Origin of the sequence: Pedobacter nyackensis, from assembly GCF_900176505.1 — a bacterium.
Lineage (GTDB): Bacteria > Bacteroidota > Bacteroidia > Sphingobacteriales > Sphingobacteriaceae > Pedobacter > Pedobacter nyackensis.
The window spans coordinates 57672-115342 of record NZ_FWYB01000014.1; the positions used below are offsets into that span (position 1 = coordinate 57672).

The following is a 57671-nucleotide window of genomic DNA, read 5'->3' on the forward strand; positions in this document are numbered from 1 at the left end:
ACATGCCCTTCTTGCGAGACATCAACAATGCCCGCTACATCGTCACGGCTAGCCTTGCTGGTTACCAATACGCCGTTTTCCTGTCTTACCACAGGTATCATGGTCATATAGGCGGCAACAACATTCTGCTCTGTTAACCATTTAATTTCCTGCTTGATGGTAATTTCATTCTGCTCGCCAATTTCCCAGATTTTGATTATAGTAGCAATCTTTTCGGTCTCACTATTTAACTGATATAAATCCGAATATTGTTTGACAACCATTTTTTTGAAAGGCGTTAAAGGTACGTCTGCAGCTTCATCCAAACGTTTTCCATCCAGCATAAATTCAACGGAAGTCTTTTTTTCAAAACCATGCAGACTGCCACCTACAAAATCCTGTTTCAGTCGGATGGCCGTTTCCCATTCTCCGCCACGCACAATCTTTGTTACGCGTTTTCCATGTTCAACAGCAAAACTTTCCCAAAGCTGCCAGATGTCATAATAGCTGGGCTTACCGGCAATAAAGTCTTTCTGCACCCTCCTCATTGTCAACTCTATCCCATTTGCAGTATAAATAGACAGTTTGTCTTTCGTTTTAAGAATTTGATTGCCTAGTTTTTCACTCTTGCCAATGGAAAAACCAGAACAAACAGCACCAGCATATTGGACAGATACCAATAGCAACAACACTAAAAATATTTTTTTCATAAACTATAAAATTGGTTAAATTATCTTCCTAAGTGTAATTCCCGGTTCTATCGCTTCAAGTAATCCTAACCCACTATAACACAAGTAAACCCATTCGTTAAATTGCAAATCGTCCCTACCGATTAACCGATAAATAGATTCTGCTGACTGCTCCGATGCAATGGCACTTACAGCACGACTCATTTGTGCGAGTATCCTGCTATCTTTTTTAATATTTTCATAAACATAGACCAGGCTATGCAGATCTAAGGAGGCCCTGCCTCCATTAACATCAACCCACCACGACAAATTATTTTTAGCACGCTCAGGTACCAATGCGGCAAGCAAATAATTTGCATACTGATCTTTTAACACCTTCGATGTAGACAACTTATGAGCATAAATGTAGCTTTCTGCAGCCGCCCCGGTAAGTAGAGGACTTCTGGACTGGTACCATCCTCCGTCTTTAATGGTTGTCCGTATACCTGCTGTATCTTTGATGAAGCTATAATATGCCCATGACGCACCTAACGTACAGCTAATGGTGTATATATTTCTTTCTGCTCCGTACACACGAGCGGCCTTGGGAAGTGGAACTATTGGTCGTGCACTATAATCCTGTATGCACCAACCCACGCCTATACCTCCAGTGGAAACCCTGAAGCCTGCCCGGAAATCCATATACCTTTTCAAACTATGTAATAACTTAGCCTGCTCCTTTTTTTCCATATAAGCAGCTATCCTGGCAATACCCAAAGCTATTTCACCACCGTCCGCAACATAGCATTCTTCTCCTTTTGAAGTTATGCCATATCCCATTCTATATCCCCCATCTTCTCTTTGCTCTGCCATCATAACATTGGCCCATTTAATTGCAGTCTCCAGATAACGATTGTCACCAAACAATTCGTAAGCACCAAGCAAAGTCCTGGCTCCGCGGCTATCCACAAAGTAGACCCCGCTAAATTTGCCTGATCGTCCTGCTTTTACTAGAAAATCACTCAAGTCCCGGACAGCCGTTCTTACATCAACTTTCCACTCTATTTGATCGGTCATCTGCTTTCCGTTGTACAATTCATTTTGAATGGTATAATTTCGCCAGTTAAACCCATCAATGGGACTTTTAAACCACGGCGTATTGCCAGAAACCTGTACAGTATCCACCAATTCAAAGTTGGCCGATTTAACCACAGACCTAAACTTCAGCTTAGGGTTTGCGATCTGCGTTCCCCCGAATGCTGTATGTAGACTTATTTCTGCCTGCGCGTTGCTATTCATATGAAAACTCGGAGAAGCATCAAATAGATAAACTCCCGAATTGATATAACTAACTACCTGATGAATGAGGTTACGCAAAGGTGAAACATTCCGATCTGCAAGATTAAGTCCATTAAGGCCAAACGCGAACTTAACATTTCCTCGCCCACCCTTTCCTGAACTTATAAAAATAGCAGCAACCGTTTCTCTCGCCCCAAAATTGCCATTTAAATCACTATAGATAGGAATAAATCGCTCTTTAGTTTTTAAAACTGATCCTTTGCTATTGAATTTAATTAGCGGAGCTTCAAGGAGCCAGCTCTCTAAGCTTCTCTTAAAGTTTACCTGCGGTAAATTATTAGCTAAAATGTAGCCGGTATTGGGTGCTATCTTAGATAGATTAACCAACGGAGCATCAACAAACATCTGTGGCCATTTTTCTTCAGTCCCCTTAGCAATAAGATTTCCATATACTCTTTCTACAGCTTGTCTTCCAGGCATTGGAACATCCATCCTGGCAGGAATTCCCGGTCCCACAGCTCCTTTCATAAAACGCATATTCCGGACCTCAAAGTGCTTACTACCACTCCCCACCCCACTTCTAAGCATACCAAAATAAATAGCCTTCAGCAATTCAGGGCGTATATAACTAAGGCTTCCAGCTCCTTTCTTAGCCGCATAGGGATAAAATGAACCGAAGTGGACCCGAATTTCCTTCCATTGCGGACTAACCGAAACAACATGCTTCCATCTGGAGCCATCTTTCTCTCTGGCCTCCAGAATAATAGCATGGGTATGATTTGATCGAATTTCAAAAACAAAAGCTGAGGTAGCTGATGATAACCCGCTTACTGGAAAACCAGCGTCTGTGTATCCCCCTAATTTTTTAGCACTGAGAATATATGGATCCACCACTGTTCCCAGACCTTCAGTCATTAACCTGTCTGAAACCCCAAGACTCCATCTCCCCTTACCATTTAGTTCTCTTTCCACACTGGAGAATAAATCGGACGGCATCCATTTTTTCCCATCCTTGAATAGCAATCGATTGAACGGATTACCTTCCAATACGATAAGGTTACCACCATGCGACAGAAATTGGTTCAACACTTTACTACCTATTGCCGGATATGCTGCATACGGCAATACAAGAATGTTAACGTTTTTTGTATTCAACTTTTCCTCAAGCAGCAGGTCATCAGTTGAAAGTAAAGCTATTTTCCCTCCGGTTTCTTCAAACAATCGTTTCAAATCTGAAGCCTCAGTACCACCCCATTTACTTAAATCACCATCCTGCCAAAGACCTATTCTGATTGTTGCTTGCTGACCATAAAGATTACCCAAGCCCGACAACACGATCAGAAAAATAATAGAAATTATTTTTATTGATAAATTATACCTCATAACATATAAATTAAATACCCCATTTTGCATTCAACCTGCGCTTTTTCATTCCATTAGCTTCCGGATCATTGACAAAGTGTTCTTTTTGGGGATCCCAGGTTAGCGACCGCTTCAGCTCATAGGCGATAAGTGCCAGGTTACATACGCTGGCAGAGCGATGTCCTGTTTCAACATTACATACCGGGTCTTTGCGGGAATGGATTGCGGTGATCCAATTGTCATAATGGTCTCTACTTTCTAAAACTAACTGATCATTACGCGGAATAACCTGGGTTTTGAGGGCTGCCGGATTGGTTTCCAAAAATTTTCGGGCCAAATCAATCTCTCCCTTTGTTCCGGTAAAGCGAATGGCATGTTTCCGCCCAAAATCTTCATGGCTTACCTGCACCCCATTGGCATACACCATCGTCAGGTATTTTAAATCCTTCCCATCTGGCCAAAGTATCTTTACCGGACCACTTTCATCCATCCCCATAGCCCATTGTACAATATCAAACATGTGAGCACCCCAATCGCTCAGGTCGCCACCCCCCAACCCTTTGTAAGCCCTCCATTGGGCCCACATCTTTGATCCCAGTGGAGGGGCAAGATCTTGATGATATGGCACATAGGCATTAGGCCCAAGCCACATGTTCCAGTCTACACCCGAAGGAATGGGCTGTTCGATAAGGTCGTAGGGCTTTGGAGGCCCACCTACACTAACTTTAACAGTCTTTAGCTCACCAATATAGCCGTTACGGATCAGCTTTACAGCCTGGGTAAATTCGGGCCAGGAGCGCTGCATGCTCCCGGTTTGTAATATCCGTTTATGTTTCCTGGTTGCGTTAGCCATTTTTCGTCCTTCATCAATACTCAACGAAAGGGGCTTTTCACAATACACATCTTTACCTGCTTCAACAGCCTTTACTACGTGAACGGCATGCCAATGATCAGGAGAACCTATCACAACTGCATCCACAGCTTTTAACGATAGTATTTCCATGAAATCCTGATAAGGTTTACATGAAGCATAGTCATTTCCTTTCCTATTTGAATAAAGCTGATCGGATTGCTTGCAAAATCCAAGTAACTTATCTTGATAGGGATCACTAGCGGCAATAATCTGAACAGCATTATTTCTATTAAATACAGTCATAAGCCCCGATGATTGCCTACCGGCACCTATAAATCCCAGATTAATTTTATCAGAGGGGGCAATATATCCCCTGCCACCAAGTACGCTTCGTGGTACAATAAAAAATGCACCCAGAGTAGCCATTGATCCTATAAACCGTCTTCTGCCAGCGGCAATGTTCTTGTCGTCGTTTGTCTGTTTATTGTCCATTTCTATAGCCCGATTATTACTTATTTAGCTCATTTATACAAAATGCGATGCTTCTTTCCATTTCTTCAATCGTATCACCCGGATACTCCAATTCAATATTGGCTACAATGGGCCAATTATGATCACGTATCAGCCGCAATACCTCGCCAATAGGCGTATCACCTTTACCAAAGGGAGTTCTTGCACCCCTGTTCTGCTTCCTGTCTTTGATGTGCACACATGGGATTTTCTTGTGCATTTCTTTTATGTAAGCCACAGGATCCTGGTTAATAGCGGTAAAATGACCAATATCAAGGTTAATTTGTATATACCCGGAAAGATTGGCCATACCGCGTTTAAACGACTCAGAAGTAGAGAATTCATTTGGTTTATTGACCAGATCGTGATTGTGCATGGCTACGATAATTTGATACTTTTTAGCCAGGCGATCCAGCCTTGGCATGAGACTTACAGTTGCAGATGACGTGATGCATTTTGTACCTAAAAATGTTGCTGCCTGAAAGGCTTTTTCCAACTCATCGTCAGTTACATTATCTTTAAAATTGGCATTGTAAGCCTGTATGCTTAGCCCCCGGCTTTTAAACTTCTCTTTTATTTCTTTTAGATGTCCGGGATTGATATTCATCCGCCATGCGGTTAACGCTTTGGGGTCGCGTACAATAGGTACCGATGCCACATGACCCTCCCAAAGTTCACAACTTCTTATTCCCAATTTAACCATCGCATTGAGCAGTTCATCTAGGGAATAGTCTTTAAAACTATAGGACTGAACGCCCAGTATCACACCCGGCCTGGAAGGACGATTTTGTTTAGCGCGTTTAATCGCGCAGCCAGAGCAAACAAGGCCGATCAGAAATATAATTACTAATAATCTCATTTTTTAATACGGTTTATGAACTGACTAATAGGAAAAATGTAAAAAGGCCAGTCTCTCTGATTTGCTTTCAATCCTGAGGTAAGGCTTATTTTTATAGGACACCTGTTTGAATGGAATACTGACTTCGCCCCCGCTCATATTATAAAGCATCACCCTGGTAACTTTTTTGCCATAAGTGTCTACCATCAGTTCCCACTTCTTACCTGAAACATTTTTAACGGTAATGAGCTTGCCTTTTTGCAGGTCAAAATGCTTGGCTACAATAGCGGATTTCCCTGTTTCGAGCCCCAGATCATCCCGAAATAAGGCATTCGCAAACTTCGACAGCCAGGCCTTCCGTAAGGAAATAACTTGTTTTAGATAGGCCATCATTTCCGGATCATTCCTGAATGAATTGTCTTCTTCCAGGTCATAAGCCCATAGGTAATTACCCAGCAGGAACGAATGATCTATCATTTCTTTCGACACACGGGAAATGTGTACCGGACGCATTACCTGGTTCTTTGATGGATACACCATATCAACAAGTGTCTGCCCTGGAAAGGTGTACCGGTATAATTCGGGAAATGCCCCGGTAAAGTAATGAGAAAATGTAGAGATCAACTGCCCGCTGGCATAATTGCCGTAATTATCACTTGCACCTTCAAAAATAATTGCCACCTGTTTATCCTTTTCACTCGCCTCCGGGACAGTTATATCCTGATGAACCCGCTCCAGAAGCTGCATTTGTCCGTCTATCCACCGATCATGCTCATGATGATGGGCCTTATTAAAGCAAAGTTCCGGAGTTCCCATGCCTAGCTGGTCAAGATAAATCCCATGAGCACCGGCTTTTTTCACCAGATATTGAATGGTGTTGAACATCTGATTCTGCCAGCCGGAATAATTAGGACACATGACAGCAAAACTGATATTTCCATTCCCATATTTTTCTACCCTGTTTTCTCCCTTTTCATTCTTAACAGCCCACAGGTCTATTTTATCCTTCAAGTCAGTATACTTCATATTAAACAACCTCGAATTAAGGTAAAACATGACATGTCCACCGGCATCATTCACTTCTTTTATATACTTAATAAATTCAGCCTCAGTACCAAGCTCGGGGTCTGGCGTATACATGGGGAAACCATTATCAAAACCATCCACATGCCATCCCGAAAGTAGCAAATGATTTAACCCCATTTCCTTTGCCTCTTTCAACAATCTGGGAAGGTCTTTAAACCGATGTACGACAGATCCATTCTGATACTTAAAATCATAATGTGCAACCAGGCCCGGGCTTTTACTAAACCAATCAGGTGTCAGATATGGCTTCAGATATTTTTGCAAAGACTGATGCTTCCAGTTCCTGTACTGATCAGCAGCCCAGTGCCAATCGCCCGGATGGAGTGCTACAGAATAATTGTGCGATTGCCAGCTTTGTCCCTTTTTCAAATCGGGATTTTTAATCATATAAAAGCCCATACCTGGCATATCTTTCCCTGGGGTTTCTGCCCTTATTGCGGCCATTCCTGGTTTATCCTCATAAGAAGCCATATACAAACCGCCATTTTGATCATAATAATCCAACCACATCATTGAAAGTCGAGGCGAATATTTAAACTCTCTGAAATATAAATCGTCCTTATCCTTTATAGCTGTGGATGCCCCTGCTTTGTAAGTATATTTATAATCCTGCCACCTCCAGCCAATAGAAGCACTACCCTTTTCATAGCTTTCTACGGGGTTTAAGATCTTTTCTCCCGAATGATAAGGGTACACCAACTCATCATCCTTCCAGGTATCACCTAAATACACACCAAAAAAACAAGGAAATCGAACATCATCAATGGTACAATTATCCTCTTGATTGGATAACGACATAGACCAGAAACTTTCCTTACTATTTTTAGGAATGCGCACTGTAACTTCAGCAAGAATGTTTAAAATTCCCTTTTCAGTAAATAGTTGCGGATAGCGGATTTGAATAACCGAAGTACCATCCACTTCCGTATCTAGTTTAACCCCCACAGCCAACTGCTTGTTATCCTTCACATTTTCTGTACCAGGGGCAGTAACCAGCTGAGCCTTTTCATTACCTTTACGAACCAGTAAACCGAAAGGCATACTCTTTTTTGCCGACCAGTTTTTCAATACGTTCTCTCCCGTTTTCTTATTGATTAGTCTTTGAAGTTCACCTGTGGTTTTATTAAATACAACCTCTATCCACTGGTTTGAAATACTGGCAGACTGATTGGCCTGTGCATAAATTATTCCCGGAAAAAGGCATAGCATGGCCAGCAGCAACATTAAATGTACTTTTCTCATAGCTTATATCTATAATATTTATTTATCCTGAGTTACTGTAGTTGCTAAAGGAGGTGTAACTGTACTCCCCATCACCCCCCGAAGTAAGAGAGAAAAGTTTTTAGTAATTGAAGCCGTTAAACTCACTGTTCCTCCAATATTTGCGCCCGTAGCAGCATTTTTAACCTGAAACACATAAAGACCAAATTCAACAGGCAGAAAATCTGTAGCACCTTTATAGTCAATCCCTGTTGCAAATTCGCCTGCAACAGGCTGCGTTTGGCCAAGGGCGGTAAAACTATAACTCACTTTTACACTCGGCGACCCTGATAAAAGATTCACAAAACGGACGGCTGCTTTCCCCGGGGGATAAATAAATTTATCTTCCAGCACCAGCGCAGTCATGTTTACTTTTGGACCCACAGCAAAAATGGAATATGCTTTACTTTTGTCCAGACTAAGGTCTTGGGAATACATAACCGTCCCTGCTGGAACGGACGTTTCTCCGGCAGGTGTAACAATACTTAACCTCCCTGGTCCATGTTTTATACTTGCATAACCGGCAACATATTGTAAACCTGTTTTATTATAGGCCAGTCCTTCACCAAGTCCGGTTAATGAAGAGGGCTGCGCTCCCGCTATCTTAACCTGGTTAAAGAAAAAATCCAACTGAGGTCCGTCCGGAGAAGCATGTACACTTAATATCCGGGCATTGTCCTTATCTACATAAGTATCCGCCGAATTTCTGTAATTAATACCGTCCTTCTTACAGGATAAAAAAAGAGAACCTGCAATTAATACTGCCCATAATGGCATTATATGTTTTAATATTCTTTCCATCTCCATATTATTTAAGGTTTTGTAAACCACATTTCAAAAGTTGCGTAATCAGTCTTTAAACCGCCTACTTTACCAAGTGCATCACGGTTCCACACATATTCCGAATTGAACCTGGGCCTCATGCGATAAGCAGGTAAACCATTGTTATCTGGAAACAGGTTTGTCGGAACCATAAATCCGTTCAATTTTGCGGCTTCGTAATGATTTCTACGTATATCGGTCCAGGTTTCGATAAATCCCCAGCCCCATTGTGCAATATATTTCTGAAGTAAAATCTGCTGAACTGTCAATGACGATGCATTAGGGACAATGTTAATATTGGATAAATAGGCGTTTTTTTCTGTAGCCGAAACTGTTGTAACCCCAGTTACCGGGGTATTTTTCGAATAAATTTCATTAACGTAATCAATATGTGCGGAAATTCCATTTACATATGCCTGTAGCGCAATATTGTTATATTGCTTTTTTAATGCTGCCTCTGCTTTAATAAATTGCAGCTGTGCATAAGTCATGATTGGAAAACCCGAATTGTCGTTAAAAATATACCAACTGCCCACTCCAGGTGCTGGAACAGCCACTGTCCTCCACAAGGTGAACGGACGCTGCGCTGTTACAAGTGTCCCATACCCGAAGGTCGGGCTCAAGCCTCTAAATTTTCCATCCGGTGCAGGAACCAGCATCTTGTTCATTCTCGGATCAACCACCCCTGAAGTTGCCCCTCCATTCATCAGATTTACCACATATTCAGATTGTCTGAAAGTTGCGACAGTATTGTTCCTGGGGCCAAAATAACTGGCATCGCTGGTCACGCTACCTGCAAACGGCACAATAGCATCATCAAGATTTGAAGACAATGCCTTATCTACATATTGAATAACAAGATCTGCATCAAAAAGGTCGGTCTTATTAGACAAATGCAAAGCATTGATGGCCAGCAAACCATAACCAAATTTAATCCACTTATCCTTATCCCCTTTATAAATCATATCCCCTTGTCCAAAATATGATTTAGAAGAGGCACCATCCGTACGTTCCAGATCGGCTATTCCTTCCTTACACAATCGCACTACTTCAGTATAAATATCCTGCTGACTATCATACTGAAATGTTTTCTTATTGGGATCAAAAGCCTCTTTCATAATGATCTCTCCATGCATATCTGTAAGCATCTGCCATCCCCATGCCCGCAAAACTTTGCCTGCTCCAACAATATCCCAGCGCTTTTCCTTTTCAGCGAGCGCAATCATATCAGATAAATTCTGCCCCATCCTCCAATACACTACTCTCCAAAGCTCGCCCCCAAAATCTGCACCCGATGCTGCATATTGGTTGTGTCCATGCCTATCCCACAAATCATTAGAAGCATTACCAACCCAATTTTGTACATATTTACCCAAAAACCGGCCATCATTTTGAAGCCCTAGTGCTATGTTTGCCTGAATGGGCGACAGATAAAGATTGGCTGCAACCTTTTGAGGATAATTAGGATTCGTATTGATGTCAAGGTATTTCTTACACCCAGCAGTAAACATTGCAGCTAAAGCCAGCAGCACTACTATAATATTATTTTTCATGTTCGTACGCATTAGTTAAAGTCCTACCTGAATCCCAAAATTCAATCCCATTGGCATAGGGAAAGTTCCATAATCAAACCCTACAGCGCCACTTCCGCCAACCGCAGCAGAACTGCCGCTTACCGCTGGATCAAGCCCTGTATAATTGGTAATCAAAAACAAGTCTGTAGCAGTAAAAAATATACTCGCATTTTTAAACACGCCCGTTCTTTTTAGAAACTTCTGATCAAACTTGTAAGAAAGTGTGATGTCCCTCATTCTTATCCAGCCGATATTTTTCTCAATAAAATCCTCCTCATTAATAGCCCCGTTAACTGAATAAAAGTTGGTCGAATTGTAATAAGGTGTAACTATTATATTGTTATAATTTGGCTTGGCTGTGTTTTCCATTCCATCATAAAAAACCCCCTTAATAACCACGGGTTGCTCTCTATTTAAAGTATGTTTACTCAACCCACGACTGGTAAGAAAGTGTTCAGTAGCATTAAAAATGTCGCCGCCTTTTCTAAAATCGATTAAAAAGTTAAGTGAGAAATTCTTATAGATAAATCTATTGGTCAAACCTATGGTAAAGTCAGGGTTCCTGTCGCCAGCCACTTCCCATATAGCCGAGTTCCGTAATGGCAGTCCGGTAACAGGGCTAATTAAAAGCTCTCCCTGATTATTCCTTTTGTACAAAGGCGTGGTAAAAGTAGTAGCCGGATAACCAGGCTTTACTCCATTACGCACATTCAGGTACTGCATTACGTCCGAATTGTAATATTCTTCTAACCCCTGCGGTAAAATACCCACTTCGCTTCTTGTTGCATTAAAATTTGCCAGTATATCCCAGGTAAAGTGCTTTGTTTTAACTGGAGTAGCGTCCAGTTGAAGCTCTATCCCTTCATTTATTACATCACCTCCATTAAATACCTGAAGGATATAACCAGTACCATAGCTCAATCTTAAATCCTTAATAATCTGATCTATAGATTTTTTCCGGTATACAGCAAGGTCCACACCTAATCTGCTATGCAAAAACTTCAACTCGGCACCCGCTTCCATTGATCTTGTCCGCTCTGCTTTCAAATCAGGACTTGGTGCGGTAAAGCCATAAGAAAAGCCACCCCCCGTAGTCCGTTGATTTTCAAGTCCGGGATTAGTACCATATGGTGGCGCATCTTTTCCTACACTCCCGCCCGAGAAACGCAATTTACCATAGGTAAGCCAGGTAAGGGTTTTAAACGGATTCAACTCTGAAAACACAAATGACATTTGAGCCGACGGAGAGAAAAATGACCTGTTTTTAAGCGGTAGTGTTGAAGTCCAATCATTCCTAAACGACCCGGTGACGTACACGATATTATTATAATTAACTGTCATATTGCCAAATACACCCAATAACCTTCTTTCACGTAAAACAGTCCTTCCCCGGTGTTTCGTCGGATCGGTATTGTTTATGCTATAAAAATCAGGGTCCAGGAAACCTTCTCCATTAACGGCATTGGTTACAAAGCTAAACTGGTTTAATGACCCTCCCAGGAGAAAGCTCGTTTTAAACCTACCAAAATCCTGTTTAACTGTATTTAAAAGCTGTGCATTCAGGTTTTTGTTTACCGCAGTTGCCACATCCAGTACCCCGCCCTTTGAAAAACCAAGATTGGATTGTGGGTGGCGTACCAACAGAATTTCATTGGTATAATTATCAATACCCAGCTGTCCCTGAGTAGAAAACCACTTAACAGGATCAAATGCGAGTTCAACATTGGTATTTACCCGACTAGTTGCTGTATGGTTCACATTCTTTTCAAAGTTAAAATATGGATTCTCTACTTCGTTGGTCAGGGTAACATCCTCTTGAATGGTACGCCTTGTACCATCAGGGTTAAGATATTCTTTAGCATTATCGGCAGAAGGCCAGGTAAGTAATCCCAGCAACACCCCACCACTTCCTTTATAAACCTGGTCGTTTTTTTGTGATGTATAGCCAAATGTAATGTTGGCTGATAAGTATTTGGTGATATTAGCAGAGGTAGTCCCACCAAGGTTTAAACGGGTAAGCGCTGTACTGGGTACAATACCATTTTCATTTAAATAAGTGCCGGTAAGTCTGTAAGTTATCTTTTTATTAACTCCGCCTTCAAAAGAAAGATAATGACGGTTAGTTAGTGAATTCTGAAAGAAAGTTCCAATATTATCGTAAAATTTCGTCCCCTCAGGATATTTTGGCCCAAAATAACTCAATAGATCAGGGTTGCTGATACCATCCGTTCCCGGACCATATACAGTTTGAATTTCAGGAGTCTTAATCAGCTTCACGACTTTAAAACTATTCCCATAATTTATTTTACCTGTTCCTGCCACACCTTTTTTAGTCGTGATCACAATTGCACCAGAAGCCGCATCAATACCATATAAGGCCGACGCTTCTGGGCCTTTAAGCACAGTTATAGATTCAATATCCTCGGGATTAATATCAGCAGCCCTGTTAGAGAAATCTACTCCCTTGTCAGAAAGTAAAGTAGCACTCCCCGGAATATCAGAAGCCAGGTCCCCTGTACTAAAGGTTTTGTTATCAATAGGAAGGCCATCCACAATAAACAAGGGCTGATTACTTCCACTTAAAGAAGAAATGCCCCTAATCACGACAGAAGCTGAAGCCCCGGGCAAGCCAGAAGTATGCGCCACAGTTAAACCGGCAACTCTGCCCTGCAAGGAGTTAAGAAAATTTTCACGTTGTGTCTGCGCAATTTCCTGACCTTTTATTTCCGTTATAGCATAGCCAAGCGCACGCTTTTCTTGTTTAATACCCAATGCTGTAACCACAACTTCATTTAGTGGATTATAGGCAGCCTTCAATACTATATTTAAGGGGGCAGTTCCGGTTACCCGAATTTCCTGGCTCTCGAAACCGACGAATCTGATGACCAGTGTAGAATTAAGCCCTGCAGATAAAGTAAACTTACCATTTGCATCAGTTGACACGATTTTATTGGTTCCCTTAATGGTTACCGAAGCTCCCGGAATAGGTTTTCCTCCTTCGTCGCTAACCCTTCCTGTTACAGTAATGTCCGCTTTAAAGTCCGCATCCGAAAAATAATCCATCACCTTGTTTACTACAGACTTTTCTTTTTCTTTAATAAACACATTCTTATTTTCTATAGAATAAGAAAAAGGCAGGTCTTTAAAAATTTGATTCAGGGCTGTAGTAATATCTGTATTCTTCAGTTTCACATCTATCTTTAACTCGTTCAGGTTTTTACTGTTATATAGAAAAACAAAACCTGACTGCGCTTTAATAGATTCCAGAACGGCTGGGACTAGCATCCCCTTTCCATTCAGACTAATCTTCTGACTAAATCCTTTAGCACTTAGCTGCATTAGGGAAACAATTAATATGAAAGTGGTCAACTTCATAATCAATAAGATCTTGGGTGGCAACCAAAAGGATTGCGCCCCTGTTTTAAAAGCATTTATTTTCATACTTTTGTGCGGGTTGAGTTCATACTTAAAAATGGTTTACATCGTCTTTTATTCCGCAATACTCATGTAGAGCGGAAAGGGTAACTCAACTTTTAGCCGGATTGTGGTACCAACACTTTCCGGCTTTTCATTTAGTTACCTCATTGATATCAGGTAATTATTATTCCATATCTTTTTGGTTTAGTTTTAAAATTGGTTTTAGTTAATGATCACGATTTTTTTGCCATCTACTTTAAAGTTTACTTTATAAAACTTTAGCATGTTAAATAATTGACTTGCATTTTCGTTCCTGTAGATTTCTCCAGTAAAGACAATATCAGGCACCTTGCCCTGGTAAATAACTTCTATATTGTACCATCTTGCCATTTGTCTCATAACAGTACGAATATCTGCATCCTTAAATTTGAACAAGCCGTTTTTCCAGGCTAGTACTTCCTCCAGGTTCGCCACATTTACCACCATACTTTTGCCTTCAAGTTCAGCTTGTTGCCCCGGTTTTAGCATTACTTCCCTTGCATTATAAACAGTCGTAATACCTACAGCACCTTCTAAGAGTGTAGTTTTAGTGCGTCCTTCGTCAACGTAACTGTTGATATTGAAGTGGGTTCCATGAACTATTACCTCCTGATTTTCTGTTTTTACAATGAAAGGGTGTGCTTTATCCTTAAAAATTTCAAAGTAAGCCTCACCTTCAAGCTTTACTCTGCGCGCCCCATGTTCATTGAGAGTGGTAGAATAAGTTAAACTCGAAGCAGCATTGAGCCAAACTTTACTTTTATCTGGTAATGTTAAAATATAGGTTTCGCCTTTTGCGGTGCTGAGGGTGTTATAGGGATATTTTGTCGTTCCTCCTTGCAAGGACCGATTATTGTCATCATTACGAGTCTGAGAAGCAATCTCATATACTACCTGACCATCAGCCGTTTTGGTAACACGAATATCAGCCTCTTTAGCAATTTCGCCATTCGCTGCATCAGATAACCTGATCTTTTTACCACTGGCAAGTGTAAGGGTAGCACCCATTCTTCCAGGCGCAATACCAGCAGTATAAGAAGATTTTAAATTTATATGATTGAAATAAAAGACTAATCCAGCACTCACAACCATCATAATTGCCACTGCTATAGCTATCCGAGGCCATAGTTTAAAGATTTTAGTTGGATGATTTAGTTCTTCTTTCATCAATACGTCCCACATCTCATCGCCAACCCTTTCCAAATCATGGTCCGAGTATCCAGATTGAATTTTTGAATTAAGCTTATGCAGCCAGTGCTTAGCAATGATTTCTTCTTCAGGAGTATAATTTCCCGAACAAATTTTTTCAAGCACTGATTTGACGCTTTTCCTTTGCATATCGATTGTGATTATTTCCCCGATCTGAAAACAAAGGCGATTGTGAAATGCGGATTGGCTATCGTGTTTTAAAAAATTGTTACCAAAACCTCAAATAATTACTTAACACCCTGATAATAAGACACAATAATTTCAATCAGTTTCATGAATTCAGAATATGCAGTACGTAAATAACTACACCAAGTTTCGTTTTTAAATGTTTTGATGCTTTTTTGAGGTGATTAGAAACTGTATTTTCTGAGATATCCAGCTGTTCAGCAATCTGTTTTGTACTTAAGTATTGCTTTCGCTTCAGTTTGTAAATTTCTTTCATCCTTGGGGGCATGCTGGCAATTTCTTGTTCGATCAATAAAGCAATGTCTTTCTCACGGATCAGATAATCTGTTTCTTCAGTGTCTGTCTCGATAAAATAATCCCCCGCTTCGATGTATTTTTTAACGATGTCCCTGTGCCTGAAGATATCAAACACCCGATTTAAAGTTGATTTATATAGGTAACCTGAAAGCGTTGTTTTGAGAATTAATACATGCTTGTTTTTCAACACCCACAAAAACACATCCTGAACTGCATCCTTCGCTTCTTCTTCATTACGGAGTTTACTAAAGGCATAAAGAAAAAGCAGTTTATCGTAGCGCTGGTAGATTTCCTTAAATGCAGCATCATCCCCAGACCGCAAAAGTGCGGCAAGTTCAGCATCGCTGCATTGAGTATAGTCACACATTTATTTGGCTCTCGATCTAAGTTTACGAATATAATAGCAATGATAAATAATATTTGCCATATGTGTGTACATCAGCGCTATTCGAGCAATCAATTTATACTATTTTCCTCCCTTTGCATTGAGCATCAACAGCTCCTTCAACTCCTTAAGTTCTTTCTTCAACTGATCAACCTCAGTTTTAAGCTGACTAATTTCTTCATCATGTTCCTGCCAGCCCTTCAACAAAGGAACTGTCATCGTCTGATAATTTAGCGATAGCGTTTTGTTAGCATCATTATCTATGCGGATAAGGGAAGGAAAATACTCCTGCACATTCTGTGCAATAAACCCGATCTGATGTAGATTCATGTCCTTACGATCATAAGAAACAGCATGCAGTCTCCTCAAGCTCTCCGATACCGGAGGAATGGTTACAATATTCTTCTTCAGGCGTACATCCGAATTCGCAGTAACATCTCCTGTTGCAGTGATATCTCCCGAAACCATCACCTTTCCGGTCACACGCAATTCCGAATTCACATCCAGGATGGTGAACATACCTTCCGCGGGTGTCAATTTACCAATTAATGTTCCATCAATTGCGCCATTGGTGATCTCTACTGCATCTTTATTCTGAATAGCCATGGTTCCAAGTCCAAGGTTTACCCTTGCTTCTTCCGCAGTAACTGCACCCGTTCCACCTTTTTCAATGGCTACAACGCTACCAGTACCACCACCACTTCCTGCTCCGAAAGCAATTTCTGTCCAATTCGCATCTACCAGGCCTCCCTTGAGCTGGTAAAGTTTTTCTTCTGAAATAACATACACCAACATCCCTGCACTTCTTCTCGCCGGGGTAATACCATTACGTTCGGCAACATCCGCTACCGAGCGAAAACCGCCCTTACCATAGATCTCATTGTGTGTTGGATATTTATCTGTAAGGTCATTCGGCTCCACCGCACCAATCACCTTCACCTGTGCCGATGCACCAAGGCTGGCCAATGCCATCACTATTAAAAATGAATAGATATTTTTCATTTGAAAAGCTTTTATTTTTAACATTTGTCTCTTTTTTAAAATAAAAATTGCTGAACGTACTGTTACTCAACACTGAAGGTTAATGCCCCGGCAGTATTATCCTTCTGCACATAAATCACATAGGATGTTGTTCCTCCACTTGCATTGGTGAACGACCGTGTTGTCTTCTCAAAGGCACCTGTAGAATCATTTACACCAACGATAACCTTACTCCCTCCCCATGAAGCCGGATAGGCAATCACCAATTTCTGTCTGCCACTCGGCGTAACGGGTTTGGATACTGCTGCAGAGGTGCCAAACTCACTACCAGACAATGCCAGAATTTGTGCGTCTGTTGGCGCAAAAGATACGCCATCTTCACCACCGGAAGCAAAGCCCCAGTAACGTTTCCACTGAAAGTCGATAGAAGCACTGGCCGATGCAGTTTTATTATCTGATGTTTTTACAGACATTGTAAATGTAGTTTTCACATTATTCCCAGCTGAAGCACTTTGCGTTCCATTTACAGAAGCGCCCGCGGCAGGTGAAGCCGTAAACACATTGGTGCCGTTTACAATAATCTCTGTAATCTCTTCCGTTGCAGCAGCCCTTCCAGCAGTCCACGACAAAGAAACCGAAGTGCTACCCGCTGCCCCCATTTCCTTCACACCCGATGGTGTAGCTGTAAGTGAAGCCGAAGGCCCCAGTGAAGGATAAAAAACTGCCTCTATCCATTTAGCCAGATCATCAGTCCCCGGGTTTACATCTTTATAGTAAGCCCCTGTAATGGGACGATTACCATTAAAGCTCCCAATGGTACCACCACTGGCGCCTGACGAAAAAGCAATCCAATTGGCATTATCATTCAGCTCCCCAGGCAAATCCTTACAGATCAGCTGGAAAGTTTTGGTCTTCCCGGTACCATCGTCCATCACCGTACACAACATTCCCGGCTGACGCCTGTCGGCACTAATGTTATTCCTATCCGCTACGGTCGCCACCTGATGATGACCACCTTTGGCATCATTGGTATAGATGATCACTTTCCCTTCCTTAGGAATCAGCGGATTCCCCACAAACTGGGCTTTAGCATCCGTAGGATGAAAGCACCAGGTACTTAAAGCGAGCACCATAAACCTGATTAAATGGCCGCTCCATTTTTGTTTGATTTGCATATCTTTTTTATTTCTTAATCATTTCTACTGAACCATCTTCTTTAATTCTAAACACCAGCTCATTGCCATAGCTAACTCCCGCCTGATTGATGGCAAAAGCCTTCAGGTAATAGTTTACGCCTACAATCAAACCATCTACTACCACCTGGCTATCGCCAATATTAGCTGCATTAACCCTTGTATCCGCAATGGTTGGATGCTCATCTGTACTCCAGCAGATACCACTGGCTGCTAAAGCTGTCCCACCATTACTGAGCAGTGCTATCGCTATGGCGACTGAAGTTTCATTTTTCGCAGTTACTGTACTGGTATTCAACAATGCTTTTTTCATCGGTCCGTACCCATACCAATCGCTTAGTTTGAAAGGTGCAGTCTTCTTTGCCAGGTGACTTTTCCCGTTCAATAGCGACAGTGAAAATGGCGCCGCACGTTCAGCCGTAGTCAGCTCATTCAGTCCAAGCATATAGTCGGCCACAGTCCGCATACTCAACGCACCGGATTCCGGTAGCGAAGTCATCGTCCATTCCGCATAAAGCGTCATGGATTCCGTGATTCCAGCGTCAAAATTAAAAACTGTTTCCATAGGTTGGTCACTAAACCAGGTGTAAAAAATCATTCCCGCTTTTGTCGTCGTTACCGCAGGAAGTTTAGCTCCATCTTCCACCTGGATTGGATCGATGGTTGTTCCACCCATTGTCTCAAAAGTAATGGTATGGTATAGATTTTTAACAGTCAGCAATCCAGGCTCAAAGGTAAACTCATAGTTATCGGCCTGTAAAGTACCCACACTTAGTGTTACCGGATAATCTCCCGCAGGACTACTCAGCGTTGCCGTTGTACTGAAAGCAGGTTCTCCCTGTAGCGTAGCATCAGCACGAACATGAGTACCTGTTTCCTCGTATTTAAATCCTTTCATATGATAGGTAAACGGCGGATTCTCCTTGCCAAAGTATTTCGTTAAGGTATCTCCTGAAACCGTCAGCATCGCCTTGTTGATTTTAAAAGTTTGTTGCGCTTCCACAGGGGCGAAAAAGGCATCTCCGGCTTGTGAAACTTTCAATACAACATCACCGGCACCTTCAATTGTTGCCATGTCCCCATTAAGATCGAGTTTACCTTCCAGCAATTCAAAAACTACAGGCAATCCCGAAGAAGCAGTTGCGATCAACTTGAATGGGTCATCACCATAGTTTTTATCACCTATTGGTGCAAAAGTGATGGTTTGTGCAGCTTTCTCAATAGTGACTTTTACACTTGCAACCTGATCAGTGGTATTGAAGGTATTCGCCGATAAAGTAAGTGCACCTGTAAGGTTCAGCTCCCCTATTGGAGCAGCAGTATAGGCCGCCTGATCCCAGGTAATGTTCAACAACTCTTTCGATCCGTCATTGTAGGTTACCTCAATGGATGCCGGCAGGCCAAGATTTGCAAAAGGCGTTCCGTACTTCACCGTTATTGGCGCAATCTCTGCTACCGAAAGCAGGTCTTTCCAAAGTGTTACCTTAATCTGAGGTTGCAGGTTTGCATCATTCCTCACATCATCGGTCAGCTGTAATTCTCCATGAATGATTTGCGGGATCAACAGTGTAGCATCATAGTCACCTTCAGTCCACAATACCGGTAGATTGGCTGTAGTCTGGTCGTCGTAAGTAACCATTACTGTTGCCGGCAGACCAAGTGCAGAGAAAGGCTTACCATACACATCAATCAGATCCGCCAGGGTTTCCACAGCAATCACATTTTTATTATCGATAATCACCCCTACCTTCGCTGTGATGTCATCAGGGTTTTCCGCTTTCCCTTCCATGTCGAGCAGACCGGTAAAGCTATAAGATCCGGGAACATTACCATTAAATAGTGGAGATTCCCAGCTAACGGCAACTTTACCTGTTGATGCATCTGTAAAGATCGCATCAAGCTGCGTTCCTAACTGCGCAAGAACTTGCTCTTGTGTGGTACCGAATGGAAAATGTAGCGGTGTATTCACCAACACAGAATCCAGTACCAGCAGTTTAGGCAATACCGTTACTTTAATAGACGTTGTTTTATTGTCTTTATTCTCTTCCGGCGAGCCAGGAACTAATGTACCCGGAAGTATATAATCACCGGCAAGCACGCCATTATAAGTACTACCATCCCAGTTAACCGACAAGGATTCCTGTTCATTGTTGTTATACGTCACCATCACCATCTCCGGTAACATCAACGTTCCGAAAGCTGTACCATAAGGGACAGTTAAAGCAAGCGGATCTGCTACACTAACAATATAGCGTTGGGCCACTTTTACAGTAACTGCGGCCTTAATCGAATCTGGATTTTCAGTCAGGGCTGGCATGACCACTTCTGAACTAAACTCATATGAACCTGGACTTGTTGCATCATAATCTGGATTCGCCCATGTGGTTACATTAAGGCTCAATGTACTACCATCATCAAACAAGCCTGTTACTGTAGAAGGGAATGAAATATCCGACTGCAACGTTCCATAGCTCACCTCAACCGTATCTCTTGTGATAGAAAGCAGTTTTTTAATTCGTTCTGCTACGGTCACCGTAATTACAGGCTGCAACCCTTTCGGATTATCAGCATCATCAGGAATAACCATAGTTCCCTGCAAGGTATATACACCGGCAGTTTTACCATCATAAGTACCCTTAGTCCAAGATACAGAGAGTAGTTCTTCTGAGGCATCATTGTAAGTTACCTTTATGGCTTCTGGCAATGTCAGCGCATCAAATTCAGTATCATAATCTACGCTGATTCCCGGCAGGGTTTCTATACTTTCAATTTGTTTTCTGTCGACTACCACCACAACTTTCGGCGTCAGGTTATTCGTGTTTAAAATTCCTTGAGGCACTATGATAGCACCTTCAAAAAGATATTCACCCGCAGCATCGCCATTGTAAAGCGGCGACTTGAACGAGGCATCCTGTACGGCAATGTCGATCAATGTGCCATCATCCAGTGTAGCTTTGCTGATCACCGGAAACTGTAAACTTTCTAATGAAGTACCAAATGCTACATTTATGGTATCTATTTTTAAAGAAACAATCAGCTTCTCCCTTGGCAATACGGTCACCACGATCTGCGGATTTACCGGCTTAGGATTCTCTACCTCATCAGTCAGCGTAAAGCTTCCATTGAGTAAATAAGATCCGGCAATGTTTCCATTATACGGAGTAAGATCCCAATCCACACCCAGATCTTCATTACCGCCATCTACAAACTTTGCATTCAGCTGCCCTCGCAATGTAATTGATTCCGGAGCAGTACCAAAAACGACCGTTATGGTATCCGGACTGGTATAAGTATCGATGAGGTGCTTGCCCACAGTTACCTTTAGCACAGCTTCCACATCATTCGGATTAAGGATATCTTCAGGAAGCTGTAAAGTACCTTTCAACTCATATACACCAGGTATATCGGCGATGTAATCACCCTCCTCCCAGGTTACGTTCAGCATACCCGTAGTGCCATTATCGTAGGTCACATTCACCTGCGCAGGGAACAAAGTTTGGGCATTGACAAAGCTGGTACCGAAAGGCACAAGCATAGTACTTGCTGCAACACTAACCACTTCAAGCGGTTTTGGTCCAACAGTCACACTCACTGTTGCCATCAGGCTATCCGGATTATCAATATCATCTCCGGTAACCAATGCTCCCTTGAACTCATATACCCCAGGAAGCTGCGCATTATAGCTTGCAGAACTCCAGATGACACCTTCGGTACCTGCCGATTGATCATTATAAGTCACATTTACAGTTTCCGGGAAAGGGATATCTTCCACCGGCGTTCCGTATTTAACAATGATTGCAGTTGGATTCTGTACGGCAATTATCTTTTTATTGCCTACCTGTATGTTTATTTCTGCTGTTTTGGCGTCTTTATTAACAACGCCTGGGATCAACACCGGATCTCCAATAAAGGAGTAAACCTCAGGAACCAATGGATCATAACCTTCGGTATCCCAGGTCATATTCAATGTACCCGTGCTACCATCGTCATAAGTTACCTGTACCGCTGCAGTCAGCTCGGGAATTGCCGCAAGCAATGTACCATAGCTCACCTTCACCGTATCCAACACTGCAATGCTTACGATATTCTTAGGCTTTGGCAATACCGTAAGTATCATTTGTGCCTTGATGTTGTTTTTATTGTCGATACTTTCGTTGTGGAGCAGAGTTCCTGTAAGTGTATAGTTACCGCTTTGCAGCTTGTTGTAACTACCCGGAGCCCATTCTACACCCACAGTATCCTGTGTACCATCATCAAAATTAACCTTTACTGTTTGCGGTAAGATCACCTCATCAAATGGAGTGTCGTAAGGCGTACTTGCCGCGTAATTACCCTCCACAGAAACAATGTTCTTACGGATGATCACTTTATTGTTGGCAAATAACAAACCTGTATTGGAAACTAAGTCATTCAACTGGAGCGTTCCTTTAAGGTCATACTCCGCACCTTTATCGGCTATGTATTGCGACCTGTCCCAAATCACATTCAGGAATCCTGTAGTCTGATCATGGTAAGTTACCCTTACTGCAGCAGGCAATGGCAGGTTGGCAGCAGGTGTATTCAAATCCACAGTTATGTCCGCCAGATCCTCAACAGCAATAATATTGTGCTGCACATATACATCTACGTTTGCTTCAAAGTCGGCAGGATTAGCATGCTCTTCCTTAATACCCAAGGTAGCATATAAACGATATACACCCACCTTAGAATTATAATTACCCTGTTTCCAGGTCAGGTTTAACATTTCCCTGGTAACCCCATCATCATAAGTCACCTGTGCCTGTTTAGGCAATAACGGCAACACATCGCTGTATGGCGTACCGGATAGTACCTTTACTGGAGGCAGAGGCGCCACAGCAATAATATATGGATATATAGGCGTAATGACTGCGACCCTCGCCGTTGCCGTCAGGTTGTTTCTGTTCACATCTGGGTTCGGAACAGTTAACGTACCTGTTAGTTGGTAAATACCTTCCACATTCCCGTCATAGTTACCAGGCTGCCAGGTAACAGGGAACATAGCGTGACTGTTATCACTCATCACCACCTCTACCTGTGTCACCAGGTTCAACTGGTCGAAAGGTGTTCCTGTATCTTTCTTAACAGGTACAGGATAAGGTTTCAATACTTCAATGATATAGGCAGCGCGTGGGTTCACCTTTATCTTTACTTTCAGTGAGCCACAAACATCAGCACCCTGAACAGCCAGTGTAAATTCGTAATCTCCCGCCACAGATGGCTCACCGGAAATCAGACCGGAACTACTCAAACCTAAGCCATCAGGTAATAAACCCTGACTCAGAGCGTAGGTATATGCCCCACCTTCTGCCAACTGAATCTGATGGCTGTAGCTTGTCCATTGATCGGCGGCCGGAAGCTGCTGTTCTGCATTTTCAAGATAAATACCCTGGAACTCATAAGCACCAAGATCAACCGTTGTGTGCTTGATCCTATCTTCGCCCGCAAGGTCTTTGGTTGTTCCCGTAATCTTTGTGTTGTCCCCCATATTGACTACCGGCGAGCAAGGTGCCAGCGACAGATCATCTGCAGCAGCATTTGCCAACTGAGGATCCTTCGTCAATATGGTTGTTCCGGTTACATATCCGTTTTGTACGGTACTTGTGGAAACAACGATTCCAGCATTCATCTGGTCCGGGATTGCGTTTCCACGCGTATTCCCCCAGAAGATACTGTTGGCAACATTTACGGTCCCTGTATTACGATACAGCGCTCCGCCATATTTGGTGGTTGTTGAAGCGTTGATATAAGCAGAGGTATTGTTGCTAAAAGTTGCGTTTACGATGTTAGTCGTTCCTGTGTAATGGTAATAGGCACCACCGTGGTAACCGTTCACCGTAGTTCTGTTTCTGCTAAAGGCCGCATTAATCAAGTTAAAAGTACCTGTGTAATGGTAAATGGCACCACCATGCTGCGCAGCTGTATTGCCCACAAACAATCCACCTATGATGGTAGGTTTTCCATTGGTTGCATTATAGAAAGCACCTCCGGTTGCTGTTGCAGTATTATTCTTAAACACTACATCCTTCATCTCCAGGGCAGCAGTGATGTGGTACATTCCTCCACCCTGACTACCTTTATTACCAATGAATTTGACGTCCTTAAAAGTAGCTGCAGCATTGTTGTAAAGTCCACCGCCAAGCTGCACTACAGTATTTTTTTCAAGGGTGATGTTGCTGAAGGTGGCTGCTCCGCTATTGAAAATCCCTCCACCGCTATAATAAGCATAGTTATTTTTAACCCATAGGTTTTTAAAGATCACCTTTCCAAGAGCATTGTAAATACCGCCACCATTGTATGGGTCAGCTGTGCTGCTTCCATTGGCACTTTTACCTCCACTAATGGTAAATCCATCCAATACCGTAGCATTGGTTAAAGCCAGCCTGTTAAATACGACGTGGTAACTTCTGTTTGCCCCATCAAGGATGGTTTCGTTAGTCGTCATGATAGCCGTCGAATCCCTATCCGCAAGTTCCTTTTCTGTCGCTGCAAAACCACCGTATATCTTAACGCCTTCTTTCAGGGTAAAATAGTTGTTTACTTTCAAACCTGGTGTATAAGTACCTTTGGCCACGAAGATTGTATCTCCTGCCATTGCAGAGCTAAGTCCTTTTTGCAAATCCAGGAATGCATGCTCCCAGCTTGCGCTGTTGTTCATACCTGAGGTTGCCGCCTGGTTTACATAAATCCTTACTTTTCCTGTACCAACTTTCACTTCAAAAGTATACAGTCTGTTTCCACATAAGGTACCATCACTGGCCGTGATGTTGAAGGTATACAGGCCTGCATTGATCGGCCTTCCACTTATTCTTCCCGACGGACTCAAAAGAAGTCCATCCGGCAATGAACCATAACTCACCGCGTAGGTATAACTTCCCGACCCACCGGAAGAAACCATCTGATGCTCATAGATTACCCCTCTTAAACCTTCAGGCAATACCGCCGGACCAACATTGATTCTGTCTTGTTGATTTTCAAAAGCACCCAGGTCCACAACTTCCGTTTTAATCCTCGGCTGTCCTGCAAGATCTTTCAAGATAACCGTAGAAAGGGAATTGTCACCCATATTGATAGCAGGAGAACAATCCGATAAGAAAAGATCATCTTCATTGCTTAGGTTAAACAACGGATCTTTATCCACGATTACTTTTCCTGCCACATATCCACCGCGAATCAAAGCGCTCACAGGTTTGATATTCAGGTTAAGCTCATCGACTACGCCATTACCACGTTGGTTACCCCAAACTATACTATTGTGCAGATTCAATGTTCCTGCATTTCTATAGATCGCACCACCATATTTGTTTAATGTAGCATTCACGTAAGCAATGCTGTTGGTGCTCATGGTCACGTTAACCAGCGTTGAGGTTCCCGTATACTGGTATAATGCGCCACCAAAATAAGCACCTGTACCAGTCACCTTATTGCGACTGAACTTAGCACCATTGATGGTCAATGTGGATGACCACTGGTATAAACCACCACCATGTTGGGTAGCTGTGTTTCCGGTAAAAGTGGCATTATTTAATGTCACCTTACCTGAGTAACTGTAAAAGCCCCCACCCAGTGTTGCTTTGTTGTCTTTAAATGATATGTTATTAATGGTTACTGCTGCTGTGGCCTGATACATACCTCCACCATAAGCAGCGGTATTGTTGATGAACTCGAGCTGTCGCATTGTTGCCACTCCTACGTTGTACAAACCACCTCCGTAGCGATAGGACCCAGAAGCATTGAGCGTTCCATTGTTCTCGAAAATGACATTGCTGATTAGTCCTGTTCCTCCATTGTACATCCCACCTCCATAAGTATTGGAATTATTATTTTTAATCCAGAGGTGATTGAATGTTGCCGCTCCGATCCTGTTGTAAATACCGGCACCGATATAGGGCTCGCCAGTGCTTGTACCTGTAGGCACCGACCGGCCGCCACTGATACTGAATCCATCAAGCACTGTCGCCGCAGTTAGGGCATTGTAGTTGTACACTACGTGTCTGCTGTTATTGTTACCCGTCAGGATGGTTTCATTAACCGTTCTAACTTTCAGAGAATCCCTTTCAGCGAGTGTTGACTCTGTAGCAGCAAAACCACCATACATCTTCACCCCTTCTTTTAATTGAAAGTAAGAAGTCACCAATGTTCCCGGACTGTAAGTCCCTTTAGCCACCCAGATCTGGTCGCCCGCAAGGGATACCTTCAGTGCACTTTGCAAATCGAGGTAAGCATTATCCCAGGTACTACCATTGTTCTGACCGGCTGTTGCCGCCTGGTTCACCAGGATACGTACCACTCCTGTACCAGCTACCACATCCATATTATAAACGCGGTTACCACATAAGGTTCCGTCGGTCACATTGATTACAAAAGTATACTTACCGATCACAATAGGATTACCGGTGATCAGTCCTGATGCATCCATCGACAATCCATCAGGAAGTTTACCAGAAATCAACTTATAAGTATAAGTGCCTGTTCCGCCACCTCCCTGCAACTGCTGGCTGAATGCCGCTCCACGTGGGATTTGAGGTAAAGTTTCAGGGTTTAATGTGATGACATCCGACTGGTATTCTATAGCACCCAAATCAATCACTACTGCCTTTGTTCTTGGATTACCAAGCCTGTCTACCGTGCCCGCAGGAGCCAGGTTATTGTCACCTGTGTTGATTGCCGGAGAGCAGCCGGTAAGTGCCAGGTCATCCGCATCAGCATTCACAAAAGCAGGATTAGCATCTATGATATTTAACCCTGTAGTGTAACCACCACTGATCAAGGAATTGGTTGTTTTGATGTTCAGATTCAGTTGATCAGACATTCCTTCTCCGCGGATATTACCCCAAAGAATACTATTGTTTAAAGTCACCGTTCCTGAATTACGGTACAATCCACCGCCATAATTCACCGTTCCGGTTTTATAATATCCGATACTGTTTTTACTGAAGGTTGTGTTGGTTAAAGTGGCTGTTCCAGTGTAGATAAATACTGCCCCTCCATAGTAAGCCGAACTACTGTTAACTTTATTTCGACTAAAAGTAGTATTGCTGATCTTCAACGTAGCACTACTCCAGATTGAACCTCCATGTTGTCCCGAATTATTGTTCTGGAATGATGCACGGTCAATGTTCAATACACCCCCGGCATAGATTGCTCCACCTGCCGCTGTTGCAACATTATCTTTAAAACTAACATTACTCAGGTTAGCTGTACCACTTGCAAGGTATAAAGCACCTCCGGTAGTAGCCCTGCTTCCATTGAAGCTTGCATTGCTCAGGTTGGTAACCGCACTAGAATTAACATAGATAGCTCCACCTTGCCCGTTGGTCACTGTATTACTTTCAAACCTAACATCATTCAGATCGGCAATACCAGTACTAAACATCGCCGCTCCATATCCCGGATAGCTGGAGCTCTCAATAATTCTGTTGTTTTCGAATACCCCTTTGTTCAGCTTAAATCCTTTTACATTATATACTGCAGAACCACGTGCATAATAGCCGGTAGATCTGTTGTTGCTGAAGGTCACATCTGTATAGCTGGCATCACCATTGTGATATAAACCGGCTCCATATACAGCAAGGTTGTTCTTGATCCACAGGTTACGGAACACTACCGCTCCCAGTGAATTGTAAATACCTCCACCATAATAATTAACGCTATTGTTTGTGGTGTTAACCGCCGATCCTCCCCCTTGTATACTGAAACCATCCAATACCGTTGCACTCGTAAGCGCAGCTGCGTTGTACACAACGTGATAGCTTGCAATACCCTGGCTACCATCAAGAATGGCTTCATTATCTGTTCTGATCTTTAGCGTATCCCGCTCTTCAATGGTCGTCTCTGTTCCGGCAAATCCACCGTACATCTTCACACCTTCTTTTAACTTGAAGGTCGATGCTGCCAGCGGACCACTGTAATAAGTTCCTTTGGCTACCCAGATCTCATCTCCTGCTCCGGCAAGTTCTAATGCCGTTTGCAAGTCTTTGAAAGCGTTTGTCCAATCACTGCCATTGTTTGCACCCGCAGCAGCCTCATGTACATACATTCTGCCGGTTCCGTTTTGCACGGTTACTTTGTACTGTCGGTTACCACTTAGGTTTCCATCCGTAGCACCAACCACAAAAGTATAAACGCCAATAATATTCGGTACACCAGTTAGTTTTCCATCGGCCGTCAATAACACACCCGGAGGAAGTTTTCCTGCCTGAAGACTCCAGGTTACCGGCAGACTGGTTCCGGTAAGACTAAATGGAAGATTCAGGGAAGCTCCTCTGGTGATTGCTTCAATCGTTTCAGGGGTGATGATCAATCTTTCAGTACTTTCATTTTCATAAGCACCCAGGTCGATCTTATTGTTGATCACCCTGGCTTTACCAGCAAGATCTTTATCATAAGCCTGCCAGCTGTTCTCACCACCATCAATAGCTAGTGAACCACCCTGCAATTGCAGGTTATCTGCCGCTGTATCCAGGAACAATGGATCGCCAATTTTAACGTCCGTTCCAGTAGCATAATCTTGCTGTACGATGGTATTCCCTACAATAACTCCGGCATTGAGCTGATCCGCGATCGTACCTGTACGGGTGTTACCCCAGAGGATACTATTGTGTATGGTTACTGTTCCCGAATTACGGTATAAAGCCCCACCATAACTCAAAGTCGCGGTACCCTTGGCATAGCCGATATTGTTTTTGCTGAAACTACTGTTGTTGATCAATACATCATTAGAGCTGATGTAAATAGCACCACCGTAATAAGCTGCCGTTGAAGTCACCTCATTCCGACTGAAGATACTGTTATCGATCTTCAGATTGCTGTTGGACCAGATGGCTCCACCATGCTGCACCGCTATGTTATGAATAAAAGAAGCGCGGTTAAGCATCAATACCCCGCTGGCATAAATGGCTCCACCTGTAGTAGCTGCATTATCTGTGAAAACAACCTCTTCGAGCACCGGACTTCCGCTGGCGATAAACAGGGCTCCCCCGGTTGTGGCTTTGTTTCCTGTAAAAGTTCCTTTCTTAATTTTAATCACTGCACTGGAGTTGCTGTAAATCGCAGCTCCCTGTCCGTTAAGAATACTGTTATTTTTGAATTCGACTTCAGAAAGATCCAACATTCCTGTAGTAAAGATACCAGCTCCATAACCAGGATAACTGCTGGACTCCAAAATCTTATTGTTCTCAAATACCCCTTTGCTCAGCTTAAAACCTTTCGCATTGTAAACCGCCGCACCCCTTGCACTTGTTCCTTTTGCCTGGTTGTTGCTGAACATAATGTTCGTATATGTTGCGTCTCCATTGTGATAGATACCTCCACCATAAGTTCCGTTATTGTTCTTTACCCAGAGGTTGCTGAACTGAACTGCGCCCAGGCTGTTGTAGATACCACCACCCTGATAATTGTTACCACTGATGAGGGTTGCGTTACCGCCCTGGATACTAAATCCATCGAGGATCGTAGCTGAGGTTAATGCCAGTACATTAGTTACAACATGGTAACTGGCTATACCCTGACTACCATCCATGATCGTTTCATTCACACTACGCAGATCGGCCATATTCCTGTCTGTCAGCACCAGCTCTGTTCCAGCAAAACCACCATACATCTTCACCCCTTCTTTTAGCTTAAAGGTTGAAGCAGCCAGTGGCCCCGTAAAGTAAGTGCCTTTGGCTACCCAGATCTCATCGCCAGCCCCTGCAAGGTCCAGTGCCGGCTGTATATCCGTAAATGCATTTGCCCAGTTACTACCATTGTTATCACCTGCAGCTGAACGATTAACAAACAAGCGACTGATACCGTTTTGTACTATGATGGTGTATTGTTTACTACCCAGGATCTGCCCGTCGGTAGCTCCGATAACAAAGGTATAAGTGCCCACAACCGTAGGTACTCCCTTAAATTTTCCATCTGCAGAGAAGGTAACACCCGTAGGCAATTTACCTGTCTGCAAGGTCCAGCTAACCGGCAATGCAGTTCCTGTAGCAACCAGTTGCAGATCCAGAGCAGTTCCTCTCGAAATAGGATTGATAACCGCAGGGCTGATCATCAGTCGGCCATTGCCATCCTGCTCATAAGCACCCAGATCTATGGTTGCATTTACTACCCTTGGATTACCCGAAAGATCCTTATCAAAAACCTGCCAGTTGTTTTCACCCGCATCAATCGCCAGTGAACCTCCTTTAAGGTGCAGGTCATCGGCAGCTGCATTTACAAACATCGGGTCTCCGATTTTGATATCAGTTCCACCGACATAATTGCCCTGAACAATAGAGGTAGCAATAATAACCCCCACATTCATTTGGTCAGGAACATCATTTCCTCGTTTATTGCCCCAGAAGATACTGTTGTTGATCGTTGCAGTACCAGTTGAGCGGTACACAGCTCCACCATAACTCAAGGTTGCCGTTCCTTTATTGTAACCAATGCTATTGTTACTGAAACTGGTATTATTGATCAGTGCATTTCCAGAACTCAGGAAAATAGCTCCACCGTAATACCCTGCGGTAGAAGTCACACTGTTTCGGCTAAAAATACTATTGTCGATTTTCAGCGTGCTGGCCGACCATAGTGCCGCACCATGTTGTAATGAAGAGTTGCTGATGAACGAAACCCTGTTGATGTTGACTACTCCTGCAGCATACATAGCTCCGGCAGTGCTTGTCGACGTATTGTTCTTGAACTGTACATCGGTAAATGTGGTTGTACCATTTGCCAGGAATACTGCACCCCCTGTTGTTGCTTTGTTTCCTGTAAATTCAGTTTTACTAATATCAACAATTGCTCCTGAGTTGGAATAAATAGCTCCCCCCTGTCCATTGCTGATCAGGTTATTTTCAAACTTCACCTCATTCAGCATTAGTGCTCCTGAATTAAATATCGCTGCTCCGTATGCTGTACTACTACCGGTTTCTACCAATTGGTTGTTCTGGAAAACACCTTTTGTCAGCTTGAAGCCCTTCACGTTGTAAACCGCCGCACCTCTTGCATTCGTTCCTTTTGACTGGTTATTGCTAAAAATGATGTCTGTATATTCTGCATCTCCGATATGGTATAAACCACCACCGTATGCTGCAATGTTATTTTTAATCCATAAATGACTGAAAACAGCAGCCCCGTTGGTATTGTAAATACCACCGCCATAATAACTGGCTCCGGTACTATTAATCGCTGCCTTCCCGCCCTGGATACTAAAACCATCCAGTACGGTAGCGCTGGTTAGTGCCGCGGCATTATATACAACGTGATAACTCACCGTACCCTGACTACCATCCAGGATGGTTTCATTTGCGGTACGTATGTTATCTATGTTTCTTTCTGTAAGGAGTGCTTCTGTTCCGGCAAAACCGCCATACATTTTAACACCTTCCTTTAAAGTAAAGTACGAGCTGGCTAAAGGTCCGGTATAATACGTTCCTTTGGCCACCCAGATCTCGTCCCCGGCCTTACTCTGCGTTAATGCTGTCTGAAGATCGGTAAAGGCATTCGCCCAGTTGCTACCATTGTTATTTCCTGTCGCCGCTTGTCGCACATACAGTCGCGATGGTCCGTCGGTAATAACAGCATTAAACTGCTTACTACCCACCAGCGTACCATCAGTAACCGATATTACAAAAGTATATGTCCCTACTACAGTTGGTCGTCCTGTGATTAATCCATCATTGGTCAACACCAAGCCTGTAGGCAGTGTGCCCGACTGCAATGTCCAGGTGTAATTTCCAGCACCGCCTGTAACACTCATCTGGAAGTTAGGATCAAGTCCACGCGCCGATGAAGGGAATACAGCAGGTTGAATTTTCAGACCATTACCACCCAAACTTTCATAAGCACCAAAGTCGATGATATCATTGGTGATCCTTGGATTTCCTGCAAGATCTGTGCTTGTTGTATTGCTTAAATTATCACCAGCATCAATTGCTGGTGATCCACCTTTTAGCTGCAAATCATCCTGTGCCGGGTTAGCAAATAAAGGATTTCCGATTAAAATATTTACGCCTGTTGCATAACCACCCTGAACGATTGTGTTACGAACATTCTGTCCGGCAGTAAGCTGATCAGGGACATTGCTTCCGCGGGTATTGCCCCAGAAGATACCGTTGTTCACCGTTACCACACCTGCCGAACGGTAGAGTCCCGCACCACCAATCGTAGTGGCATGTGTAAAGGCAATCTTATTATCACTGAAGGTAACATTGTTCAGGTTGGTTGCCGAAGCAGCATACATACCTCCACCATAGTAACCTGATCCTGCTGTAGTGACCGCATTTCTGCTGAAGATAACGTTCGTCAGGTTTGCCGTTCCGGAGCTGTTGTACATACCCCCGCCCTGCTGACCGGCAGTGTTGGCAATAAATGAACCACGATCAATATTCAGCACACCACCACTTTGAGAAATACCTCCGGAATTCAGTTTCGCACTGTTTCCGCGGAAGGTCACATCCGTCATAGTGATGTTTCCACCGAGGTTAAAGAAACCACCACCTACAGCGTTGGCCTCATTTCCTTCGAATAAGATTTTATCATAAACGGCCGTTCCTATGTTATAGATACCAGCACCTCTTTCTGCTTTATTATTGATGACCCGTAGATTGCTGAAAATAGCTTTTACAGCTGCATAATTGTAAATACCTGCTCCACGGTTGTTATCGGAGTCAGTACCTGCAAGGCCCTGTCCACCGCTAATGGTAAAACCATCCAGTAAAGTGGCATTGCTCAGTGCAATATTGTTAAACACAACGTGTCTGCTTGCTACACCCTGGCTACCATCCAAAATAGTCTGGTTGCTCGTGTGGATCAGCGGCATGGCCCTGTCGTTAAGTGTTGTTTCTGTTCCGGCGAAACCTCCGTATATTTTTACACCCTCTTTCATGGTGAACCAGCTTGTGGCTAGTAATCCCGGACTATAAGTCCCTTTAGCTACCCAAATCTGATCTCCCGCAAGGGCTTTGGTTATGGCAACTTTAAAGTCGGTATACCCATGTTCCCAGCTGCTACCATCATTCCTGCCAGATACCGCAGCAACATTAACGAATAGCTGTGTAGATGCTGGATTTACGAGTAAGGTATATTGTCTTCTGCCGACAAGTGTGCCATCCGTAGCCCCAACCACAAAAGTAAATGTTCCTGCCTCCAGTGGTCTGCCTTTTAATACTCCGGCGGCATCCAAACTAAGTCCAGACGGTAATACACCGGAAGTGATGCTCCATACCAGATTGGCGCCTCCTGCAGAAACAGTAAGAGGCACTTCAAACAAGTCCCCACGACTAAAAGCCTGCAGGGTAGCCGGACTAATGATCAGACTGGCGGTACCTTGATTCTCAAAGGCCCCCATATCCACTACATCATTAAAGATCCTCAGATTTCCTTCCACATCAGTAGCTCCAGTCACCTTGGCATTATCGCCCATATCAATTGCAGGCGATCCTCCTCTTAAACGAAGATTGTCTGCCGCCGCATCAGTAAAGAGCGGATTGCCAATGGCGATATTGGTTCCCCCGCTAATACCATTCTGTACAATACTCTTATCAATGGTGACTACACCCTGGATCTGATCGGCTACGCCTCCCTCACGGGTATTGCCCCAAAAGATACTATTGCTGATCGTAACAGTACCGCCTGCACGATACAAAGCACCACCACCCGCAGCATTTCTAGAGATGCTGTTGTTACTGAAAGTCACGTTAGTCAGCGTAGCTGAATTAGCAGCATACATTGCTCCACCGTATGCGCCTGCAGTAGCTAAAGCGACGATACGGTTGCGACTGAATACTACGTTATTTAATCTGGCTACCCCTGTAGTCTGTAATGCACCACCATGCTGCGTTGATTCATTATCAATAAAGTACACACGTTCAAAGAGCGGCGTACCTGCCGAAATAACAGCACCACCCAGGGCCCTAGATCGGTTTGATTTAAAGGTAACATCGGTAAATTCCGGTGCACCTGCCTGAATATATACCGCACCACCGTTAAGTGCCTGGTTTCCTGTAAATGTAGTATTGGAAATTTTAACCGGTGAGCTTGTGTTGCTATAAAATGCCCCACCATAAGCGTAACCTGTACCACCGGTAATGTTATCTTTAAAGGTAGTATTGCTGATCAATGCGGTTCCACTATTGAAAATAGCCCCACCATAAGTGGCAGATCCTGCAGTAATAGCGTTTCCTTCGAAAAGCACCTTATCAACGGTAATACCGCCAGTATGGTTATAAAGACCAGCACCGCGACCGAGGTTACCAATGGTGCTGTTCGCAATAAATTTGGTATTGGTAAAAGTAGCTACTCCTGAAAGCACAAAAGCCCCACCACCAAAAAGTGCAGTGTTGTTGGTAATAATTAAGTTGTTAAATATAGGTCGCCCCAGACTGGTATAAATACCGGCACCATAGTAGTTCACACCTTGGTCGGGCACATTAGGGTAACTGGTACTTGTGGTGGTTAGGGTACGGCCTCCGGAAATCGTAAATCCATCAAGGATGGTCTCCGAAGTAACAGCTGTAGTACTGGATACCACATGGTAACTGGCTACACCCTTACTTCCATCGAGGATACTTTTGTTGGTCGTATGAATAAGGTTGGTATCTCTTGCGGCCAGGTTCTCTTCAGTACCTGCAAAACCCCCATAAATCTTTACATTTTCCTTCAAGGCAAAGGTAGAGGTAACCAATAATCCAGGACTATAATTCCCTTTGGCTACCCAGATCTGATCTCCGGCCGTTGCCTGTCCCAGTGCCAGCTGCAAATCGGTAAATGCATTTGGCCAGTTACTACCATCCTTACGGCCGGCAGTTGCTCCTTCGCTTACATAAATGTTGGTTGAACCTGGACTAACCACAACATTAAATTGCTTTGTGCCGGCGAACTCTCCATCTGTAACAGATACTACGAAAGTATAGTTCCCTACAAACATCGTTCTTCCAGAAAGCAGCCCCTCTGCACTAAAGCTAAGTCCTGTAGGTAAAGCCCCTGAAGAAATGCTCCAGGTAAGCGATGTTCCACCACCGGTAGCGGTAAATTGTGTACTTATATTGGTACCACGAACCGAAACCGGTAAAGATGCAGGTAGGATAAGCAGGCTCTCACCACCTTGATTTTCGTGAGCACCAAGGTCCACAATTCCATTAACCACCCTTGGCAGATTGGCCAGGTCGAGTGCTGTTCCACTCGCTGAATTATCACCCACGTCGATCGCTGCTGACCCGCCTTTAATTTTAAGGTTATCTACAGCAGCATTGGTAAACAATGGATTCCCAATAGAAATCTTGGTTCCACCAGCGTAGCCATTTTCGACAATACTATTGGTAATAGTTACCACACCTGCAATCTGATCAGACAGTGCATTGGCTCTTTTGTTACCCCAGAAAATACTATTGTAAATGGATGCAGAACCACTGCGCATATAAAACCCGGCACCGGCATTGTTGGTGGCATGGGTGTAGGCACTGGTATTGTTGCTAAAAGTGGTATTACTCAAAACTGATGCCCCGGCATAATTGTACATTCCCACACCATAACCTACAGTAGAATTTGTGGTGATCTTATTCTGACTGAACACCACATTATCTAGTCTGGAAATTCCGTTGTTATAAAGTCCGGCACCATATTGTGCGGATGTATTGCCAATAAAAGAAACTCTGTTTAAGGTTAGCGTTCCGGCACTCATCATTCCGGCACCGGTTGTTGTAGCCGTATTATTTTTAAATACAAGGTCTTCTGCGTTAAGACCAGTAGTACTCATTAATCCTCCTCCATTCCCTACTACTGTATTCTCTTCAAACAAACTCTTTTTAAGGTTCAGGGTACCAACGTTATGGTATAAACCAGCACCAGAGGTGGTTGCTTTATTTCTTAAGAAAGTTAAATTTTCTGCGCTCAGATTGGCAACAGTATTAAACATGCCCCCGCCAAGGACGGCTTCATTTTCTACGAAAGTCAGGTTACGCAGGATCACAAACGCATTAAGGTTGTATAAACCACCGCCATATCCTGCTCCGCGGTTAGCAATATTTTTCTCGAGGCGAATATTTTCAAAGGTGGATGGGCCGTTATTGTAAATACCTCCACCGAACCTATCCGCATTATTGTTCTTTACCCAGAGATTTCTGAATACCGCTTCACCGGCATTGTTATAGATACCTGCAGCACTGTAGGGAATAGTACTGTACGATCCTATTGCCGTTCTACCACCCATAATACTGAAACCATCTACAACAGTTTGGTTTGTAGATTGCTCCAGGTTAGTCACTACATGATAGCTTTTATTATTTCCTGTAAGAATGGTTTCATTAACCGCATATAAATTATTGGCATCTGCTACCCTTTCTGTCAATTCATTTTCTGTCCCTGCAAAACCGCCGTACCATTTTACTCCCGACTTCATGGTGAAAGTACTGCCTACATCCGGTCCAGGTGAATAAGTACCTTTAGCCACCCAGATTTCATCTCCTGCAATCGCATAACTTAATGTTGGCTGCAAATCGGTAAAGGCATCTGCCCAGTTCGCACCTGTTGCTTTTCCTATGGCATCTTTATTCACGTAGAAACGTGCAGACCCGGGAATAGCATCAATGGTGTACTGTTTACTGCCAATAAGCGTAGCATTGTTTACAGCAATCACGAATGTATCTCCACCAGGCGTAGGTTTCATCACCCGGCCATAAATCCGTCCACCAGGAGTGATCGATAGTCCAAGTGGCAGTTCTCCGCTTAAGATACTCCAGGTAAAAGGAGCTGTCCCACCGGTTGCGGTCATCTGAATATCCACCAATGCGCCCCTGGTAATTGTTCCAAGTGTTGCCGGTGCAATTTTGAGGGAAGCCCCGCCTTGATTTTCATAGGCACCATGGTCTACAATAGCATTATAAATCCTTGGATTGCCCTCGATATCTTTACTTGTACCAACAGCTCCGTTATTACCTTTATCTATGGCAAGTGATCCTGTTTTTAAAGTCAGGTTATCATTTACAGGATCTGTAAATAGAGGATCACCTACTAGGATAGCTGATCCGGTAGCATATCCATCTTCAATGGTACTATTGATCACAGAGCTGACTCCAGTATTGAGCTGATCGGACAGGCCTGTTCCCTGGGTATTCCCCCATAGGATACTGTTAGCAACATTTACTGTACCCCCAGCACGGTATAAACCAGCGCCGCTATTCAGGAGCGTCCGCGCTACAGTATTCTTACTAAAAGTAGCATTGGTGATATTGGTAGTACCCGCGGCAACATATATACCACCACCATAATAGCCAGCTGTTGAAGTTACCGCATTGCGACTAAAAGCAACATTTGTGAAGGTAGCAATACCATTCATATAGATACCACCGCCGTGCTGTAAGGCAATATTGTTAACGAATAGCCCGCGATCGATGTTTAATGATCCTGTACTGGAAATACCGGCACCTGTTGTATTTGATCGGTTTGAACGGAAGGTTACATCCGTAAGTGTAGCCGTACCTGAATTCATAAATCCACCACCAGCTGCCGGCGCTTCGTTATTTTCAAATACCCCATTGTTCAGGATAAAACCGGCAACTGTATTAACCAGGCCACCACCCGTAGTTGTTACACTGTTATTTTCAAAAACTGCATTATTGATCGTTACATTAATAGCCGTATTGTACATCCCACCACCCTGGATACCCTGGTTGCCGCGGAAGGTTACGTTGTTTAATATCGCATTTGCTCCGTTATTGTAAAATCCACCGCCATGCCTGGTAGAAAGCGTAGCCGAGTTACCTTCAAAATGAACGTTTTCCAATTTGATCGCGATAGCGGTATTGTACATTCCTCCACCGAGTGTAGCACCTGTATTATTTTTAACAATCAGGTTTTTGTAGGTTCCATTTACCGCCGCCACGAGACTGTAAATCCCCGTACCATAAATAGCTGCAACTGTGGCGTTTCCACCTGAAACCGTAAAACCATCTAAGAGCGTCTCTACGGACATGGGCGTAGTGCTGGAAACGACGTGTTTGTTTACTGAGGAACCATGGAGTTCTGCATTGTTAAGCGTAAATTTTCCATTGGCATCAGCTATACGCTGAGAGAGAAGTGTTTCCGTTCCGGCAAAACCACCATACAGTTTCACGCCGGATACCAGATTGAAGGTAGAATCCACATGACCAGCAGGCGCATAAACTCCTTTTGCTACCCAGATTTCGTCTCCACTCTTTGCCATGCCCAAGGCCGACTGCAACCTGGTTAATCCATTTGTCCAGTCTGCACCATTATTGGCACCTGTGGCATTGCCTTTAACATGCCAGCGAGTTGCTCCATCGTTTACCTGTAAATTGTACTGCCTTGTCGCCATTGTCCCATTCTGCGTAGCCTTGATGACAAACGTATAGGCTCCCGAATACATAGGTACACCACTAAGTATTCCAGTTTGCTTGTTGAAGAGTACGCCCAATGGAAGTGTACCAATGGTATGTTCCCAGGTGATTACACCTGAAGATGCGGAGGTACTGAGCTGCTGACTATATACTGTTCCCCTGCGGGCTACCGGCAAAGTAGCCGGCAGGAGCGCCAGAGATCCGGCACTTGCATTTGTATTTTCATAAGCCCCCAGGTCGACGATATTATGGATTATCCTTGTATTTCCACCCAGGTCGTTTGCTGGTCCTACATAGGCATTGTTTCCCGCATTAATGGCTACTGAACCGTTTTTTAAACGCAAATCGTGGGTCAGCGCATTTTCAAATTCCGGATTACCGATGAGGTTATTAGCACCATATATGTAATCATCCTGAATAAGATTGTTGGCCAGATTGGTGGCCGTTCCACCAATTTGATCGTTCACATCATTGCCACGTTTATTACCCCAGAAAATATTGTTATAAATGCCGAATGCTGCAGGAGCAGCATATAAACCAGCTCCTATTGTGGTAGCACCTGCAACCGTATAATTCGTTGTGTTATTACTGAAAGTACAGTTAGTAACGGTTGCGGTACCACTGAAATACATCCCCCCACCATTTGTAGCCGTGGTTGCTACTGCCGCTGTTATGCTGTTTGCACTGAATATGGAGTTGTTGACTGTAATCGTACCGGAACCATAAATACCTCCGCCATTACCTGTAGTGGCATTTTTAATGAAAGATGCCTGGTTCAGATTGATTGCGCCAGTAGTATAAAGTCCTCCACCGCTTGTTGCAACGTTTTCCTCAAACGTTGCTTTAGTCATAATGATTCCTGCGGCATTGTTCCACATTCCACCTCCATTTACCGCTGAATTTCCTTTAAAGCTTACATCATTCAGGTCCAGGTTGGCGCCAGTATTGTAAAGTCCACCACCATACCTGTTGGTCGTCGTCACCGCATTGTATTCAAACGAAACATTCTTCAGGCGGATCCCCGTTGAGTTGTTGTACATTCCGGCCCCATAAATAGTGGCATTGTTATTTTTAATAACGAGATTGCTATATGTTCCATTTCCCGGAATGTTACTGATGTAAACACCTGCGCCATAGCCTTTCACACCGGTTGAACTGGCTGATCCGGCAGTGATGGTGAAGCCATCAAGTGTTGATTCCGGGGTTAAAGCCAAAATACTGGTTACCACATGGGCATTCACGTTGTTTCCACTTAATATAGATTCATTGACAGTATATTTTCCCTTTGCATTTGCTATCCGCTCAGTCAGCAATGTCTCCGTCGTCCCGGCAAAACCACCGTAAATTTTGACCCCTGAAACCATGTTAAAAGTAGAATCAAGATGTTGGACAGGAGAATAGACTCCCTTTGCTACCCAGATCTCATCACCACTTTTCGCCAATTCGAGGGCCGTCTGTAGTCTGATATAAGCATCAGCCCAACTTGCACCCGAATTCGCTCCCGCAGTTGATGCTGCCCGCACATGCAATCTGGCAGGAGAAGCATTCACATTGATGGTATATTGCCTGCTGACTATTTGTCCCCCCTGGGTAACTTTCACGACAAATGTATAGTCGTCATTTATCATGGCGATCCCGCTCAACAGTCCCGTCTGCGCATTCAGTTTAATTCCAGAAGGTAAACTCCCATAGGTTACCTGAAAGGTTGCAGCCCCGGAGCCTGTAGTTGTTAGCTGTAGTTGATATGGAATACCTCGGGTTACATTACCAATAGTTGAAGGCTGAAGTACAATGGATGCCGGGGCACCTATTGAATGTTCATAGGCTCCCAGATCGACTGCTGCATTGACCACCCTCGTATTTCCAGCGATGTCAGTACCACCTACTACCTGGGCATTTATTCCCGCATTGATGGCTATAGATCCATTCTTCAACCTCAGGTTATGGGTTGTCGAATTTTCAAATTCAGGATTTCCGATAATCGTGTTTTCAGAATTGGCAAATCCATCCTGAATAAGATTATAGTAAAGACCAATCTTAGGCGTTATATTTAGCTGATCGGGAACATCTCCACCCCGTCTATTGTTCCAAAAAACACTGTTATATACATTAAATGTGGTAACGGCTGAATAGAGGGCTGCTCCATAAGTATTCACATTGGCAATTGCATAAGGAATTGTGTTGTTACTGAAAGTACAGTTGTAGATATTTCCTGTTCCTGATGCGAAATACAGACCGGCACCCAGATAGGATACATTTGTGCCTGTTACTGCATTTGCGCTGAACACAGTGTTACTCAGCACAAAACCTGCTCCGATAGCAGCAGTATATAATCCCGCACCCCGCTGACCAGCATAGTTGCCAATAAAAGAGGCTCTGTTGACAGTTAGATTATTCCCGGTGTTAAATAGTCCACCTCCATTAGTAGTCACACTATGATTTTCGAAGCTAACATCGGTCATTGTAACACTGGCTCCAAGATTGTTAAATCCACCACCAGTAGAAGCCCCTGTATTGTTTTTAAAAATAATTTTCTCAAAAGTTGCAGATCCTCCCGTATTATAAATACCTGCTCCGGCAGTTACACTCCGAAGGTTGTTATTCTCTACAATAAGATTCTTAAAAGACGCAGATGTCCCGGCATTATAAATTCCACCCCCGGCTGCTGAAGCATTATTTTCCTTAATCCATAGATTTTGAAATATTGCAGCGCCACTGCTCACATAAATTCCCGCCCCAATATAAGGTCCGGAAAGAGAAGTTGAAACTGCCGATAAACCACGGGTAATGGTGAAACCATCCAGCAAAGTAGTATTGTTATTTGCAGAGCTAACCACATGATAGTTAACATCTTGCCCGTGTAATACACTTTCGTTAAGCGTAAAAAGACCATTTGCTGCGGCAACACGCTGACTCAGTAAAGTCTCAGTCCCAGCAAAACCACCATAAATCTGAACACCTGTTTTGAGAATAAAAGTACCGGCTGTTGTAGCAGCTGAAACATATGTTCCCTTGGCAACCCAGATTTCATTTCCGGCAACGGATTTGGTGATCGCTGCAGTTAGGGTTGTAAATGCATCCTGCCAGCTTGTACCTGTACCCGTACCGGTTGCAGTAGCTTTGACATAATACCTGGTTTGAGCTTGAGTATCGAGAGCAAAAGAAAGAACGAAAAACAACAAAAATGTTACTATGCTATTAGGAAAAATTCGGGTCATGTTTGAAAAAAGAAGCTGCTGCAAAAAAAATAGGGATGGACTTAGTTACCATAAAAATCCCATAAATTTTCTAATAAAGAAAAAACAGATCATTTTCCGTTCAAACTGAGTAATTAACAGCTCATCATTCATTCGAGAATAGGGATTTTACAGGTAAAAAAATTACCACCCGGCAAATCTATAAAATAAATTTTCCCCTACAACAAAAACACTATTCACAGGTGATAAGAATTTATTACTTTGCTCGTTATCAAATAACCATCAGATAAACCACGTATAAACGTTCCCTGTTCCAGATCATTACGGGTGAAAAACCTACATTTTGTAAAAACAAACGCTGCACCTATGCCCCAATAACTTGTCCCAGGTATAAACTATTAGCAGCCCTTAGTCTGTCATCAGATACAAAAGAGATGTAAACCTCCAGCAATTGATTACGCATGGCTGGATTCATTTTCAATATATCCTGTCCCTCCATTCTTCTTGCTCCGCTATTGAAAAATACATGTTTTTTTATAGCCGGTGCATAAGCCAGTAACATGACCTGATCACGATTGTATGGCCAGGTCATGTTTTCAGCATTCCAGGTAAACTTTAACCCTGTTTCTACCCACTCCACTTTAGGATTTACTGGCTGAGGTAAATCACCGACACTAATTATAATTTTAGAATAATCAACCTCTACGTCGGGGTAGAACCCTTTAAGTGCATTTGGCTTATTATAAGCAATAGCCAGGTTGTGATAGTTTTTTGTAGTTCCGTTAGCTTTAGGATTAAAGCCTGTTCTGAGCAAAGTGTCCATGGCTCGAAAAAAATCCATGATCACTTTCATTTGCAACTTGTTGTTCAATTGCTTATCTGTTAGTGGTTTTCTACTCTTGCCAATTCCTCTGACTACTTGCTGGCCTTTTAATGGATACGAGACCAAATTGAAAATTTTACCATTTGCGGCACCAAAAATGCCTTTTTTAAAGATTGCCATAATACATTTTTTATTTGTTTAACATTTTATTATTCCTTTCCAAACGAAAGGAAATACAAGGCAAACAAGAACAAAATATGCAGCTCTGTTTTATCGGAGCTTTACCGGAGTCTTGCCCAGGCCTTCCTGAGACTTGGGGCCCCGGCAAGGCCCCAGCAATACCCCAGCAACGCCCCGGTAAGCCCCCCACAACTCCAGACTACTATCTGCCTGAAACAGTTCTATATTTACCTTGGATACAAATGAAAAGAATTAATGTAATTATGGGCAGTCCCAAGGGGTCCCGTACCCTCTCGCAAAAATGGGGCAAAAACGGGCTCTACTATACCGTTATGGCGGAATTATTTTTTTTTTAAAAAATGTAAAAACGGAGTTTTCTACCCTTGATAAAGCTATAGCTTTATGAGCTACTCTTCAAATACTTAATTACTGCCATCAAATCTTCCTCTCCAAGCCCATCTGCTGCCGCAGCTTCAAATGTATTTAATAATGGATTGGAAAGTGGTGAGTTTAACCCTGCTCCTTTTGCAAGCTTTAAGTCTTTAACAATGTATTTCAAAGCAAATGCTGGTGGGAAGTTATCGTTCAAAACAGCAGGTGTTTTCAATTTAATGATTCCATTTCCACAAGCGCCTTCATTGATAATGGTTAGCATATTTTCTTTACTAATGCCATTTTGCTCAGCAAAAAGAACAGTTTCGGCCAATGCCTGAATGTTGATACCTAACAAGTAATTGATAGCCAATTTAGCCGAACTCCCCGCACCTGCAGTTCCTAAATACAAAGCAAGCTTACCAAGTACATCTAAAATCGGCTTGGCCTTTTCAAAATCTTGCGCTTCACCACCTACCAGGATGATCAATTTACCTTCTTTGGCGGGTTGCACACTACCCGAAACCGGAGCATCTAAAAATGACACCTGTTTGGTTTTGCAAAGTGCAGAAAGATAGCGGGAGGTATCTGGTGCAACTGTGCTCATGTCTATCATCAGTGTTCCCGTTTTTGATCCCGAAAGCAAACCGTCAGTTTCATTATAAACAGATTTAACTGCTTTATCATCAGAAAGCATCGTAAAGACTACATCGCAATGCGATGCGAGCTCCTGAAGACTTTTTGCTGACCTGGCCCCTGCTGCAATCAATTCCTGTTCTTTGTCCTTGTCGCGGTTAAAAACAGTCAGTTCGTATCCGGCTTTAAGGATATTTAAAGCCATCGGAGTACCCATATTGCCTAACCCGGCCCAACCTATCTTTAATTTGTTCATGTTTTATACGAATGAATTATTTATTTACTTCTCAGCGCCCAAGTTACAAATTAAGGCTGCTTAAAAAAAAGGCAGTCTTGTTTTCTTAATGAGCGTGTCTTGACTTTTTTTTACATCTTTATACCAAAGCATTTAATTACCTACTGCCAGAATTTACAGAGCTCTCAGCAGTTAGCATAAAAAATTATGAACGCATTAAAACTGTTTCCTTTTTTGTTGTTATGCCCCTTTGGCATTTTTGCTCAAAATTACAATCATGAAATCAACCCGGTTGAGCTGTTTAAAAACACCTGGACAAAACGCCCTGCACGTATTCCGAATGATGTTTCGATTGATGCTCCACTGATGGGAAATGGCGATGTGACTATGAGTGTCGGATATAAAAATAATTGTTTGCGCTACTACGTGTCAAAAAATGATTTTTGGCGATTACGTTCACAATCCGACAACCTATCTGGGCCACGCGTAGCAGGCTTTGTGGATATTAATATTGAAGGTTTGAATGATGCAGGTTTTACCGCCCAGCAGATGATAAAAAACGGCGTTACTACTTGTTTGTTAAATAAAGACACACAACAGATAGCAGCAAAATCATGGGTATCAGCAACAGAAAATCTGATATTTATTGAGCTGAAAGCGATTCATAAAGCGACAAAAGTTTCTATTCATTTAACCAGTCCTGAGAATCCTCAAGCCAACTTAAAAAGCGGGAAGACAAATAATATTTATTGGTTTACCCGTGCCTTTACGGATAGTGTAGATATTGCCTCCGAAGTAGCACTAGCGCTAAAAACAATCAACTTTAAAGATACAATTACACTGAATCCAGGTAAAAAAGTACTTATTGCTGTTGCAGTTGAAAGTAAGTTCAAAAATAAAGAACCCCTGAAATATGTATTAAACCGCATTAAAAAAGTCGACGAGAGTTCGGTTTCAACAATAATGGAGCAACACAATAAATGGTGGAATACCTACTGGAACAAATCTTCTGTAATTATTGAAGATAGCATTTTAATGAAAGCTTATTATGAGGGACTATACACGATGGCTGCCTGTAGTCGTGATCCAAAATTTCCTCCCGGAATATTCGGATGGACAACCTCAGATAGACCAGCCTGGAATGGAGATTATCATCTGAATTATAATTTCCAAGCTCCGTTTTATGCTATGTGTTCTTCCAACCGTCTGGAACAAACCATTCCGCACGACGCTCCGCTTCTTGATTTTATACCAAGGGGTGAATGGTATGCTAAAAATATTACACATACCCGGGGGATTTTATATCCCGTAGGTATTGGACCCATGGGTATTGAAGTCACCAAAAACCATCCTTTATTTCTAAATTCTAAAAATGCAGAACAAGAAGGCTTATTTTTTGGGCAACGCTCCAATGCCGCTTACGGGCTATTAAATATGGCTCAGTATTGGCGTTGTACCTACGACGATCATTACGGTAAAAAGATATATCCCTATGCACTGGCCGTGGTAAATTTCTGGGAGGATTACTTAAAATTTGAAAATGGAAGATATGTTATTTATGGCGACGCTATCCATGAAGGTTCAGGAAATGATAAAAATCCAATTTTATCCTTAGGGCTTATTAGAAATACGTTTGACTTGATCCTTGACTTGAGTACAACGCTAAAAATAGATAAGAACAGGCAAGATAAATGGAGAGATATTTTAAGCAAACTCAGCGATTTCCCTGTTCAGACCCGGAATGGTAAGAAAGTATTTAGATATACAGAAGAGGGAACTGCCTGGTGGAATGACAATGGATTAGGCATTCAACATATTTACCCTGCGAATGCGATCACGCTCGACAGCAAGGAAGAACTACTGACTATTGCCCGTAATACTATTGGTGAAATGCAACGTTGGAATGATTCGAATACCAGCAGCAGTTTTTTTACCGCAGCGATCAGGGTTGGATATGATCCTGCTGTTGTTTTAAATGAATTACATAAATATGCTTTGAGGACTTATCCGAATGGCTTTCAACTTAACAATCCCCATGGGATCGAAAACAGTTGTACCGTCACTAATGCAATCAATGAAATGCTTTGCATGAGTGTTGGTAATCACATTCGATTGTTTAGTGGTTTTCCAAAAACGAACAATGCAAGCTTTAAAAACATAAGGGCCTGGGGAGGCTTCCTGGTTTCAGCAAGCTTAAAAAAAGAAGTTGTCTCTGATGTTAAAATCTTAAGTGAAAAAGGAAGACTTTGCAATATAACTAATCCATGGCCGGGTAAAAAAGTGCTTTTAGTACGGAATGGAAAAAAGGCTGAAACAATTGAAGGCGATAAAATTTCTTTTAAAACAGCCATAAATGAAACTGTAGAACTGGAGAGATATCTTTAAATCATTCATCTTTATAAAGATGAATGATTTAAATTGATTTTTCGATCCTCAGGTCTGAAATACCAAGATACAAAAGTCAGGATTAACAATAATATTGGCCCAAAAAAATCTTTAACACCATCTCCATTAGCTACGTGAGAAAACACTGCACCCGACATGGCAAAAAAGAAACCAGCATAAGCCCATTCCTTTAGTATAGGAAATTTAGGGATTAGCACTGCCACAACTCCCAATATTTTCCAAACACCCAATATGGTTAAAAAATAGAGCGGATAACCCAAATTTGTCATCATATCTACTTCCTCTTTCAATTTTAACAATTGCACTATTCCAGTTGATAGCATTCCTAATGCCAGCCAGATTGTAGCAATCCAATAGATAATTTTATTTCTCTTTGTCATTTTTGTTATTTTAATTTGTTTACGATGTCTTGTAATCGGTTATGTGCCATATTGATTCCCTGAGCAAAAGGCAACTGCAACAACTGGTCTCTAAGTGCGATTGATCTATATACAATATGCATACTGAGTTTACTTCTATCGTCACTAAGCTTTTCAAATTCCAGAAACTCGATCTGGGCGTCAAAAGGCGCATTCTCCATTTCAAAAGTTCGTACGATTTTACGATTTGGAACAAAATCATGGATTACTCCATTGGCCCGAAATACTACATTTCCTTTAGGGTCGGTTGTTTCAAATTGGTAACCACCATACTTCTCATTTTCAAGCTTCAACACTTTAGTGCTCATCCATTGCTCAACAATTTCAGGCTCTACATATGCTTTAAACAATAACTCCAATGGCAAGTCAAATTCCCTGGTTATCAAAATTTCCTGTTTGCCATCTTCGGCATTGATTTTTGTTTTACGTTCCATACTATGCTATTTTTTTGGTGTGTAGTTTTTCATGATGGTTTCCAATTTATTAAATCTATCATCCCACATTTCGCGGAATGGTTCGATAAAGTCAGCTACGTCTTTCATTTTTTTTGCATTAATGTAATAGTAAATCTCTCTGCCCTCTTGCTTCTGTTCGAGTAAATCACAGGCTGTGAGTATTTGCAGGTGTTTTGAAACGGTCGGTCTTGCAGTGTCAAAGTTTGCAGCTATTGCACCTGCAGTCATGGATTGCGAAGCGACCAACAGAAGTATAGCCCTTCTTGTTGGATCTGCTATGGCTTGAAATACATCTCGTCTTAAATTCATCGTGTAGCTATTTGACTACAAATATATACGTAGTCATTTAACTACACAAATATTTCTTCATTTTTTTTTAATAGCCAGTTTTTGTGTCGTTAACCGTGGATAAGCGTCTCATTAAACTACAAAACAAAAGCCTTAGATCTCTCTAAGGCTCCTTGCTGTGCACAACTCTACTCTCGCACTAGTTCCAATTGTCTATTTTGACATCAATTGGATCAGGAGTACCTTTTCCCGTTTCCATAAGAGACTTTAGGCTCATCAGAAATATTGCCCATTTGGTACTGCAATGATGCATAAACTCTACTGGTTCCTTCCAGTTCAGGTGCTTGAAAAGCACGATAACGTAATCGCCATCTTGCTTCAGTTCCCAATCGATGGTTGTACCCATCCACTCTTCTGGTCCTTCTGCCACCTCCCATACCACATGGGTAGGCGCATTAAGTTCGGAAACTTTCATATCGAAACCTCCCGCTCCAAAGCGAAACTTGATGATATCGCCAACTTGATTACCTTCTCCCTCAGTGTTGCTTGTCCACCAGCCGGCAAGACCATCTTTGGTAGTCAATGCCTGATAAACATCCTCTAGAGATGCCGATTTGATTCCAATTCTATGCAAGATATCTGCCATGATTAATTCCTCCTTTTTTTAAGTAAAAATAAGCCCCAAAAACTTGATATATAAGGTGTAAAATAGACATTATGATGGGTTGATTTGGACAGTCAAGTTTTTTATATTCGTTAGAAAGAAACCATGAACCCGACATGATTAAACAGATGAAACACCTCACTATAGTTGTTCCGAATGGACAGAATAACCTAAGTAGCATTGTAGGCGCATATAAAATATTTACCAGGGCCAATGAATACTGGCTAAACACAGGAAAAAAGGAATTGTTTAAAATTCAACTAGCCGGTATTTCTAAAAGAGTAATTTTTTATGAAGGATTATTTACGGTAAAGCCGCACACTAATATTGCGGCAATTAACAAAACCGACCTCATTATTATCCCTTCATTAAATCATAATTATCAGGAGGCTGTAAAAGGAAACAAATCACTGATTGACTGGATCGCGAACCAATATAAAGCAGGAGCTGAAGTTGCAAGTATATGCACCGGCGCGTTTTTACTGGCAACAACAGGATTGCTGGATGGTAAAAATTGCTCTACTCATTGGGCAGCAGCCGATAATTTCAGGATAATGTTTCCTAAGGTGAATTTACATGCTGATCAACTTATTACCGATGAAAACGGAATTTATACGAACGGAGGGGCATATTCTTTCCTTAATCTAATGATTTATCTGGTAGAAAAATATTACGACAGGCAAACAGCCGTCTTCTGCTCCAAAGTATTTCAGATCGAAATAGACAGGCAAAGCCAATCTGCCTTTACCATATTTACTGGCCAGAAGAAGCACGATGACGAAATGGTAAAAAAGGCACAGGCCTATATCGAAAGCAAACTCGATGAAAAAATATCTATTGAACATTTGTCGTCCCATTTTTCTGTTGGCAGAAGGAATTTTGACAGAAGGTTTATCAAGGCTACAGGAAATACACCGATTGAATATACACAACGCGTAAAAATTGAATCGGCCAAGAAAGCTTTTGAAACCAGTCGAAAAACAATTAGTGAAGTAATGTATGCAGTAGGGTATTCGGACCTCAAAGCATTTCGGGAGGTTTTTAGAAAAATTACCGGGTTATCGCCATTAGAATATCGGCAAAAGTATAATAAAGAAGCGATAATTTCATAGGAGCGTTTGCGTTAAATGTACCTATTCTATTGGCCAATCATCAGATCTAAAAGAGGATGCTGGGAGCCCACCTGTATTAAACAAATCTCCTATAACAAAATCCTTAAATGCATAACGTACAGCGACGGGCTTAACTACATTAGTACTGCTAACCATAATTCCATCTGCTGTAATTCTTGCTTTTGCCGGGTAGTGGTAAAAAGGCAAAAAATCATGAACACGTAGATTTTTATATTTTCTTTCATTAAGCGGACAGTTTTAATTGATTTTTATGGATGAAATGATCCGTTGCTTTTGGGATTAATTAATTGGGGCATCCATACTTTATAGAATGAGTTGTTATGACCATTCCCAGCCGAAGCATAGTCGCAGAGAGATATTGTTACTGGCCCTGCCGGAGTTTCCGTATAGGATTCAGGAATAAATCCAGCCTCAAAACGCATAAAATATTCAGTAGGATTACCAGGTAATTCCTTTAGTGGGACATACCCTTGCTGATCAGTGACTGGTTCTAAAATAGCTTCGAGCCCAACACCTTCAAATCTGGAATCCCGAGCCAATACAATTGGTCCGCGCATAATTGCAAAACTCCGGACTCCATTTCCACTTTCTATAAGCCGGCCACGCATATCCAATTCGAGTGAAATTTTATCTTCTCTTTTCCAAATGCGTTTTATCCTGATCAGCTCGCCGTTCTTTACATCAACAACATCCCCACCGTTTACAGTTAACTTATTCACTTTACTCCATTCAGGTATTCTAATACCAATTTCAAATGCTTCTGGCTTATCCATATCCAGTTCTACATTTATACTTCCCGACTTTGGGTAATCGGTAGACTGAATAACTTTGAGCCTTTGGCCTAAAGGGCTTTCCAGTTGATAAGTGCCCTGAACAAAAAAGTTTATTTGTAACCCCTCTCTTCTACCCATCACGATATGAAATGGGAAATTAAACAGTCCCCTTGGTCCGCTGGCCTCACAGCAATTCAGGTCCATACCACACTGCCCGCTACCCGGTAAACGCTGTCCATTCAATGGTGTATACTTTGCCCAAGCTGCCCCATTAGCACTCATAGAACCTAAAATAGCATTGTAATAAGTCCTTTCTGCTTCATCAGCATACCTACTTTCACCTGTCAACCGTAACAATTGGTTATTTAGTTTAAGCCAGGTAACCGACACGCAGGTCTCCTGGTAGTGATGTATTGGAAAAGCCTGTACCTCCTTTCCGCCGAACCACATTTCTGTTGAAGCGCCCGAACCGGCAATATTGATTTCCGTATTTCTGATATTTTCCCAGCTGTTTACGACCACCTGTTTGTAAGCATCATTACCTGTTAAGCGGTAAAGTTCAAGCAAGCCTTCATAGCAAGACATCATTTCATAAGCTTTTTGCCCTTGTTCTGCACTATACCAGTTTTTGGGTTTGGGGAAGCGTTCGCTTACTTTTATGATAGACTTGCTTAACAATTGGGGGCCATCAGATCTTTCCCATTGTCTCACAATTTCTTTTGCAAAATCAAGATATTTCACATCATTGGTATAGCTATATAGCAAACAAATCGGTTCAAGTACAGATGAGGCTGCCATTCCTTTGTAGTTCCCTTTAGTAACAATAATCCCTCCCTGCGCATTCAGTTCACTGATCAGATGATCGGCAATACGGATTGCACCAATAAGCATCTTTTTATCCCGGCTGAGGTCATAATACGCCAACAAACCCAACATACAGTACTTTCGTCCCCAAATATCCCATTGTTGTAAATGGTTTGCTTGCGCATAATTTCCAATATAACCATCGGCTGCCTGCGTAGCCAATAATCCAGTGGCGGCCTCGTCAAGCAGCTGTTTTAAGCCTGCATCTGGGTGATATTTGTAAGCAAGTATGGCCGAGGTAAACCATTTACCCCAAAACTCACTTTGCCAAAAAGTAGTCTCCGTTCTGTGCTCCAGCTTAAAAGGTTTAATCAGATCGTTAATATTCTGGACAAGAATACGATTCTCTAAAGAGCCATTTAACCTGTCGGCCACATAACCCTCCAAATGTAGTGCTGAAGGTGGCTGTAGCACGTCATTAACCTTCCATTTAGCATTGCTTTGTGCAACCAATGATCCCTGCGAAATCATAGCAAAAAGAAAGATTTGGCAGAATGCTATTTTGATAATCCAATTATTCATAATCCAGACATTTAAGGATGTGCTTATTACTTTAAACCATTTTTAACTCCTGTTAACAAAGACTTTTTTAATGGCTTTGAGGGGGTCAGCCAGGCACCTTCACCATATTCATTCCAGGCGTATACCAATGCAAACCGTTCTTTTGTTATTTCATCAGGATTATCATCCATAAATTTCCTTACAGCTTTAATTGACGATTCAACAGACTTTTCTGAATACCCGGTATAACCCGGAGAGTTTTTATATTGAATTGGCCATGGTCTTGGGTCCCAGTTCGTAGTAATTGTAGGTATGATAGGTAATGGAGATTTTCTAAGCGCATTCCAAACCCATACACTCCCGCTTTCCAGTTTTTCTATAGGCACACTAAACTTGTCTTTCTCGTAACCGAATTCATGATAATTATAGCCTGTAGCAATATCAAACCCACATTCTGCCACCATTTGAAATGCCTTAGCATCAGGATTATGACAAATAGCAACAGTAACCCCTGGCAATCCATTTTCTTTTGCCATAGCTCTAAGTTCTTTTAAGGCAGCACTAACCTTTTCACCTGATCCAAAACTTTTAATCAAGCTAGGCGCACTGAAAAAAGTTAATAATGGGGACCCCTCAACTTTAACATACTGAGGGTTTTTGAAAAGGTTTATCCAATATTTACACAGATAGTTCCAATTATGTGGACCAATAATGTAATTGCCATGATTGGCCACAAGGAGATTAAACTTTAACTTCTCTTTGTTTTTTGCATTCAGGAAAAACGATAATGCCCTATTCCTGGGATTATCCTTAAACTCTTCAATGGTGGTGAAGTACCAGCAAAAACTAAAAAATGAGAGCCCCGAATTAGCGGCAAGGTCTATCTGATCTTCAATAACATCTTGCTTGCTGGTTACCCAGCCCCAAATTGGTTTACGCTCAGGAAAGTCATTAGCCAATTCAGGTGTAAGGTGTGGTGTTAAACCTGCCCAGCCATCAAAATAGTAAGCACCAAGCATAATTGATGAGCTCTGGTTTTGCTTAAATAATGCTCCCCAAATTTTTTTGGCAATTGCCTTCATTCCTTTATCTGAAGGGTGCATCGCAACGCCTTTATGCTGAAATTTACCAAATGCCATATTAGTCGAATCTGTAGATAGTACACTCAGATCCACAAATTGATCACCCCGGGCTTCACTTACTGCTCGAATTTCATTTGCAACAGCTTCCTTTTTCCAAAAAGAAGAGGCATTAAGGATTTTCGCCTTTGGATTATCTGCAGTAAGGTAAGAGATAAGGCCAGCGTAATATTTTTTAAAGTCATTTGCCTTCATCGTGCCAACTTCTACGTTCTCACCAAGTCTAAGGATAATTAAATCCGGCTTTGATTGTTTTAGGTCATCCAATTGCGATAAATTATACTTCCAGTATCCCTTTTCAAAATCGTTTATATTTCTAAAACGAACAATGGCACCAGGCTCAATAGCCTGAAATTTTTTAATCAGCAGGTGCACATAATCACTATCTCTGGCCGAAGCAGCCATTCCCCAATCTCCAGACCAGCCTATATCGCGTTTAGGCCCATGCCTCGTAATACTATTGCCCAGGATTAACACATTTTTGTACTTCGTAACCACATCGCCCGTAGGTTTGGCAGCACTACAAGAAAAAAAAGCACCAAACACAAGCGAGATGGAAAGCAATGCATATTGCCATTTAAATTTTATTTTCATGTCTAAATAATTTATGTTGACTACTTAAGTCAACGGGTTAATAATTCTATTAATAATGTTTAGCTTATTTTTCTAACCAGGCAAAAGCACACCATAACACAGGGGCCTGACCATGAAAATCGCCCGTTATCCTTTTGCGGTCTAAATAGTACTGCCGATCATTTTCCTTATTTGTCCCTTCACACACCTCCTTAACATCGCCTTTCTCACTAATCTGATCAACCAGGCTTTTCCATCCTTTTTTTGCCGCTACTAAGTATTTCGGATCTTTTAACCATCCGCTTTTTGCACCAACAATCATCGCATAAGTAAACATTCCGGTGCTGGATGACTCCGGCCATGAGCCGCTATCATCGATCAGCTGTCTCCACATACCACCATCAGACTGGTATTTAAGTAAAGATTTCATCATGGTTTGATACCCTTTTAGAATAAAAGGTCGGTCAGGATTGTTCAACGGCAATGATTTTAACATCTCTGTCATACCCGCAGCCATCCAGCCATTGCCCCGGCCCCAATAAAATGGCACATCTGGAGCGTGATAAAATAGGCCATTAGGCTTTTGAAGTTCTTTCAAATAAAACACCATCTCCTTCGCAGCGCGTTTAATATACATCTCATTTCCTGTAACTCTGAAGGCCTGAACCTGCAGCAGGGTAATCATATACATATCGTCAATCCATAACCTGGTATGCCAGGAATGTCCCTTTCGTACAAAGTTTTTAAGCGAATCCGTCAACTTTGCCCCTAACGGTACAGTCCACTGGTTATCAGCGTAAAGCTTACCTGTATTAAGGTATCTATCATCCTTTGTTTGACGGTATAATTCTAATGGCAAAGCACCGAATACAGAATGATCCACATTGTCATGCAAAGGCATTAGTTTTTTATCTACTCCAAAAAAAGACGCGTACCTTTGAACCAGCATGGTTGTTTTTTGAGGGTTCTTACTAACCTCGGCAAATTTTAATGCCCCATACCAGGTACAGACTTCTGAGTACGCGATGGTTGCCCCATACAATACATGAGCAGACTTGATAAACCTATCAGTCACTTTATGACCAACACTAAGTGGATCATATCCAGCTGAAAACTGCGGGGTTGTTTGCGCTTCGGCTTTATTTTGCAGCAGAAAAAACGCGATGAATAAACCACAATAGCTTTGTTTTATTTTCATTATCTCTGTTTTATTTTTTAACAATTAATTACTTGAAGGCCTCCATTCCAGAACAGAAATCATTTGGGAAGCCAATGATACTTTCCCGTCATTATCCTTCTGTTCAACTTTTTGCAAGAATAGATGAAGCATGCCTTTACTTCCCCAGAGCTCTGAATCGTAAGTCGGTTCCCACAATCCCACTCCCTTAGTGCTAAGATCCAGGCAGTCCCAGCGCGGGTTTTCGATATCCTTGCAAATAGCAATTGACACCTTATTACCCCTCTCCTCATCCCTAAATACAATCCCTGCAGAAACACGCTGTTTGGTTTTCCAGGTAATTACCTGGGGTCTGGAAATAGGAATCCCTTTAGTCCCTCCGCCACTAAGCGAAAAATTACGTTGCCTAAAGCCGAGGTTCAGACTTATCCACTGATTATTTTTAAGATAGATCAGGTGATATTGAGGCGCAATACTTCCATTTTCTTTCCAGTAGGTTGAAATGTATGGAGTACCCGCATCATCTATGCTCATCGAAGTTTGATTAATCAATTCGCTGTTCCGGGGAATCCGTTTAACATACTCCGCAGTTGATTGCTTAATAGGTAGCACGTACTTTTCATCGTTTGACTTCGTCCATGTTACTCCCCCATCAGAAGATTTGGCATAGCAGATATCGTGATTAGATGCCGCATCTGGCGTTTCCCGCCAGGTCCAGGATAAATGAATAACTCCCGACTTACTTATCGCAATTTGCCAATACGGATTCCTTAAATTTTCACCGTCAATAAATGCATGCTGAACCTGGGTCCATTTTTTGGTTTTTAGTGAGTAGCTGTTCAATATTACATTTCCATTCCCCGATTCTCCATCCCGAAAGAAAAACAACAAATCGCCATTAGGAAGTTTGTAAAACTCCGGATAAGTAACCTTATCTTCATGTAAGCCAGACATGCTAATTCTATCAGATAGCTTAAGAGAGCCGGCTGCTACACTTTTGCAATAATTCAACCCAGTGAGGTGTTTTCCGTAACTATGATGGTCCCAGGAAAGATGTAAATACCCATCTCCATCAATCATTATACTTATAGAATTATGCGCATCGTCCACATCTCCCTGGTATTGGGTTCTTACAATTTCCCATACCGAAGTGTTCAACTTTCGTTTCGCTAAAACAACATAATGTGCACTATCATAATAGGCAGTATACTGCGTGTTCTTAAAGGTTACCAATGAGTTTTTACGGTATGGCACTACATTAATGGAGTTATTTGCCCAACCTTTAGCAATCGGAGTAATTGTTATTGCCGATTTATTTTGAGGTTTTTCTATTTGCTTTTTAGTTTGACACAACGATGGTTTAATAGTGGATACAAAACATACGCAGGCGAAAGCCGTATATAAAAATAATTTATACATCTATTTATTTATTAAGCATGAATAATTTCTCAACCAGCGCTAATACCCCGGGTTCTGGATTAAGTTTGGATTTAAACTAATCTCCCTGGTTGGAATTGGGAAGAGGCTTAACTCAGGTACAATATTGGCAAAGGCCCCGCTAGTTGGTGGATAATTTGTTTTAAAAGCCTGCATCACCGGGACGTAAATATTCCAGCGGATCAGGTCGAACCATCTTTCGCCCTCAAAACACAACTCTATACGCCTGTCTTTCTGTATTGCTGTTCTAGTATCAACCTTAGTCAGATTTAATTTTGGTGTTAATCCGGCCCTCGCTCTTACCTTATTCAATTGAATTAAAGCTTCAGGAATATGATCATTCTCGTTCAATGCTTCCGCATACATCAAAATTACATCTCCCCAACGCAATACAGGCCAGTCATTATCGCCTTCACTTCCTGAAGGAACTGTTGGATAAATCAGCTTTTTAGCATAATAATAAACTGTTGCCCCGGAAGAAAACACACCTAACGACACGTTCAAGCGAAGATCACCAGGTTCAAATGAATTGTAAAGATCCTTTGATCCAAGGTTCAAACTCAGGGCTGTAACACCAATAATAGTAGTGCCAGACAATTGTGGTACAAATCCACTTGCAAAGGTATTTCCTTCACTAAAACCGCCAGTTAAATATTGAATTGAAAAAATAATCTCCGCGTTATTATCACGCCCTAAACCAAATACCTGGTCATAACTAGTGAGGGGGCTAGGTGCTGAAGGAATGATCTCTGCCAATTTTGATTCGGCTTGTGGAAATTTATTTTGAAATAGATAGACCTTTCCAAGTAGCGCCTTAGCAGCAATACTGGTTACCCTTCCAATATTAACCCCTGTATAGCTTGCAGGTAACACCGATCCAGCCGCTATCAGATCTGCTTCTATCTGAGCATACACCTGTGCCACCGGAGTACGGTCATAGCTATATGCCTGGCTTTCGGAAGTGATTTCATTAAGTACCAACGGCACCCCGCCAAACATGCGGACCAGATTAAAATACATTAGTGCACGTAAAAATTTTGCCTGACCTATGTAGCTATTCCTGTTAGCTTCTGTCATAGGTACGGGACCGATATGATCCAATACCAGGTTACAATAAGCTATAGTGGTGTAATACCTGGCCCATGCCGTTTGTATATTGGTCGAAGAAGGTGTCCAACTTAGTTTATCCTGCTCTCCCCAGGCAGCTTCAGTTTCTCCAACGGTCTGCGTATTGTCGGATGGCAATTCGGCAAATGCCCAGTGGTTATTATAAACAGGTCTTAAACTGTTATAGGCACCAGTTAAGGCATTCTTTATGTCTATTTCCGATGCGTAATAAGTAGATACAGGAACTAGCCCTTGTGGAATGATATCAACAAATGATTTCTTGCACGATGAGGCCGAGAAGAGCATTAAGGCAACTATAAGTACGCCTAACTTATATTTTATATTTTTCATTTTTATCTGATTAATAGTTAGAATCCGACATTGATACCTACAATAAAAGTTCGTGCAATTGGGTAAGTACCCTGATCTACACCGGGTGTAGTTGGGTCTGAACCGTTCACACTCGCTTCGGGATTATAGCCGCTGTACTTAGTAATAAGAAATGGGTTTTGACCTGTTACATAAACCCGCAGGGTTTTAAGTGCAACTTTACGAATCAATGCTTCGTTTAGCTGATAACCAAGGGTAATATTCCTTACCCGCAGGTAAGATCCATTTTCCACGGCATTTTTAACAAGTGCATTGGTAGTACCAATACTACTCCCATTAGCTGGCTTTGGAAATTCCACATCACGGTCTGGCTGCGCAGGATCAAAATAATTCTGATAATAGCGTTTAGACGTATTCAGGTTACCATTACCCCCTAAAAGCTGCCTTAAATTACCATTAATTATATTTACACCCTGAACTCCCTGTATCAATACATTCAAATCAAACCTTTTATATTGAAAGGAGTTAGTTAATCCGTAAGTAAAATCAGGTAAGCCATGACCTATGGCGGTTATGTCATTTGCATTAACCTTTCCATCTCCATCCTGATCTTTTACAATCCAGTCTCCAACTTTATTTCCACCAGGAACATGAGG

Annotated in this window: 27 protein-coding genes (2 of these 27 cut by a window edge); 2 read left to right on the plus strand and 25 right to left on the minus strand. The window is 42.3% G+C overall.

What is annotated here, in order from left to right:
* The 15 genes from B9A18_RS20045 to B9A18_RS20120 form a co-directional block, all read right to left on the minus strand.
* A protein-coding gene (locus B9A18_RS20045; protein WP_084291333.1) for a hypothetical protein crosses the window boundary here: on the minus strand, window positions 1–689 show its 5' portion. It extends 238 nt beyond the left edge of the window; 689 of the gene's 927 nt are visible here — the first part of the coding sequence; its start codon is at window positions 687–689; its stop codon lies off the left edge, out of view.
* A gap of 15 nt (window positions 690–704) precedes the next feature.
* Window positions 705–3329, minus strand: a complete 2625-nt coding sequence (locus B9A18_RS20050) for a glycoside hydrolase family protein (protein ID WP_084291334.1) — start codon at window positions 3327–3329, stop codon at window positions 705–707.
* A 10-nt stretch (window positions 3330–3339) separates the two neighbouring features.
* Window positions 3340–4653, minus strand: a complete 1314-nt coding sequence (locus B9A18_RS20055) for a Gfo/Idh/MocA family protein (protein ID WP_084291335.1) — start codon at window positions 4651–4653, stop codon at window positions 3340–3342.
* Between the two features lie 16 nt (window positions 4654–4669).
* Window positions 4670–5530 (minus strand): sugar phosphate isomerase/epimerase family protein, encoded by an 861-nt coding sequence (locus tag B9A18_RS20060; protein WP_084291336.1) that lies wholly within the window; start codon window positions 5528–5530, stop codon window positions 4670–4672.
* Between the two features lie 24 nt (window positions 5531–5554).
* The gene (locus tag B9A18_RS20065) at window positions 5555–7837 is read right to left on the minus strand and encodes a DUF6259 domain-containing protein (RefSeq protein WP_144009556.1); all 2283 of its coding nucleotides are present in this window, start codon (window positions 7835–7837) and stop codon (window positions 5555–5557) included.
* A gap of 18 nt (window positions 7838–7855) precedes the next feature.
* On the minus strand, window positions 7856–8656 hold the full coding sequence (locus B9A18_RS20070) for a DUF4397 domain-containing protein (protein WP_159452708.1): 801 nt from the start codon (window positions 8654–8656) through the stop codon (window positions 7856–7858).
* Between the two features lie 11 nt (window positions 8657–8667).
* Window positions 8668–10230, minus strand: coding sequence for a SusD/RagB family nutrient-binding outer membrane lipoprotein (locus B9A18_RS20075; protein WP_084291380.1), 1563 nt, complete (start codon window positions 10228–10230; stop codon window positions 8668–8670).
* Between the two features lie 15 nt (window positions 10231–10245).
* A complete protein-coding gene (locus tag B9A18_RS20080) occupies window positions 10246–13692 on the minus strand; it encodes a SusC/RagA family TonB-linked outer membrane protein (RefSeq protein ID WP_200816411.1) in 3447 nt (1148 codons plus the stop codon).
* Between the two features lie 198 nt (window positions 13693–13890).
* Window positions 13891–15045 carry a FecR family protein gene (locus B9A18_RS20085; RefSeq protein WP_084291339.1) on the minus strand — a complete coding sequence of 385 codons (1155 nt, stop codon included), beginning with the start codon at window positions 15043–15045 and terminating at the stop codon, window positions 13891–13893.
* A gap of 142 nt (window positions 15046–15187) precedes the next feature.
* The gene (locus B9A18_RS20090) at window positions 15188–15766 is read right to left on the minus strand and encodes an RNA polymerase sigma factor (RefSeq protein ID WP_084291340.1); all 579 of its coding nucleotides are present in this window, start codon (window positions 15764–15766) and stop codon (window positions 15188–15190) included.
* A 99-nt stretch (window positions 15767–15865) separates the two neighbouring features.
* Entirely contained in the window at window positions 15866–16786 is a 921-nt protein-coding gene (locus B9A18_RS20095; protein WP_144009557.1) for a tail fiber domain-containing protein, read from the minus strand.
* Window positions 16787–16848: 62 nt separating this feature from the next.
* Window positions 16849–17940 carry a hypothetical protein gene (locus B9A18_RS20100; RefSeq protein WP_084291342.1) on the minus strand — a complete coding sequence of 364 codons (1092 nt, stop codon included), beginning with the start codon at window positions 17938–17940 and terminating at the stop codon, window positions 16849–16851.
* A 7-nt stretch (window positions 17941–17947) separates the two neighbouring features.
* Window positions 17948–41524: a choice-of-anchor Q domain-containing protein gene (locus tag B9A18_RS20105; protein ID WP_084291343.1), complete on the minus strand. Its 23577-nt coding sequence runs from the start codon at window positions 41522–41524 to the stop codon at window positions 17948–17950.
* 343 nt (window positions 41525–41867) lie between these two features.
* The gene (locus B9A18_RS20110; RefSeq protein WP_084291344.1) at window positions 41868–42506 is read right to left on the minus strand and encodes a DUF6266 family protein; all 639 of its coding nucleotides are present in this window, start codon (window positions 42504–42506) and stop codon (window positions 41868–41870) included.
* 400 nt (window positions 42507–42906) lie between these two features.
* Window positions 42907–43770 carry an NAD(P)-dependent oxidoreductase gene (locus tag B9A18_RS20120; RefSeq protein ID WP_084291346.1) on the minus strand — a complete coding sequence of 288 codons (864 nt, stop codon included), beginning with the start codon at window positions 43768–43770 and terminating at the stop codon, window positions 42907–42909.
* A gap of 186 nt (window positions 43771–43956) precedes the next feature.
* Here B9A18_RS20120 and B9A18_RS20125 point away from each other — a divergent pair, with 186 nt between their 5' ends.
* Entirely contained in the window at window positions 43957–46134 is a 2178-nt protein-coding gene (locus tag B9A18_RS20125) for a glycosyl hydrolase family 95 catalytic domain-containing protein (RefSeq protein WP_084291347.1), read from the plus strand.
* Window positions 46135–46145: 11 nt separating this feature from the next.
* On the opposite strand, the gene B9A18_RS20130 is transcribed toward B9A18_RS20125, so the two are convergent.
* The 4 genes from B9A18_RS20130 to B9A18_RS20145 all read right to left on the minus strand — a co-directional run bounded on the left by B9A18_RS20130 (window position 46146) and on the right by B9A18_RS20145 (window position 47963).
* Window positions 46146–46535 (minus strand): DoxX family protein, encoded by a 390-nt coding sequence (locus tag B9A18_RS20130; RefSeq protein ID WP_084291348.1) that lies wholly within the window; start codon window positions 46533–46535, stop codon window positions 46146–46148.
* A 5-nt stretch (window positions 46536–46540) separates the two neighbouring features.
* Window positions 46541–47008: an SRPBCC domain-containing protein gene (locus tag B9A18_RS20135; RefSeq protein ID WP_084291349.1), complete on the minus strand. Its 468-nt coding sequence runs from the start codon at window positions 47006–47008 to the stop codon at window positions 46541–46543.
* Window positions 47009–47014: 6 nt separating this feature from the next.
* Entirely contained in the window at window positions 47015–47338 is a 324-nt protein-coding gene (locus B9A18_RS20140; protein ID WP_084291350.1) for an ArsR/SmtB family transcription factor, read from the minus strand.
* A gap of 178 nt (window positions 47339–47516) precedes the next feature.
* Complete coding sequence (locus B9A18_RS20145; RefSeq protein ID WP_084291351.1) at window positions 47517–47963, minus strand: SRPBCC family protein; 447 nt, start codon at window positions 47961–47963, stop codon at window positions 47517–47519.
* A 146-nt stretch (window positions 47964–48109) separates the two neighbouring features.
* Here B9A18_RS20145 and B9A18_RS20150 point away from each other — a divergent pair, with 146 nt between their 5' ends.
* The gene (locus B9A18_RS20150; protein ID WP_084291382.1) at window positions 48110–49093 is read left to right on the plus strand and encodes a GlxA family transcriptional regulator; all 984 of its coding nucleotides are present in this window, start codon (window positions 48110–48112) and stop codon (window positions 49091–49093) included.
* Window positions 49094–49362: 269 nt separating this feature from the next.
* On the opposite strand, the gene B9A18_RS20160 is transcribed toward B9A18_RS20150, so the two are convergent.
* The 6 genes from B9A18_RS20160 to B9A18_RS20185 all read right to left on the minus strand — a co-directional run.
* Complete coding sequence (locus tag B9A18_RS20160; protein WP_084291353.1) at window positions 49363–51273, minus strand: glycoside hydrolase family 127 protein; 1911 nt, start codon at window positions 51271–51273, stop codon at window positions 49363–49365.
* A gap of 26 nt (window positions 51274–51299) precedes the next feature.
* Window positions 51300–52985 carry a glycoside hydrolase family 99-like domain-containing protein gene (locus B9A18_RS20165; RefSeq protein WP_084291354.1) on the minus strand — a complete coding sequence of 562 codons (1686 nt, stop codon included), beginning with the start codon at window positions 52983–52985 and terminating at the stop codon, window positions 51300–51302.
* 64 nt (window positions 52986–53049) lie between these two features.
* Window positions 53050–54162: a glycoside hydrolase family 88/105 protein gene (locus tag B9A18_RS20170; RefSeq protein WP_084291383.1), complete on the minus strand. Its 1113-nt coding sequence runs from the start codon at window positions 54160–54162 to the stop codon at window positions 53050–53052.
* A 24-nt stretch (window positions 54163–54186) separates the two neighbouring features.
* Complete coding sequence (locus tag B9A18_RS20175) at window positions 54187–55560, minus strand: BNR repeat-containing protein (protein ID WP_084291355.1); 1374 nt, start codon at window positions 55558–55560, stop codon at window positions 54187–54189.
* 39 nt (window positions 55561–55599) lie between these two features.
* Window positions 55600–57036: a RagB/SusD family nutrient uptake outer membrane protein gene (locus tag B9A18_RS20180; RefSeq protein WP_084291356.1), complete on the minus strand. Its 1437-nt coding sequence runs from the start codon at window positions 57034–57036 to the stop codon at window positions 55600–55602.
* 17 nt (window positions 57037–57053) lie between these two features.
* Window positions 57054–57671: the final stretch of a SusC/RagA family TonB-linked outer membrane protein gene (locus tag B9A18_RS20185; protein ID WP_159452709.1), read on the minus strand. Its footprint extends 2823 nt past the window's final position; only the last 618 of its 3441 coding nucleotides appear in the window; the start codon falls outside the window, past its right edge — the gene reads right to left on this strand; the stop codon is at window positions 57054–57056.

What these genes read in the sequence shown, in the direction of transcription:
- B9A18_RS20050 (WP_084291334.1), bottom strand. Translation starts at nt 3,329, where the DNA reads ATGAGGTATAATTTATCAATAAAAATAATTTCTATTATTTTTCTGATC.
- B9A18_RS20055 (WP_084291335.1), bottom strand. Translation starts at nt 4,653, where the DNA reads ATGGACAATAAACAGACAAACGACGACAAGAACATTGCCGCTGGCAGA.
- B9A18_RS20060 (WP_084291336.1), bottom strand. Translation starts at nt 5,530, where the DNA reads ATGAGATTATTAGTAATTATATTTCTGATCGGCCTTGTTTGCTCTGGC.
- B9A18_RS20065 (WP_144009556.1), bottom strand. Translation starts at nt 7,837, where the DNA reads ATGAGAAAAGTACATTTAATGTTGCTGCTGGCCATGCTATGCCTTTTT.
- B9A18_RS20070 (WP_159452708.1), bottom strand. Translation starts at nt 8,656, where the DNA reads ATGGAAAGAATATTAAAACATATAATGCCATTATGGGCAGTATTAATT.
- B9A18_RS20075 (WP_084291380.1), bottom strand. Translation starts at nt 10,230, where the DNA reads ATGAAAAATAATATTATAGTAGTGCTGCTGGCTTTAGCTGCAATGTTT.
- B9A18_RS20080 (WP_200816411.1), bottom strand. Translation starts at nt 13,692, where the DNA reads ATGAAAATAAATGCTTTTAAAACAGGGGCGCAATCCTTTTGGTTGCCA.
- B9A18_RS20085 (WP_084291339.1), bottom strand. Translation starts at nt 15,045, where the DNA reads ATGCAAAGGAAAAGCGTCAAATCAGTGCTTGAAAAAATTTGTTCGGGA.
- B9A18_RS20090 (WP_084291340.1), bottom strand. Translation starts at nt 15,766, where the DNA reads ATGTGTGACTATACTCAATGCAGCGATGCTGAACTTGCCGCACTTTTG.
- B9A18_RS20095 (WP_144009557.1), bottom strand. Translation starts at nt 16,786, where the DNA reads ATGAAAAATATCTATTCATTTTTAATAGTGATGGCATTGGCCAGCCTT.
- B9A18_RS20100 (WP_084291342.1), bottom strand. Translation starts at nt 17,940, where the DNA reads ATGCAAATCAAACAAAAATGGAGCGGCCATTTAATCAGGTTTATGGTG.
- B9A18_RS20105 (WP_084291343.1), bottom strand. Translation starts at nt 41,524, where the DNA reads ATGACCCGAATTTTTCCTAATAGCATAGTAACATTTTTGTTGTTTTTC.
- B9A18_RS20110 (WP_084291344.1), bottom strand. Translation starts at nt 42,506, where the DNA reads ATGGCAATCTTTAAAAAAGGCATTTTTGGTGCCGCAAATGGTAAAATT.
- B9A18_RS20120 (WP_084291346.1), bottom strand. Translation starts at nt 43,770, where the DNA reads ATGAACAAATTAAAGATAGGTTGGGCCGGGTTAGGCAATATGGGTACT.
- B9A18_RS20125 (WP_084291347.1), top strand. Translation starts at nt 43,957, where the DNA reads ATGAACGCATTAAAACTGTTTCCTTTTTTGTTGTTATGCCCCTTTGGC.
- B9A18_RS20130 (WP_084291348.1), bottom strand. Translation starts at nt 46,535, where the DNA reads ATGACAAAGAGAAATAAAATTATCTATTGGATTGCTACAATCTGGCTG.
- B9A18_RS20135 (WP_084291349.1), bottom strand. Translation starts at nt 47,008, where the DNA reads ATGGAACGTAAAACAAAAATCAATGCCGAAGATGGCAAACAGGAAATT.
- B9A18_RS20140 (WP_084291350.1), bottom strand. Translation starts at nt 47,338, where the DNA reads ATGAATTTAAGACGAGATGTATTTCAAGCCATAGCAGATCCAACAAGA.
- B9A18_RS20145 (WP_084291351.1), bottom strand. Translation starts at nt 47,963, where the DNA reads ATGGCAGATATCTTGCATAGAATTGGAATCAAATCGGCATCTCTAGAG.
- B9A18_RS20150 (WP_084291382.1), top strand. Translation starts at nt 48,110, where the DNA reads ATGAAACACCTCACTATAGTTGTTCCGAATGGACAGAATAACCTAAGT.
- B9A18_RS20160 (WP_084291353.1), bottom strand. Translation starts at nt 51,273, where the DNA reads ATGAATAATTGGATTATCAAAATAGCATTCTGCCAAATCTTTCTTTTT.
- B9A18_RS20165 (WP_084291354.1), bottom strand. Translation starts at nt 52,985, where the DNA reads ATGAAAATAAAATTTAAATGGCAATATGCATTGCTTTCCATCTCGCTT.
- B9A18_RS20170 (WP_084291383.1), bottom strand. Translation starts at nt 54,162, where the DNA reads ATGAAAATAAAACAAAGCTATTGTGGTTTATTCATCGCGTTTTTTCTG.
- B9A18_RS20175 (WP_084291355.1), bottom strand. Translation starts at nt 55,560, where the DNA reads ATGTATAAATTATTTTTATATACGGCTTTCGCCTGCGTATGTTTTGTA.
- B9A18_RS20180 (WP_084291356.1), bottom strand. Translation starts at nt 57,036, where the DNA reads ATGAAAAATATAAAATATAAGTTAGGCGTACTTATAGTTGCCTTAATG.